Raw genomic sequence first — 57,671 nt, forward strand, 5'->3', positions numbered from 1 at the left:
CGTCCTGCTCGTGGCCCTGATGGGGCTGGCGCTGGCCGCCTATGTCACGGATCTGCGCATCCCGGCGGTCGTGCTGTGGTGTGGGTGCGCCGTCACCGCCATGGAGCGGCTGCCCCTCGCCGTCGCGGTGCCCGCCTCCGCGGCGGGCCTGGGGGCGTACGCGGTGGTCAACAACGACGCCTGGACGACGACGGCGATCACCGCCGTTGGGATCGCCCTCGCCGGATATGTGCTGCGCCTCGACGCCGAGGCACGCGGCAGCGCCCTGCGGTTGCTGACCCAGGAGCGGGCCGCACGGGCGGCCGAGGCGACCTCCGCGGCCCTCGCGGAGCGGGCCCGGATCGCGCGGGAGATCCACGACGTGCTTGCCCACAGCCTCTCGGCCCAGCTCGTGCACCTGGAGGCGGCCCGGCTGCTGATCGAGGGAGGAGCCGACCGGGACAGGATCCTCGAACGGGTCGTGGCGGCCCGGGGAATGGCCCGGGAGGGACTCGCCGAGACCCGGCAGGCGCTGTCTGCGCTGCGCGGCGAGATGTCCCCGGTCGAGGACTTCCTGAGTGAGCTCGTCACCTCGGAGGCCGGCGCGGATGTCACCGTCTCGGGTGAGCGCAGGCCGCTGCCCGCCGAGGCATCGCAGGCGGTCCGCAGGGTCGCGCAGGAGGCCCTGACGAACGTCCGCAAGCATGCGCCCGGCGCCAAGGTGCACATACGGCTGGCGTACGCGGAGCACGAAGTGAGGCTGGACGTACGGGACTCCGGCGGTTCGCCGGGAGACCTGACCGGGTCCGGCGCCGGATACGGTCTGCTGGGCATGCGCGAGCGTGCCGAGTTGCTGGGCGGCTCGCTGGAGGCGGGGCCGGGCGAGGAGGGATTCGTGGTGACGCTGAAGGTACCCCTATGACGGAGGAGGGGAAGAGGAAACCCGCCCGGGTCGTGGTGGCCGACGACCAGACGGTGGTGCGTGAGGGCATCGTGATGCTGCTCGGGCTCCTTCCGGGGATCGAGGTCATCGGGGCCGCCGGGGACGGGGAGGAGGCCGTGAAGCTGGTTGCCGAACTTGCCCCGGACGTGGTGCTGATGGACCTGCGCATGCCGCGGTGCGACGGTGTCGAGGCGACCCGGCGCATTCGCACCGAGCATCCCGGCACCCAGGTCGTCGTGCTCACGACGTACGCAGACGACGAGTCGCTGTTCCCGGCGCTGAGAGCCGGGGCGCGGGGCTACCTCACCAAGGACGCGGGCGGTGAGGAGATCGTGCGGGCGGTGCACGACGTGCTGTCCGGGGCCGCCGGGCTCTCACCGAGCATCCAGCGGCGGCTGCTGGAGCGGCTGTCGGAGCCGGTGCCGATGACGGTCGCGGAGGTGGCGGACGGACTCACCACGCGGGAGACGGAGGTGCTCGCGCTGATCGCCGAAGGGCTGACCAACCAGGAGATCGCGCGCAGGCTGCACGTGTCCACGGCCACCGTGAAGACCCACATCAACAACCTCTTCGCCAAGGCCGGGCTCAAGGACCGTGCCCAGGCGGTCCGTTACGCATACGCCAGAGGACTGGTGACGCCTCCCTCGCTGTGAGTCACCTGATGGGGTGAGAGCACAGAGAAGAAGAGCCGGAGAACTTTCCGTTCTGTCCATCCTTGGGCATGCAGTCAAGTGATGGTCATCCCCGCGGGCGCGGGGGTGGTCCCGAGGGTTCGGACGAGACCCACGAAGGCCGTGAACCGGATTCCGCGGCCCCGGGAGCGGCCGGGGACGCGGGGTACAGCGACCCCTGGTACGACGCCCTCGCCTCCGGCTGGGGCGAGGCGGACGGAACGGGCGCGCCCGCTCCCGTCGTGCCGCCCGCGCGCCGGGAACAGGAAGGGACGGCCCGGGCGGCCGAGGTCTACCTGGAGGTGCAGCGCAGTGCGGCGTTCCAGGAGGTGCGCAGCCGGTACCGCAGGTTCGTGATCCCGGCTCTTGCGGCCTTCCTCACCTGGTACGTGGCTTATCTGGTGACCGCCCAGACGGCGCCCGGGCTGATGGCACGCCCGGTGGCGGGGGCCGTGAACGTGGCGATGCTGGCGGGGCTCGGGCAGTTCCTGACCACGTTCCTGTTCACGTGGGCGTACGCCCGGCACGCCCGGTTGCGCAGGGACCGGGCGGCGCTCGATCTGCGCTGGGACACAGAGGAGTCGACGCGGGGACTCGGGGGTGGAGAACGGTGACTGGGGAGCATCGGGCACTGGCGCTGCTGCTGTTCGGCGTGTTCGTCGCGATCACGCTGGCGATCACGACGTGGGTCAGCCGCAACCGGCATGGGTCGGCGGAGGAGTTCTACGCGGGAGGGCGGCTGTTCTCTCCGATGGAGAATGGTTTTGCCATCGCGGGCGACTACCTGTCGGCGGCATCCTTCCTGGGCGTCACCGGGCTTATCGCGCTGTGCGGATACGACGGGCTGCTGTATGCGGTGGGTTTCCTCGTGGCCTGGCTCGTGGTGCTGTTCTTCGTCGCCGAACTGGTCCGCAACTGCGGCCGGTTCACGCTCGCCGACGTCGTCGCCGCGCGTATGGGGGAGCGGCCGGTGCGGATCGCGGCGGGAACGTCCTCGGTGACCGTGTCAGTGCTGTACCTGGTGGCGCAGATGGTGGGAGCCGGGAGCCTGGTCGCGCTGCTGCTAGGGGACACCGGCACGGCGGCGCGTGCCTGGGCGGTGATCGCGGTCGGCACGCTCATGGTGGTCTACGTGGCGTTCGGCGGGATGCGCGCCACCACCTGGATCCAGATCGTCAAGGCGGTCCTGCTGCTCGGCTGCACGATGGTACTGACCACGCTCGTCCTGGTGCGTTTCCATGGGGACCTCGACGCGTTGCTGCGCACGGCGGCGGAGCGCAGCGGGCACGGGTCGGCGTTCCTCGCGCCCGGCCTGAAGTACGGCGGGAGCTGGTCCGCGCGGATCGACTTCATCAGCCTGGGCCTGGCACTCGTGCTGGGCACGGCCGGGCTGCCGCACATCCTGTCCCGCTTCTACACCGTGCCGACCGCGCGGGCCGCCCGTCGCTCGGTCGTCTGGTCGGTCGGGCTCATCGGCGGCTTCTACCTGATGACCGTCGTGCTGGGCCTCGGCGCGGCCGCCGTCGTCGGACCCGAGGCCGTCCGGGGGTCGAACGCCGCCGGGAACACGGCGGTGCCGCTGCTGGCGCTGAAGCTGGGCGGTGGGGCGGAGTCCACCGGAGGAACGGTTCTGTTCGCCGTGGTCGGCGCCGTCGCGTTCGCCACGATCCTGGCGGTCGTCGCCGGTCTGACCCTCGCCTCGTCGGCCGCGGTCGCCCACGACCTGTACGCGTCACTGCGGCGCCGCCGCGCCGGCCCGGGGAGCGAGGTGGCCGTGGCGCGGGCCGCCGCCGTCGGCATCGGCGTGGTCGCCGTCGCGCTCGGGCTGCTGGCCCGCGACCTGAACGTGGCCTTCCTGGTGGGGCTTGCCTTCGCCGTCTCCGCGTCGGCGAACCTGCCGGTGCTGATGTACTCGCTCTTCTGGCGTGGCTTCACGACACGGGGCGCCGTCTGGGCGGTCTACGGCGGCCTCGTGCCCGCGCTGGGACTCGTACTGCTGTCCTCGGTCGTCTCGGGGAGCCCCGAATCGCTGTTCCCGGCCGTCGACTTCCAGTACTTCCCGCTGCAGAACCCGGGCATCGTCTCCATCCCGCTCGGCTTCCTCGCGGGCTGGCTCGGCACGGTCACCTCGGCGGAACCGGCGGACGAGGCCCGGCACGCGGAGACCGAGGTGCGCTCACTGACGGGAGCGGGGGCGGCGTGAGCGGGACCACGGGGCCTTTCCGCATCTGGCGGAGCTCTACGGAGCCACCCACGCATACCGGTGCTCGGGACGTCCCGTGTCGCCGTACTTCAAGGACAGACGCAGCCGGCCCGCCTGTTCCAGGTGGCGCAGATAGCGCTGGGCGGTGGAGCGGCTGAGACCTGTTCTGGCGGCCACATCGTGGGCCGAGAGCGGCCGGCCAGCCCGGTGCAGCACATCGCAGATGAGGTCTGTCGTCGGCTCCGAGTGACCGCTGGGCAGCCCGGGCGACGAGGCCGCGGGCGCGGTGCGCAGGGCGCCGAAGATGCGGTCGACCTGCTCCTGTCCCGCGATGCCGCGGCCACCGACGCGGTCGACGGTGCGCCGCAGGGCGGCATACGAGTCCAGGCGTGTGCGCAGGGCCGCGAAGGTGAACGGTTTGACCAGATAGTGCAGGGCGCCCAGGCGCATCGCGGTCTGCACGGTCGCCACATCACCCGCCGCCGTGATCATGATGACATCGGTGCCGTGGCCGCGTTCGCGCATCCTGTGGACCAGTTCGAGGCCCGTCTGGTCGGGCAGGTAGTGGTCGAGCAGCACCAGGTCGATCGGGGCGCGGTCCACCGTGGCAAGCGCCTGGGCGGCGCTGTGCGCGCGGGCGGCGACCCGGAACCCGGGAACCTTTCCCACGTACTTGGCGTTGATCTCCGCGACGCGGAAGTCGTCGTCCACGACCAGGACGTCAATCATCGGGCCTCTCTCCTCAAGGCCAGGCGAGCGTGAAGCCCGTGTTCGGCTCCGTTGTTGTAGCGCGAGCAAAACGAGCACAACAGCCCCCTGTAGGCAGAAATAGGGGTTGCGCCCAGAAGACTGCTGCCAGGGCCGGCACCGCATCTACGGTCCGGGGCCATGAGCACAGACACCAGCCCCGCCATCGAGCTGCGGGGCGCCGGCAAGACCTTCCGGACTCCGTCAGGGGCCCTGCACACGGCCGTCAGGGACCTGGACCTGAGGATCGGGCGTGGCGAGTTCGTCGCCGTCGTCGGACCCACCGGGTGCGGTAAGTCGACGACCCTGACCCTGGTCAGCGGTCTGGAGGAGCCCACCGAGGGCGAGGTCCTGGTGGCGGGCGAGCCGGTCGCCGGAGTGGGCGACAAGGTCGGTTTCGTCTTCCAGCAGGACGCCACGTTCCCCTGGCGCACGGTCCTGTCCAACGTCATGGCGGGCCCGCGATTCCGCGGTGTGCCGAAGGCGGAGGCCAAGCGGAAGGCGCGCGACTGGCTGGCCCGGGTCGGCCTCGCGGCGTTCGAGGACCGCTACCCCCACCAGCTCTCCGGTGGGCAGCGCAAGCGCGTCGCCCTCGCCGCCACCTTCGTCAACGACCCGGAGATCCTGCTCATGGACGAGCCCTTCTCGGCGCTCGACGTGCAGACCAGGGCCCTGATGTCGGACGAACTGCTCGAGCTGTGGGAGGGCACGGGGGCCTCCGTCGTCTTCGTCACGCACGACCTCGAGGAGTCCATCGCGCTCGCCGACAAGGTCGTCGTGATGACCGCCGGGCCGGCCACGGTGAAGCAGATCTTCGACATCGACCTGCCGCGGCCGCGCAAGGTCGAGTCGGTGCGCCTGGAGCCGCGGTTCATCGAGATCTACCGGGAGATCTGGGAGTCGCTGGGCGAAGAGGTCCGCATCACGCGCGAGAGGGGTGCCGCCCATGTCGCCTGAGGTCATCTCCGCGCCTTCCCGCGTCGACACCTCCAAAGCCGGCCGTTCGCACTCACGCGCGCGTGCGGTGCGCCGGCGCAGGGCCGTCGTCCTGCTGGTCCGCGTGCTGCTGCTGGTCGCCGTGCTCGGGCTCTGGGAGGTGCTGTCGCGGACCGGCGTCATCGATCCGTTCAACTTCTCGATGCCGTCGAAGATCTGGGACCAGATCTCCACCTGGGTCACGCACGGCACGGCGCTCGGCTCCCTCGGCGAGCAGATCTGGGTCACGCTGCAGGAGGCGCTGCTCGGCTGGGCCATCGGTGTGGTGGCCGGTGTGGTCTTCGGTATCGCGCTGGGGCGGATCGCCTTCCTCGCCGACATCCTCGGTCCCTACATCAAGGTGCTCAACTCCATACCCAGGATCGTCCTCGCCCCGATCTTCGTGATCTGGTTCGGGCTGGGACCCTCCTCCAAGGTCGCGTCGGCCGTCGTCCTGGTCTTCTTCCCGGTCTTCTTCAACGCCTTCCAGGGCGCCCGCGAGGTCGACCGCAGCCTGGTCGCCAACGCACGCATCCTGGGGGCGAGCGACCGCCGTGTGACGCTTCAGGTCGTCATCCCGTCGGCCACCTCGTGGATCTTCACCAGCCTCCATGTCAGCTTCGGCTTCGCTCTCATCGGCGCGATCGTCGGCGAGTACATCGGCGCCACCAAGGGCATCGGTCTGCTCGTGGCCCAGTCCCAGGGCACGTTCAACGCGGCCGGTGTGTACGCCGCGATGGTCATCCTCGCTGTCGTCGCGCTGGTGGCCGAGGGGCTCCTGACCTTCGCCGAGCGCCGCATCTTCCGATGGAAGCCGTCGGACTCCGGGCACTGACCGGACTCCTGGGGACGCCCGAGGCCCCGTACGGACGGCCCCGCTCCCCACTGCCCCAGGGCACCCCTTCTTCTTCCGCTCGCACCGCTCCGCACCGCCTCTCCCAAGGACGTGAACCGTCATGCGCAAGTCCGTCAGAATCGCCGCCCTCGCCGCGGCCGGCCTCCTCGCCGCCACCTCCCTCACCGCCTGCGCCAACGAGGCGGCCGGTACCGCCTCGTCCGGTTCCGGCAGCAAGGGTGACGGCAAGGGCGTGAAGGTCAAGATCATGGTCGGTGGCCTGGACAAGGTCATCTACCTGCCGGCCATGCTCACCCAGCGGCTCGGCTACTTCGACGCCGAGGGCCTCGACGTGGAACTGCTGAGCGAGCCGGCCGGCGTGCAGGCCGAGACCGCGCTCGTCTCGGGCCAGGTCCAGGGGGCCGTGGGCTTCTACGACCACACCCTCGACCTCCAGACCAAGGGCAAGCACGTCGAGTCGGTGGTGCAGTTCTCCCACGCGCCCGGCGAGGTCGAGATCGTGTCCAGCAAGCATGCGAAGGACATCACCTCGCCCAAGGACTTCAAGGGCAGGAAGCTCGGCATCACCGGCCTCGGCTCCTCGACCGACTTCCTCACCAAGTACCTCGCGGTCAAGAACGGCGTGAAGATCAGTGAGTTCAGCCCGGTCGCGGTCGGCGCCGGCCCGACGTTCATCTCCGCCCTCCAGAAGGGCTCCATCGACGCCGGCATGACCACCGACCCGACCGTCGCCACGGTCATGCAGAAGAACCTCGGCCAGGTGCTCGTCGACATGAGGACGCCCCAAGGCTCGCAGGACGCGCTCGGCGGCCCCTACCCGTCGTCGAGCCTCTACATGCAGACCGACTGGGTCAACAGCCACAAGGACACGGTGCAGAAGCTGGCCAACGCCTTCGTGAAGACCCTGCAGTGGATGTCGACGCACTCCGCGAACGAGATCGCCGACAAGATGCCGGCCGACTACTCCCAGGGCAACAAGACCCTCTACGCGAGCGCCGTCAAGAGCACGCTGCCGATGTTCACCAAGGACGGCGTGATGCCCGAGGGCGGTCCCGAGACGGTCGAGAAGGTCCTCAAGGCGTTCAACCCCAACATCAAGAACGCCACGATCGACCTCAGCAAGACCTTCACCACGGAGTTCGTGAAGAAGGCCGCCGGCTGAGGCCCGCCGGCCGGCCTCTCAGAGGCGGGTCCCCCGGACGTAGCGATGCTCCGGGCGGCCCGCTTCGCCGTACCTGAGGGTCAGCGTGGCCCGCCCCGTGCGCTCCAGGAGCTTCAGATAACGCTGGGCGGTCTGACGGCTCAGTCCGGTCCGCTCGGCGATCTCCTGGGCGGACAGCGGCCCCTCGGCGGTCATCAGGGCACGGCGCACCAGATCCGCGGTGGCGGGGGAGTGGCCCTTGGACAGCCCCGGTGCCGCACTCGCCGACAGGGCGCCGAACATCCGGTCGACATCGGCCTGTTCGGCCTCGCCTCCGCCGTCGAGGGTACGGCGCAGCTCGGCGTACGCCTCCAGCTTGGCGCGCAGGCCCGCGAAGGCGAACGGCTTGACCAGGTACTGGAGTGCGCCGTGCCGCATCGCCGCCTGCACGGTCCGCACGTCGCGGGCCGCCGTCACCATGATCACGTCCGCTTCATGACCGCGCTGCCGCATCTCCCGGACGACCGAGAGTCCCGTCCCGTCGGGCAGGTAGTGGTCCATCAACACGAGATCGGGACGAGGCGGCAGCTCCATCCGGTGCAGCGCGTCCCCCGCGGTGTGCGCCTGCCCGATCACCCGGAAGCCGGGGACTCGTTCGACGTACGCGGCGTTGACCCGGGCGACCCGGGTGTCGTCGTCCACGACCAGTACCTCGACCGGGCGGTTCATCGGTACTCCTGCCGCGGGGCCGGCACGGGTGCGCCCCGGGCCCCTGCCGGGGACGCCGCGGGCCCCTCGCGGCCGGCGACGGCGTCCTCCGGGCCGGCCGCGGTGGCCGGCTGCGGCGCCGGGACGGGCTCCTCGAACGCCTCCGGCAGGACGACGGTGAACTCCGCGCCCCCACCGAGGGCTTCGGTCACCTGAGCGCTTCCCCCTTGGCGTTCGGCGAGACGACGCACCAGGGACAGGCCGATCCCGCGCTGACCGTGAGCCGGCGGCTGCTTGGTCGACCATCCCTCGGTGAAGACCAGCTCCCGTCGCTCGGCCGGGATCCCCGGCCCGGTGTCACGCACCCTGAGGACCGCGGTACGCCCCTCGGCGCGCAATTCGACCTCCACGCGCGCGTGTGGTGTGCCCGCGACCGCGTCGAGGGCGTTGTCGACCAGGTTGCCGACGATGGTGACCAGGCCCCTCGGGTCGATCAGGCGGTCGGGAAGCAGCGTCCGGTCCGCGATCCACAGGGCCACGCCGCGTTCGGCGGCCACCGTGGCCTTGCCCACCAGGAGGGCCGCGAGCAACGGGTCGTGGATCTTCTCGGTGACCTGTTCCGACGTGGCCCGGTGGTCGCCGACCACCTCGCCCACGAACTCCACCGCGTCGTCGAACATCTCCAGTTCCAGCAGACCCAGAAGCGTGTGCATGCGGTTGGCGTGCTCGTGGTCCTGTGCGCGCAGCGCGTCGATCAGACCGCGGGTGGAGTCGAGTTCGCGGCCGAGTCGTTCCAGTTCGGTGCGGTCGCGCAGGGTGGCGACGGCGCCGCCGTCGTCGGTGGGCATGCGGTTGGCGACGAGGACGCGGTGCCCGCGCACGGTGACCAGATCGGTGCCGGTGACGCGTCCGGCCAGCACATCGGTGGTACGCCCCTCGCCGAGCGCCTCGTCGAGAGACCGGCCGACGGCCTCGTCGCCGAGGCCCAGCAGACGCCGGGCCTCGTCGTTGAGGAGGCGGATCCGGCCGCCGCGGTCCAGGGCGACGACGCCCTCCCTGATGCTGTGGAGCATCGCCTCGCGTTCGGCGAGCAGTGCCGAGATGTCGGAGAAGGCGAGGTCGCGGGTCTGCCGCTGCAGCCGGCGCGAGATCAGGTAGGCGGCCAGCGCGCCCACGGCCAGGGCGGCGCCGGCGTACGCGAACAGCCCCGGGATCGCGTGGAAGAGACGGGCCCGCACGCTGTCGTACTCGATGCCGACGGAGACCGCGCCGATGATCCTGTTGTGCGCGTCCCGCAGCGGCACCTTGCCACGGGCCGAGCGGCCCAGGGTGCCGCTGTCGATCTGCATGACCTCCTTGCCGGCCAGCGCCTGGCTGGGGTCGGTCGAGACGACCTTCCCGATCCGTCCGGGGTCCCGGTGCGACCAGCGCACCCCGCGCATGTTCATCACCACGACGTACTCGGCCCCGCTGGCCCTGCGGATGCGCTCCGCCTCCCGCTGCACGGGCCCGTCGGGCGACGGCGGCGTCGACTGCAGGTCCCTGGCGATCTGCGGCTGGGCCGCCGTGGCCTGCGCGATCGCGAGAGCCCGGCGCATCGCCTGATCGTCCAGCTGATGGCTGAGCGGTGCGAGGAACAGCCCCGTGGCGAGCACCGCGACGCCTGCGGCCATGGCCACCTGCATCAGCAGGACCTGCGAGAACATCCGCCGCGGCAGGCCGAGGCGCAAGCGTCGAACCGGGGGTGACGGGCTCATGCGTACGACGGTACGGGCCGGGGGCGCGGCGCCGCAGGGGGTGTGGCACGGATCTCCTGTGCGGCGTCGGCCCGGTGGCTTCGTGCGGCGTCGGCTCGGTGGCTTCGTGTGGCGTCGGCTCGGTGGCTCTGTGTGGCATAGCCCCCGTAGCTCCGCGCGACCGCGCGGCGGCCGGTACCGCGTCCGTGCCCCCCGCTCGCGGGCCCGGCGCCTCAGCGGGGCCCGGGACCCGCGGCGTCCGGCGCGGGCATCTCCCGTACCGATACGACATCCATCCGGGCCGGCGCGCCCAGTGCCGAGCCGCAGCTCTCCGGGCGCGGTGGCAGAGAGGCGCCCTGTGCCACGACGACGCGCCACAGCCGGCCGTCGGTGTGGGCGACGGTGACCTCCCACCGCGGTGCCGCGCCCCGGGTGCGGACGACGGTCAGCGCGTCCGCGGCGTACTCGTGGGCCGATGTGCGCACCGCGAGCTCCGCGGCCTGTGCGGGCCGCTCCCAGGCGGAGCGGCCGCGGCAGCCCTCGGTCACGACCCGGCCTTCGCGCACTCCTTGGAGGACCTCCTTGACGTGCGGGGCCTGGGCCCGCCCGTACGCGTAACCGAACGGCAGGACGAGCAGGGTGGGGGCGAAGCGGTGGCCGCCCAGGTGCGTGACCTCCCATACTCCGTCCACTCCGGACGAGGACAGCTCGGCCGCGAGCGGACGGCCCAGAAGAGCGCAGCAACGGTCTCGCTTGCCGTTGGTGCAGACGAAAGCCAGCGGGTCGCCTGTGTGGGGCTGTCCCTGGAGCGTGGTGTCGAAGGTGTTCGGGTCACCCATGCCGAGCGCCGAGAAGTGCAGGTCGAGCAACCGTTCCGGCTCGGCGATCGTGGCGGAGTGCAGCCATATGCTGCCCGGAACGGTGTGCGCCGCATACACCCGCCGCGCGGCGGGTGCACCGCAGTCGGCGTGCCGGCCGGGGCGGCGGATGAGCGCGATCCGGACGCCCGTGCCCTGCGTGGCCGCTTCCAGGGCGCGGCCCAGTTCCGGATCCAGGTGACTCGATGTGAGTGCCTTGGCACCCCAAGGGCCGGGCTGTTCCAGGAGCAGCCATGTCCTCGCGGTCGCCGCGGTCCCGATGAGGGGCTCGTCGAGGTCCCGGGACGCGCTCGTACAGATACTCACAGAGGTGAGCCTAACCTGACTCGTCGACGTCGACTTCCGTCCGTCTGGAGGGGCGCATCCGGAGCGCGTCCGGCGTGCGGTGGGGGCGCCAAGATGTGCGACAGGGAGGCCGGTGAGGGGCGGCGGCGCGCCCGGCTCATTCGGGGAGCGGCTGTGGGGGACGCGCGCCCACGTAGTGTCCGCTCGGGCGCATGCGCAGCGGGCGCTCCTCGTACTCCTCCAGGGAGTGGGCGATCCAGCCCGCCGTGCGTGCGACGGCGAAGACGGCCTCGCCCGCCGTGGCGGCCATGCCGGAGGCGACCGTGAGAACGGCGAGGGCGAGGTCGACGTTGGCGTGCAGGGGCGCGTGGCGGGCCGTCGTGGCGACGATGTCCCGGGCCGCCGCCAGGGGCGGTGCCGCGGCCGGTACGTCCTCCAGGAGCGCGAAGAGCGCACGCGCGCGGGGGTCTTCCCCGGGGTACAGCCGGTGCCCGAGCCCGGGCACGCGGCGGCCGGCGCGCAGTTCGTCGGCGACCACGGGCGCGGCGGTGCCCCGGTCCAGGACGTCGAGGAGCATCCGGTGCGCGAGCCCGCTGGCCGCGCCGTGCAGGGGGCCCTCCAGGACGCCGAGTCCCGCCGAGACGGCGGCGTACGCGTGCGCGCGGGCGGAGGCGGCGACGCGCACCGCGAGGGTCGAGGCTGCCAGGTCGTGGTCGACGAGCAGTCCGAGCGCCGCGTCCAGGACGCGAAGTGACGCCTCGTCCGGGATCCGGCCGGTGAGCCGGCCCCACAGGCGCCGGGCCAGCGGGCCCGTGTCGCGGTGGTCGCGCCGCAGCGGTGGGAGAGCGGCGACGAGGGTAGGGACGAGGGTGCGGGCGGTGCCGAGGACCGCGTCCGGCGACAGGTCGAAGCGGAGCGGGTCCGCGGTGGCCGCCGCGATGGCCGCCACGCGCAGCCGGTCGGTGGGGCCGCTGTGCTCGGGCAGTGCGTCCACGGCGCGGCGGGCGACGGCGACGGACGCTTCCGGGGCGGTGAAGGTGATCCCGGGCCGCAGGCGCCCGGTCCACAGCCACTCGGCGATCTCCTCGTAGGAGTGGCGCGCCGCCAGTTGCGTCGCGTCGACGCCGCGGAAGTAGTACCGGTCCTTCTCGATCAGGGTGATGCCCGTACGGACCGAGAGCTCGCCGCCGGTGGATGAAGTGCCGCTCGGCCCGCGCCTGTTGCGCCGGGCGAGCGCGGCCACCTCGTCGGCGTCGAACGTGCTGCCGCGCCCGCCCGGCTCGCGACGGCTGCCGAGCTGGCCGCGGCTCACGTACGCGTAGACGGTCTCCGGCTTCACGCCGAGCAGTTCGGCCGCCTCCCTCGTGGTGAGCCGGGCCTCGCCGTGACGGGTGGGAGCCGCTTCTTGATCCCTCATGTCGGTCACCGTACCCATGGACGCTGTATTGATTCAATCAATATTGACATGAGTTGAGTCAAGCATGGACAGTCGAATCAATTCAAGGGAGGAAACATGCCGAACAGCAGGGCCGAGTCGACCTCCGTCGACGTCCCGCGAGGGCTCGCGGGCGTCGTCGTCACCGACACCGCACTGGGTGACGTCAGGGGGCTGGAGGGCTTCTACCACTACCGCCAGTACTCGGCCGTCGAACTCGCCAGGACCCGCGGCTTCGAGGACGTCTGGCACCTGATGGTCCACGGCGCGCTGCCGGACGCCGCGCAGCGGTCCGCCTTCGCCGCGCGGACCGCGGAACTGCGCCGCCTGCCCGACGCCGTACGGGCGGCGCTTCCCGCGGTGGCGGCGGCGAGCGCCCGCTCCGGCCCGCTGTCGGGCCTGCGCACGGCGCTCTCCCTGCTCGGCGCATCCCTGGGATTCCGGCCGGTGTACGACGTCGACGCCGACCGGCGCCGCGAGGACACGATCGCGGCGGCCGCGGCCGTCCCGACCCTGCTGACGGCCCTGTACCGCCTGGGCCGGGGTCTTGAACCGGTCGAGCCCCGGGAGGACCTGCCGCACGCCGCGAACTATCTGTACATGCTCACAGGCTCGGAGCCGGACACCGCGCGTGCGCGGGCGATCGAGCAGTACTTGATCTCAACCATTGACCATGGATTCAATGCATCAACCTTCACGGCCCGGGTGATCGCATCCACCGGGGCGGACGTCGTGGCGGCCCTCGTGGGCGCCGTCGGCGCCCTCTCCGGGCCGCTCCACGGCGGAGCGCCGAGCCGCGCCCTGGACACCCTCGACGCCATCGGCACCCGCGACCGCATCGACTCCTGGATCCGTGAACGCGTCCTCGCGGGTGACCGCATCATGGGTTTCGGCCACCCCGTCTACCGCACGCAGGACCCGCGCTCGCGCATGCTGCGCGACATCGCGAAGCAATTCGGCGGCCCGCTGGTGGACTTCGCGGTCGAGGTCGAGCACCGCGTGGAGGCCATCCTGGCCGAGCTGAAGCCCGGCCGCGAACTCCACACGAACGTGGAGTTCTACGCGGGTGTGGTCATGGAGCTCTGCGGTCTGCCCCGCGAGATGTTCACCCCGACCTTCGCGACGGCCCGGGTGGTCGGCTGGAGCGCCAACATCCTGGAACAGGCGGAGGACCCGAAGATCATCCGACCGGTGGCGCGGTACGTGGGGCCGGTTCCGCCTGTGGCGGTACCGGCGGTGGCCTGAAGGAGCGCGCGCACCACGAGGGCGGTGCACGCCCACGGCCCGGCCTCGGGGAGGGCCGGCGAGGAGTGTCTGCCATGGCCTTCACCGGACTCGGTGGAGGCCACGGTCCGGTGTTTCGTGCGCAGGGCCGGAGCCGATCTGGCGCCGGGCCCGACGACATGTGCCGCCGAGCAGGGACCGGGTGTTGTACTGCTCGGTCGGGTAGGGCCCCTGGGCGCGCAGATGGCGTGCAACGGGGCGGGGTGACGCGTGGAGCGGACGGGGTGGAGGCTCAGGCGTCCGGGATCTCGGCCTTGGCGCGGACCAAGGTCTCCCGGCTGATGATCACAATGCGTTCGTGGTCGGCCCGTGCGGCGTCGGCGGGCAGTTCGCTGTCGAGCGTCGCGGTGGCTTCGGTCCCGATGACGGCGAAATTGCCGTCGCTGAGTTCGAAGATGTCGGGGCAGGTCTCGCCTGTCACGCTGCCGCGTTCACGGGGAGATGCACCGATCCGGCGCACAATCTTCAAAGGTGATCCCGGTCCTCAGAGCAGTGGGTGGTGATTGCGGGGTCAGGTTAGTCTTTTGATGCCGGTGGTGCGATCAGACCCCGCTAGCCCAAGTGACTCATTCGGCCCGTGGCCGGCTCCCGGACGGGCTGCTGCTCCTGGGCCGCTCCTCCCGGGCTGCTCCTCCCGGGCTATTCTTCCAGCGGCTGGCCGACCACCCACCACTCGTCCGTGTCGGCGTCGTCCAGATCACGCACGATGCGGTCCATCATTCGGCCCACGTGTGCCTCCGTGGAAGCCCGCGCGAGGCTGTCGCGGTGGTGGCGCGTGGCCTCCCAGTACTCGCGGACGGCGCGGCTCTGGCAGAGTACGCGAAGATGCCCGTGCAGTTCCTGCCAGTTGATGTATCCCGCGAGGTAACTCTGCAGGGCGTGGGTGTACAGCGCGTTGGCGAAGAGGTACTGCCGCCGCAGCCGGGGCCGCTCCGCCTCGGGCCGGCTGCTGAGGTCGACGGTGCTCATCACGGCCGCCAGCTCGGGGTCGTCGATGGCCTTGCCCAGCAGATGGAAGTGCATCCGCTGCTGCTCGATCCGCAGCCGCAGTTCGATGCACCTGCGCTGCTGCCGGGTGAGGACCGCGAGGGCCCCCGCCGCGAGCACGAGTCCCGTCGCGGCGGAGCCCAGCCCCCGCAGCCCCAATTTCTGTGTGACCATGTCAACCCCCGAATCAGGCGACCGTCCGCCGGTCGTCGGGCGCGGGTCGGCTGGAGGGGACCGGCGAGCGATGGGCGGCGCGCTTGCCGTCTCCCAGGGTGCCGAGCGGCTCTGATCGGCGGGGAGGCGGAGAGGAGGCGCACAGAGGGAAGTGCGGGTCGCGTTCCCCGGCGCCATGCCAAACGTGTGCCCCGCGAGCGCCGCTAACAATCGTTCACTTCACGGGGTTTCCACCCGCTCGTATCCTGGATCGGCATTCAATCCTCAAACGAGAGCCGCTCCGTTCCGGCGAGATCCGGTCCGTGCGCCGTTCTCGTACGGCCGTCGGTATGCGATCCGGCGCACGCATCGGTGTGAGAAGGGGCGCACGTTGAGCCAGTCGTCGGGTCCGCAGCAGATCCCGGTCGTCGTACTCGCGGGATTCCTGGGCTCGGGCAAGACCACCCTGCTCAACCACATCCTGCACCACAGCGGAGGCAGCCGCGTCGGCGCCATCGTCAACGACTTCGGGGCCATCGAGATCGACGCGATGGCCGTCGCCGGGGCACTCGGGGACTCCACCGTCTCGCTCGGCAACGGATGTCTGTGCTGCGCCGTGGACGCCGGTGAACTCGACCGCTACCTCGACCGCCTCGCCGACCCCGCAGCCGGCATCGACGTCATCGTCATCGAGGCCAGCGGGCTCGCCGAACCGCAGGAACTCGTCCGCATGGTGCTCGCCAGCGAGCAGCCGCGTGTGCACTACGGCGGACTCGTGGAGGTCGTCGACGCCGTCGAGTTCGACGCGACCCGGGCGAGACATCCCGAACTCGACCGGCATCTCGCCCTCGCCGACCTCGTCGTCGTCAACAAGACCGACCGGGCAGGCGACGGCGAGCGGATCGTGCGGCTCGTCCGGTCGCTCGCCGACGGCGCCGCCGTCGTCCCGGCCGCCTACGGGCGGATCGATCCCGGGTTCCTCTTCGACTGCAGACCGGCCGCGGAACGGTTCGGGCAGCTGTCCTTCGACGATCTGCGGTACGAGGAGCCCGACTTCGGCGAACCCGGGCCTCATGGCCACGCGTCCGGCGAGCACGCGTCGTGCGACCACGCGTCCGGCGAGCACACGTCGTGCGACCACACGTCCTGCGCGCCCGGGCACGACAGCGCCCCTCGCATCCATCTGCACGCCGGATACGACAGTCTCCCCTTCCGCTCCACCCTGCCCATGAACCCCCGGCGGCTGATGAGCTTTCTCGACAGCAGGCCGCAGGGCCTCTACCGGATCAAGGGCTACGTCGACTTCGGCGCCGCCGACCCGCGCAACCGCTACGCCGTACACGCCGTGGGACGGTTCCTGCGCTTCCAGCCGGAGCCGTGGACTGCCGGTGACGAGCGGCTGACCCAGCTCGTCCTCATCGGGGTCGGCATCGACGCCGACGCCCTCCGCAAGGAACTGGAGGCGTGCGCGGACGACGCCCCGCACGCCGACGAGCACGGTATGTGGGGCGTCCTTCGCTATGTGCGGGACGGGGAGGCCGAGGCCGCCGTCGGCCCCGGCGACCTCCAGGACTGACCGGCCTACACCGGTCCCGCCACCGCCGCCACCGTCTTCGGCAGCGACACGCCCGATCCGTCGCGGCGTGGATCGATCTCCGGCAGCTCGGCCGGCATGCCGTTCTTCTGCGCGGCCCGTGCGGGCGTCGCGCCCGCCCATGCCAGCGACAGGCAGTCCTCGCCCTTCAGGAACCGCTGGCAGCGCACGCCGCCCGTGGCGCGGCCCTTGCGCGGGAACTGGTCGAACGGCGTCAGCTTGGCCGTCGTCTGGACCGAGTCGTCCAGCGTGCCGCGCGAACCGGCGACCGTGAAGACCACCGCGTCGACCGCCGGATCCACCGCCGTGAACGAGATCACCTTGGCACCTTCCGAGAGCTTGATCCCCGCCATGCCGCCCGCGGGACGGCCCTGCGGGCGCACCTGGGAGGCGGGATAGCGCAGCAGCTGGGCGTCGTCCGTGATGAAGACCAGGTCCTCCTCACCCGTGCGCAGCTCGACCGCGCCGACGATCCGGTCGCCCTCCTTGAGGGTGATGACCTCCAACTCCTCCTTGTTGGCCGGGTAGTCCGGGACCACACGCTTGACGATGCCCTGCTCCGTGCCGAGCGCGAGGCCCGGGGAGGACTCGTCCAGGGTGGTCAGGCAGACCACCGTCTCGCCCGCCTCCAGGGAGACGAACTCCGAGACCGGCGCGCCCCCCGAGAGGCTGGGCCGCGCGGCCGTGTCCGGCAGCTGCGGAAGGTCGATCACGTTCAGGCGCAGCAGCCGTCCGGAGGACGTCACCACGCCGAGTTCGCCGCGTGCGGTGGCCGGGACGGCGGAGACGATCAGGTCGTGCTTGGTGCGCCTGCCGTCGGTGTCCTCCGCGAACGGGTCGCCGTTCGTCGTGCGCGCCAGCAGCCCGGTCGACGACATCAGCACCCGGCACGGGGCGTCCTCGACCTGGAGCGGGACCACCTGGGCCGGGGCGCCGGAGGACTCCAGCAGCACCGTGCGCCGGTCCGTGCCGAACTTCTTGGCCACCGCGGCCAGTTCGCCGGAGACCAGCTTGCGCAGCTCCGCGTCCGACTCCAGGATCCGGGTCAGCTCCTCGATCTCGGCGTTGAGCCGGTCCTTCTCCGCCTCCAGCTCGATGCGGTCGTACTTGGTGAGGCGGCGCAGCGGCGTGTCGAGGATGTACTGCGTCTGGATCTCGCTCAGCGAGAAGCGCCGCATCAGGCGCTCCTTGGCCTGCGCCGAGTTCTCGCTGGAGCGGATCAGGCGGATGACCTCGTCGATGTCCACCAGCGCCGTCAGCAGGCCCTCGACGAGGTGGAGGCGGTCGCGCCTCTTGCCGCGGCGGAATTCCGAGCGGCGCCGCACGACATTGAAGCGGTGGTCGAGGTAGACCTCCAGCAGCTCCTTCAGACCCAGGGTGAGCGGCTGGCCGTCGACGAGCGCCACGTTGTTGATGCCGAAGGACTCCTCCATCGGCGTCAGCTTGTAGAGCTGCTCCAGGACCGCCTCGGGCACGAAGCCGTTCTTGACCTCGATGACCAGGCGCAGGCCGTGCTCACGGTCGGTGAGGTCCTTGACATCGGCGATGCCCTGCAGCTTCTTCGACCCGACCAGGTCCTTGATCTTGGAGATCACCTTCTCCGGGCCGACCGTGAAGGGCAGCTCCGTGACGACCAGGCCCTTGCGGCGCGCCGTCACGTCCTCCACGGCGACGGTGGCACGGATCCGGAACGTGCCGCGGCCCGTCTCGTACGCGTCGCGGACGCCGGACAGGCCGACGACGCGGCCGCCCGTGGGCAGGTCGGGTCCCGGGACGTACTTCATCAGGGCGTCCAGGTCCGCGTTCGGATGCCTGATCAGGTGGCGGGCGGCCGCGATCACCTCGCGCAGGTTGTGCGGCGGCATGTTCGTGGCCATGCCGACCGCGATGCCCGACGCGCCGTTCACCAGGAGGTTCGGGAAGGCGGCCGGGAGGGCCTCCGGCTCCTGCTCCTGACCGTCGTAGTTGGGCGAGAAGTCGACGGTGTCCTCGTCGATCGACTCGGTCATCAGGCTCGTGGCCTCGGCCATACGGCACTCGGTGTACCGCATGGCGGCCGGCGGGTCGTCGTTGCCCAGCGAGCCGAAGTTGCCGTGGCCGTCGACCAGCGGAACGCGCATGGAGAAGGGCTGTGCCATGCGCACCAGGGCGTCGTAGATGGACGCGTCGCCGTGCGGGTGCAGCTTGCCCATGACCTCGCCGACGACGCGGGCGCACTTCACATAACCGCGGTCGGGGCGCAGACCCATCTCGTTCATCTGGTACACGATCCGCCGGTGCACCGGCTTGAGGCCGTCGCGGGCGTCCGGCAGGGCCCTGGAGTAGATGACCGAGTACGCGTACTCGAGGTAGGAGCCCTTCATCTCGTCGACGACGTCGATGTCGAGGATCTTCTCCTCGTACGAGTCGCCGGGCGGCGGGGTCCTCGTGCTGCGGCGGGCCATTGCTGCCGGCTCCTTCACAGTTCTGCGCGGGGCATGAACGGAATCTGACGCGGACCATTGTGGACCGCCGCACCGACAACGCGTGACCGGCTCCCCCGGGACCCCCGGGCCGGGAGGCCCCCGTACGGAGCCCACGGCCGCCGGGGAGCCGGTGCCGACGGCGGCGCACCCACCCGTCCCGGCGCGCCGCGGAAGCAGCCGCGGGACGGTCGCGCCCGTGGTCCTCTGCCGCCCGTGGTCCTCTGCTGCCCGGCGGTCCGCCGTCCGGGGTCCGCCGTCCGGGGTCCGGCGTCCGGGGTCCGCCGTCCGGACGACGGCACCCGGTGGCCGCCCCGCGTCAACCGTGTGCTCGTCCTCCACCCCCCGTAATCCCGGTCTCGCTCTCGGCGTACGGCGCACGGGAACTTGGCCACCCGCGCGCACGCTTGCATACAGTGACAGGACCGGCAGGAAACCGCGGTTTCCCCGACAGTTTCCGCGATCGAAGGGACGTACATGCCCATGGGTCACACGGCCACAGCCGAGGCAGGCTCCGGCGGCCTGACAGCGACCGAGCACCGCCTGTCCAACGGCCTGCGCGTGGTGCTCTCCGAGGACCACCTGACCCCGGTCGCGGCGGTGTGCCTCTGGTACGACGTCGGCTCGCGCCACGAGGTCCAGGGCCGCACCGGCCTCGCCCACCTCTTCGAGCACCTGATGTTCCAGGGATCGGCCCAGGTCAGGGGCAACGGCCACTTCGAGCTGGTGCAGGGCGCCGGCGGCTCGCTCAACGGCACGACGAGCTTCGAGCGCACCAACTACTTCGAGACCATGCCGACCCACCAGCTGGAGCTCGCCCTGTGGCTGGAGGCCGACCGCATGGGCTCGCTGCTCGCCGCCCTCGACGACGAGTCCATGGAGAACCAGCGGGACGTCGTGAAGAACGAGCGCCGCCAGCGCTACGACAACGTCCCCTACGGCACCGCCTTCGAGAAACTGACCGCGCTCGCCTACCCGGAGGGCCACCCCTACCACCACACGCCGATCGGGTCGATGGCGGACCTGGACGCGGCCACCCTGGAGGACGCGCGGGAGTTCTTCCGCACCTACTACGCGCCCAACAACGCCGTCCTGTCCGTCGTCGGCGACATCGACCCGCGGCAGACCCTCGCCTGGGTGGAGAAGTACTTCGGTTCCATCCCCGCGCACGACGGCAAGCCCGCGCCCCGCGACGGCTCCCTGCCGGACACCATCGGCTCGCAGCTGCGCGAGGTCGTCGAGGAGGAGGTCCCGGCACGTGCCCTGATGGCCGCCTACCGGCTGCCGAACGACGGCACGCGCGCGTGCGACGCGGCCGACCTCGCGCTCACCGTCCTCGGCGGCGGTGAGTCCTCCCGCCTCTACAACCGGCTGGTACGGCGGGACCGCACCGCCGTCGCCGCCGGGTTCGGCCTGCTGCGGCTGGCCGGAGCGCCGTCCCTGGGCTGGCTCGATGTGAAGACCTCCGGCGACGTGGAGGTGCCGGTCATCGAGGCGGCCATCGACGAGGAGCTCGCCCGGTTCGCCGAGCAGGGCCCCACGGCCGAGGAAATGGAGCGCGCCCAGGCCCAGTTGGAGCGTGAGTGGCTGGACCGGCTCGGCACGGTCGCGGGCCGCGCCGACGAACTGTGCCGCTACGCCGTGCTCTTCGGCGACCCCCAGCTCGCCCTGACCGCCGTCCAGCGCGTGCTCGACGTCACCGCGGAGGAGGTGCAGGCGGTCGCCCAGACCCGGCTGCGCCCCGACAACCGCGCGGTGCTCGTGTACGAGCCGGTCGCGGCCGAGGCCGAGGAAGCCGCTGAAAGCACCGCCCTCGAAGGCAACCGCAACGACGAGGAGTCGCAGAAGTGACCGAGCTCGCGACCATGGACTTCCACCCGCAGCCCCAGCCCGGCGAGGCCCGGCCGTGGGCGTTCCCGGCACCCGGGCGCGGCACGCTCGACAACGGCATGACGGTGCTGCGCTGCCACCGCCCCGGCCAGCAGGTCGTCGCCGTCGAGGTGCTCCTCGACGCGCCCCTGGACGCCGAGCCGGCCGGTCTCGACGGCGTCGCCACGATCATGGCGCGCGCCTTCTCCGAGGGCACCGACAAGCACTCCGCCGAGGAGTTCGCCGCCGAGCTGGAGCGCTGCGGCGCCACCCTCGACGCGCACGCCGACCACCCCGGCGTCCGCCTCTCCCTCGAAGTGCCCGTCTCCCGCCTCCCGAAGGCGCTCGGGCTGCTCGCCGACGCCCTGAGGTCGCCGGCGTTCGCGGACAGCGAGGTCGAGCGCCTGGTGCGCAACCGCCTCGACGAGATCCCGCACGAGACCGCCAACCCGGCCCGTCGCGCCGCCAAGGAACTGTCCAGGCAGCTGTTCCCCGCCGCCTCGCGCATGTCGCGCCCGCGCCAGGGCACCGAGGAGACGGTCGAGCGCATCGACTCCGCGGCCGTCCGCGCCTTCTACGAGCGGCACGTACGGCCCGTGACGGCCACCGCCGTCGTGGTCGGCGACCTCACCGGGGTCGACCTGGACGCACTGCTCGGCGAGACGCTCGGCGCCTGGACGGGGGCGCCCGCCAAACCGCGTCCGGTGCCGCCGGTGGCCGCCGACGACACCGGCCGGGTGATCATCGTGGACCGCCCCGGCGCGGTCCAGACGCAACTGCTCATCGGCCGCGTCGGCGCCGACCGCCACGACCGCGTGTGGCCCGCGCAGGTGCTCGGCACGTACTGCCTCGGCGGCACCCTCACCTCCCGCCTGGACCGCGTCCTGCGCGAGGAGAAGGGCTACACCTACGGTGTGCGGGCGTTCGGCCAGGTGCTGCGCTCCGCGCCCGACGGCACCGGTGCCGCGATGCTCGCCATCAGCGGCTCCGTCGACACGCCCAACACCGGCCCGGCGCTCGACGACCTGTGGAAGGTGCTGCGCACCCTCGCCGCCGAGGGGCTGACGGACGCCGAGCGCGATGTCGCCGTGCAGAACCTGGTGGGGGTGGCGCCGCTCAAGTTCGAGACCGCGGCCGCCGTCGCGAGCACGCTCGCCGACCAGGTCGAGCAGCACCTTCCCGACGACTACCAGGCGGCGCTGTATCAGGCGCTCGCCGCCACGGGCACGGTGGAGGCCACGGCCGCGGTCGTGAGCGCCTTCCCGGTGGACCGTCTGGTGACCGTCCTGGTGGGCGACGCGGCGAAGATCGCGGAGCCGGTCAGGGCGCTCGGCATCGGTGAAGTGAGCGTCGTGGCGGCCGAGTAGCACGGCGGGCACGCGCGCGTGCAGCCATGAGGGGACACCCGCGCACGGCAGCGGCGTCCGAGGGGACACGCGCGCACGGCAGCGGCGTCCGAGGGGTCCCGGTGACCACACGGTCACCGGGGCCCTGCCGTCGGGGATTTGTCCGCATTGCCATGGAGGCTGCCCTTCTGCCCTGTGGGATGCGCTACAAATCCCCTGCTCGGTTTGTCGCGGGAATCGGGGCCCGCTTAGCGTCTGTCCGGCTGTCCGTCAGGCAGTAGGCCGCGTCCGCGGCACCGGACAGTCATCGCCGAGTCCCCGTACGGCGCGAGCCAGGGGAGCCGGGGACCCACCGCAGTCCCTGGGGTGAATCGGGCCCTGCCCGTAGGAGACCTTCCTGCTCCGAACCCGTCAGCTAACCCGGTAGGCGAGAGGGAAGGAAAGGACCAGTCACTTCATGGCGTTCACCTGCGCCACCGGGAAGCACCGCCGTCCGAGCCGCGTGAAGCGCACGACCACGAACGCCATGGGCGTCGCGGCGCTCACCACCACCGGTGTCATCGGCACCCTGTCCGCCCCCGCCCTCGCGGCCGGCAACCCGGTCGAGCAGACCGGACTGATGCAGGCCGTCACGCTCGGCGACTCGGTCGCCGAGAAGATCGGCGCCCAGGCCGCCGCCCAGAAGCAGGCCGCCGAGCACAAGAAGGCCGAGGAGGCCGCGCGCAGGAGGGCCGCGGAGACGGCCGCCAAGGAGCGCGCGGCCAAGGAGCGCGCCGCCCGTGAGGCCGAGCGCAGGCGCCTGACCGCGTACGTGGCGCCGGTCTACGGCTCGTACGTCTCCACCGGTTACCGCACCGGCGGCTCCCTGTGGTCCTCCGGCACCCACACCGGCATCGACTTCCACGCCGCCACGGGCACGCCCGTGCACGCGGTCGGCGCCGGTACCGTCGTCGAGGCGGGCTGGGGCGGTGCGTACGGCAATCAGATCGTCATCAGGATGAACGACGGCACCTACACGCAGTACGGCCATCTGTCGTCCATCGGCGTCTCCGTGGGCCAGCGGGTCACCCCCGGCCGGCAGATAGCCCTCTCCGGGGCCACCGGCAACGTGACCGGGCCGCATCTGCACTTCGAGGCCCGTACGAGCCCGGAGTACGGCTCGGACATCAACCCCGTCGCCTACCTCCGGGCGCACGGTGTGAACGTCTGACCGCGCGCCCCGAAACGGGGCGCGGGTGCCCGATGACCCCGGCCGGCGAGCCGGGGTCATCGTCGTTTCCAAGGGCGGCTGTCCAAAAAATATCCATGGATTCCGGCCCGCCGTCGGAAATTCCGGCCCGCTGCAATAGAGTCGGTTGAACAGGCGTCAATCGGCGACGTTTCACGGGGATTAAGGCGGAGGTCGGACATGCGTATTCCGGCACACTCGGTATGCACGGCGATCCGTGATGACATCGTCGCGGGTGTCTACGAGCGGGGCAGCCGGCTCACCGAGGAACTCCTCGCACGTCGCTACGGTGTCTCGCGCGTCCCCGTGCGCGAGGCCCTGCGCACGCTGGAGGCCGAGGGCTTCGTCGTCACCCGCAGGCACGCCGGCGCGTGCGTGGCGGAACCCAGCGAGCGGGAGGCCGCCGACCTCCTGGAGATGCGGATGCTGCTGGAGCCGCTCGGGGCCGCGCGGGCCGCCCAGCGGCGCACCGAGGCCCATCTGAAGGTGTTGCGGGGCCTGGTCAGGCTGGGGCAGGAGCGGGCCAGGAAGGGCAGTAGCGACGATCTGCGCTCGCTGGGCGGCTGGTTCCACGAGACGCTCGCACAGGCATGCGGGAGCCCGGCGCTGACGTCGACGCTCGCCCAGCTGCGGCACAAGATCGCCTGGATGTACACGGTGGAGGCGCCGGCCAGCCCCGTGGAGTCCTGGGCGGAACACGGCGGCATCGTGGACGCCGTCGCGCGTGGGGACGGCGAGCGGGCGCGGGCCCTCACGGCGCTGCACGCCGAGCGCGCGACCGCCGCGCACCGCCTCCGCTTCCCGGGCACGGGAGACCGGACGGACCGTGTGAGGACTTCGCAACAAGCCGTAAACATCTCAGGGCTGCGGAATTAACACGGGCGCCGTATACAAAGAGGGGGATATTCGGCGGGGGCTATTTCGGCTGCCCGTTTTTCGCGTGCCATGGAAAAAGCCGAGTGTGCGATTCGCGCGTGGCTTGCGGATTTTTTGCGCATTCTGCGGAATGCGCCGTGCGCGGTGGTACCGGCGGTGAGGTTCGCGGCCGGCGGGAGCGGACGCGGCGGAGCCGCGTCCGCCGTGAAGGCCGACGCGGCTCCGCCGCACCGCGAGGAGTGAAGGGTCAGACGGTCTCGGGAAGCTCCTCCAGTCCCTCCGCGACCAGCCTGGCCAGACGGTCCAGCGCGGCGTCCGCGCCCTCCGCCTCGGAGGCGAGCACGATCTCCTCGCCGCCCTGGGCGCCCAGACCGAGAACCGCCAGCATGGACGCGGCGTTGACGGGGTTGCCGCCGGCCTTGGCGATCGTCACGGGGACGCCGGAGGCCGTGGCCGCCCGGACGAAGATGGAGGCGGGGCGGGCGTGGAGGCCCTCGGCCCAGCCGACGTTGACGCGGCGCTCAGCCATGTGTTGCTGCCCTTCAGGTGTCAATGTTGTCTAGACCAGTTTCCCATACCGTGAGGTGCGCCGGAAGGGGCGCCGGTCGTGTCCGGGGCGGCCCCGGACCGGTTCCCCCCAGACTGCCTCGCGCCGTTGTCACACGCGAGCCTTACTCTGGGGCCCATGCAGATCGCGTCGGACCGGCACGAGTACCCCGCCCACTGGGAGGCCGACGTGGTGCTGCGCGACGGCGGCACCGCGCGCATCAGGCCCATCACCGCCGACGACGCCGAGCGCCTCGTCAGCTTCTACGAGCAGGTCTCGGACGAGTCGAAGTACTACCGCTTCTTCGCGCCCTACCCCCGCCTGTCCGCCAAGGACGTCCACCGCTTCACCCACCACGACTTCGTGGACCGGGTGGGACTCGCGGCGACGGTGGCCGGCGAGTTCATCGCAACCGTACGGTACGACCGCATCGGCGCCGACGGCCGGCCCGCCTCGGGGCAGGCCGACGAGGCCGAGGTCGCCTTCCTGGTCCAGGACGCGCACCAGGGGCGCGGCGTCGCCTCGGCCCTCCTCGAACACATCGCGGCGGTGGCCCGGGAGCGCGGCATCCGCCGGTTCACCGCCGAGGTGCTGCCCGCCAACACCAAGATGATCAAGGTGTTCACGGACGCCGGGTACCAGCAGAAGCGCAGCTTCGAGGACGGCGTCGTCCGGCTGGAGTTCGACCTGGAGCCCACCGACCGGTCGCTCGCCGTGCAGCGCGCGCGGGAGCAGCGGGCCGAGGCGCGGTCGGTGAAGCGGCTACTCGCGCCCGGCTCGGTCGCCGTCATCGGCACGGGCCGCACGCCCGGGGGAGTGGGCCGCAGCATCCTCGACCACCTCCGGGACGCCGGCTTCACCGGCCGCCTGTACGCGGTGAACACGGCGTTCGCCGAAGGGCAGAAGGAACTCGACGGAGTCCCCGCCCACCGCTCCGTCCGCGACATCGCCGAGCCGGTCGACCTCGCCGTCGTCGCCGTACCCGCGCAGTGCGTTCCCGAGGTCGTCGCCGAGTGCGGCGAGCACGGGGTGCAGGGGCTCGTGGTCGTCTCCGCCGGGTACGCCGAGAGCGGTCAGGAGGGACGCCGGCGGCAGCGGGAACTGGTGCGCCAGGCCCGGTCGTACGGAATGAGGATCATCGGGCCGAACGCCTTCGGGATCATCAACACCTCGCCGTCGGTCCGGCTCAACGCGTCCCTCGCGCCCGAGATGCCGCGCCCGGGACGCATCGGCCTCTTCGCCCAGTCCGGCGCCATCGGGATCGCGCTGCTGTCGCGGCTGCAGCGGCGCGGGGGAGGCGTCACCGGGGTCACGGGCGTGTCGACCTTCGTCTCCTCCGGGAACCGGGCGGACGTGTCGGGCAACGACGTCCTGCAGTACTGGTACGACGACCCGGACACCGACGTCGCCCTGATGTACCTGGAGTCCATCGGCAACCCGCGCAAGTTCACCCGCCTCGCGCGCCGCACGGCCCTGGCCAAGCCCCTGGTCGTCGTGCAGGGAGCGCGGCACGGGGGCGCGCCGCAGGGCCACGCCGTACGGGCCACACGGCTGCCGCACGCCACGGTGTCCGCCCTGCTCCGGCAGGCCGGCGTGCTCCGGGTGGACACGATCACCGAACTGGTGGACACGGGACTGCTGCTGGCCCGTCAGCCGCTGCCCGCGGGAGGACGGGTGGCCATCCTCGGGAACTCCGAGTCGCTGGGCCTGCTGACGTACGACGCGTGCCTGACCGAGGGGCTGCGGCCGTCGCGGCCGCTGGACCTGACGACGGCGGCCACGGCAGAGGACTTCCACCGGGCGCTGTCGGCGGCGCTGGCCGACGACTCGTGCGACGCCGTCATCGTGACGGCGATACCGGCGGTCGGCGAGAACTCCGACCAGGACGCGGCCCTGGCGGAGGCGCTCCGCTCGGCCGCGGCGGCGGCCCCCGCCAAGCCGGTCCTCGTGGTGCACGTCGAGATGGGCGGGATCGCGGGGGCGCTGTCCGCGGCGGTCGGCACGTCACCGCAGGCCCAGCGGAGCGACCTCGCGCGCCCCGCGGAGCCGCCGATCACCCCGGTGGCACCGCCCGGCGCCCGCCTCATCCCCGCCTACCCCGCCGCCGAGCGCGCCGTCAGGGCCCTCGCGGAAGCCGTCGAGTACGCCCAGTGGCGGCGCGAGGCCGCCGAGCCGGGCAAGGTGCCCGAGTACGACGACATCGACGAGAAGGGAGCCGCCGAGCTGATCGGCTGGCTGCTCGCACGCGACGAGGGGCCGACCCTGGGCACGGACGAGACCTGCGACCTGCTCGCGCGCTACGGCATCCAGGTACGCAAGGCGCTGCCGGCACCCACGCCCGAGGCCGCCGTCGGCGCCGCCCGCGCGATCGGCTACCCGGTGGCCCTGAAGGCGACCGCTCCCCATCTGCGGCACCGCGCCGACCTGGGCGGGGTTCGCCTGGAGCTGGCCGACGAGGAACAGCTGCGGCGCGCCTACGCCGAGTTGACCGAGTTGTTCGGGGCGCCCGAGGAGATCCGGCCGGTCGTCCAGGCCATGGCGCCGCGCGGCGTCGACATCCTCATCCAGGCCGTCATCGACCCCGCCGCCGGTGCCGTGCTGTCGTTCGGGCTGGCCGGGGCCGCCTCCCAGCTCCTCGGCGACACGGCGCACCGGCTGATCCCGGTCACGGACCGCGAAGCCGCCTCCCTGGTGCGATCGATCCGGACGGCCCCGCTCCTGTTCGGCTGGCGCGGCTCCGACCCCGTCGACACATCCGCCCTCGAAGAGCTGATGCTGCGCGTGTCCCGGCTGGTCGACGATCACCCGGAGGTCGTCGCGGTCACCCTGGAGCCCGTGGTCGTCGCCCCCCACGGCCTGAGCGTCCTCGGCGCCACCGTGCGGCTCGGGCCCCCGCCCGCCCGCGACGACCTCGGCCCGAGGACGCTCCCCGTGTACTGACGGACCGGTCTCCGGCGCCCGCCCGCGGCGCCGTGCACGGCCCCGCCGTTCGAACAGCCCGGATGCCCATGACCGTCCCGGAGTGGTCGGGCCCACGGACTAGGATGGACGTCATGGCCAAGACCAGTACGACGACCCAGGGGCTGCGCGCGGCGATCGAGCGCAGCGGCTACTACCCGGCTCTCGTGGCCGAGGCGGTGGAGGCCGCCGTGGGCGGCGAGCCCATCCGGTCGTATCTGGTCCACCAGGAGACGACCTTCGACGCGAACGAGGTGCGCCGGCATGTGACCGTGCTGGTCCTCACCGGCAACCGCTTCATCGTCAGCCACACCGACGAGCAGGCCGCGGACGACACCTCCCCGACCCCGTACGCGACGACATCGACCGAATCGGTGAAGCTCGGCCGGATCTCGTCGGTTGTCGTCAGCCGCGTCGTCGCCCACCCGGAGTCGTACACGCCGGGCACGCTGCCCCGCGAGGTCGTCCTGACCATCGGCTGGGGCGCCGTCTCCCGCATCGACCTGGAGCCCGCCGCCTGCGGCGACCCCAACTGCGAGGCGGACCACGGTTACACGGGCAGCTCGACGGCGGACGACCTCAGCCTCCGCGTCAGCGAGGCCGGCGACGGTCCGGAGACGGTGCGCCAGGCGCTCGCCTTCGCGCAGTCCCTCTCCGAAGCGACCGCGGACCTCACCCGCTGATGGCACTGCCCACCTGGGACCACCACCCGGAGCCGCTCGCCGTCGGCTCCGCGCCCGTCCCCGAGTACGGCACCGGCTCGCTGGCCGACCTGCTGCCCACCCTCGCCGCAGGGATGGGGGTACCGGGCCGGACCGCCGGCATACCGGAACTGGCCGCCGCCGACCGGGCCTGTGTCTTCCTGGTCGACGGGCTCGGCTGGCTGCAGCTGAAGGCGCACCCCGGCGACGCCCCCTTCATGTCCTCGCTCCTGCCGTCCTCCCGCGGCGGCACCGGACGCCCGATCACCGCGGGCTATCCGGCGACCACCGCGACCTCCCTCGCCTGCGTCGGCACCGGTCTTCCGCCCGGGGCGCACGGCCTGCCCGGCTACACCGTGCGCAACCCGGAGACCGGCGAGCTGATGAACCAGCTCCGCTGGCAGCCGTGGACCTCGCCGCGCGCCTGGCAGCCGCACCCCACGATCTTCCAGCTCGCCGACGCGGCCGGTGTCCACACGGCGCAGGTGTCCTCCCCCGCCTTCGAGAACACCCCGCTGACCAAGGTCGCGCTGAGCGGCGGAACGTTCCACGGGCGGCTGACCGGCGAGGACCGCATGGACCTGGCGGCCGAGCAACTGGCCGCGGGCGACCGCTCGCTCGTCTACACCTACTACTCCGAGCTCGACGGTGCCGGCCACCGCTTCGGGGTCGACTCGGACGCCTGGCGCGGACAGCTCATGTACGTCGACCGGCTTGTGCAGCGCCTGGCCGAGCAGCTGCCGCCGCGCACCGCCCTGTACGTCACCGCCGACCACGGGATGATCGACGTTGCGTTCGACGAGCGGCACCGCATCGACTTCGACCAGGACTGGGAGCTGCGCGCCGGGGTGGCCCTGCTGGGCGGCGAGGGGCGTGCCCGGCACGTCTACGCCCTGCCGGGCGCCGAGAACGACGTCCTGACCTGCTGGCGGGAGGTGCTCGGCGAGCAGTTCTGGGTGGCCTCGCGGGACGAGGCGATCGCGGCGGGCTGGTTCGGTCCGCACGTCGACGAACGGGTGTACGCGCGCATCGGGGACGTGGTCGCGGCGGCCCATGACGACGTGCTGATCATCGCGTCCGAGCGGGAGCCGAAGGAGTCGGCGATGGTCGGCAACCACGGGTCGCTGACGCCCGTGGAACAGCTGGTGCCGCTGCTGGAAGTCCGCACCTGATCGCGACCGCCTCCCGCGGCCGTACGCTCACGATGCCCCCACACGCGCTGGCTCCCGCTCCGAAAGGTCCTCGACTCCTCATGCCCGAGCTGGTGTTCTTCTCCGGAACGATGGACTGCGGGAAGTCAACTTTGGCGCTACAAATTTCACATAATCGTTCCGCGCGTGGACTTCAGGGCCTCATTTTCACGCGGGACGACCGCGCGGGTGAGGGGAAGCTGTCGTCGCGGCTGGGTCTGGTGACGGACGCAGTGGAGGCGCTCCCGGGGCTCGATCTGTACGGATACGTGGTCGAAGAGTTGTCGCAGGGCGGCAAGGTCGACTACGTGATTGTGGACGAGGCGCAGTTCCTGGCCCCGGAACAGATCGACCAGTTGGCGCGGGTGGTTGACGACCTCGGCCTGGACGTCTTCGCGTTCGGCATCACCACCGACTTCCGCACTCGTCTCTTCCCGGGTTCGCAGCGGCTGATCGAACTGGCGGACCGTATCGAGACGTTGCAGGTCGAGGCCATGTGCTGGTGCGGGGCGCGGGCCACGCACAACGCCCGGACGGTGGGCGGGGAGATGGTGCTGGAGGGGAAGCAGGTCGTGGTGGGCGACGTGGACCGGGCCGAGGGCGAGGTCGGCTACGAGGTCTTGTGCCGCCGCCATCACCGCAGGCGTATGACGAGTGCCTCGGCAAGGGCGGCGGCACTGTCGCCGGACGTGCTGCCGGTCATCGCCACGTGACCTCTGGTCGGCGAGAAGCGCGTCGGCTTGCTTGCCGGCCGCGCCGGCCATGGGGACGGGAGGCTCTGAGCCGCAGGCTCGGGAGGGTGACCCTGGCCGCACGTTCGAGTCCTGGGGGAGGTCCACGGTGATCCTGCGGAGAGTGTTCGCACTCGAATCCCGCTGGGCTGGGGGGCATGCGCTGTGGGGTGGGGCTGCGGACCGGAATCTTCTCGGTGTTGACGCTTCCTTGTAGAGATGACACACGGCTGACTTGTCGTCCTGTGTGGGCTGAGGACTTCGTGGGGCAGGCTCGATGGCCGAGACCCTCGTCAACGGATGGGCGGGCGGGCAGTACGACGTGGTGGAGTTCCGCTTCGACATTTAGTCGGCGCTATAGCATCGACGTGGCCGATGTGGCAAATGTGCAGGTCAGGCGGGGTCGGCCCCATTTGGGGGCGCCCTGTCGCTGGAAACGCTGCTGGATCCGCGCTGGATATCTTGACGTCCCGTCACCTGTCGTCATCCCTGATCATCCGTACCGCTGCCGGATCGGTGCTGGATGGGGTCGGCGGCCCGTCAGTTGAGCGGGCGTGCTGGGCGGGGCGGATCTCATTGCCGCTGGGGTGCGCGGGCCGTTGTCGGTGGCGTCGGGGCCGGGTGGGAGTGCGGCGGTGTCGTTGCGCGTGGGCGGCGGACAGGGGCCGCGATGGGGCCGTGCGATCGATGGCTGGCAACTGGAGAGGCACAGGAAGTCGTTGGCCTCAGGTTCGAGTCCCCGGCAGGAACTGCAGAAAATGGGAAGCCGGGTTGGCGGGGCCGGGCGGGGGTTGCTACTGGTCACCGCCGCCCAACTCGCCTCCGCCGTCACCCTGCCCGGCATTCGCCGCCGACTCCTCAGGTATGGGCCGAGCTCCCCCGAGGCCGGGTGTCAAGTTCCTGATACCCGGCCTCTAGCCTGCCCGGCGTAGCCCTTGAGCGGTGAGAGGGGTCCAGTCCGGCGGCGTTGGCCTGCACCGGCCACGCGCCGCGGGTCAGCTGATGAGTTTCATGGATCCCCAGCTGTTGTCGGGCCACATGGCGGGGCCGTTGGTGAGGTTGCCCTTGCCGTCGCCGAGGTAGAGGTGGATGCTGCCGTCGCCCCAGACTGCGGCCAGGTCCGTCTTGCCGTCACCGCTGAAGTCGCCGGGAACGAGGTGGGTGACGGTGGACCAGGTGCTGCCGTCGATCATCTGGGTGCTGGAGCTGAACGTTCCCGTTCCGTTGTAGAGGTGGAGGGTGCCATCCGCCCACTCGGCGAGGATGTCCGCGATGCCGTCGCCGGTGTAGTCGCCGGCGGCCAGGATCTTCATGTTCCCCCAGCTGACCGAGGTGAGCTGGGTGGAGGGGTTGAGATCACCCTGGCCGTTGTTGGTGTACAGGTGGAGGGTGCCGTCGCCCCAGATGGTCACCAGGTCGGTCTGGCCGTCGCCGTTGAAGTCTCCGGCGACCATCTGCTTCATGGTGCCCCAGGTGGTTCCGCCGTACAGCTGGGTGACGTGGGTGGAGTCCAGGCCGCCGGTCCCGGTTCCGGGGTAGAGGTGCAACGTGCCGTCGGACCACAGGCCCACGACGTCGGCTTTGCCGTCGCCGTTGAAGTCTCCGGACACCATCAGGTGCATGCCGCCCCAGGAGGAGTCCCAGGCCTGCCACCCGCCGGTGAGGCTGCCTCCCGGCTGACTGGTGTACATGTGCAGTGTGCCGTCGCTCCACTCGGCGGCCATGCCGGCATTGCCATTGCCGGTGAAGTCGTCGCTGGGACTGAGCGTTTGCACACGAGCGCCCGAGCCCAGGCTGCCGACGGGATAGTAGAAGACGTTGTGGACGGCCTGGCTGTCGGTGGCCCACAGGTCAGGGCTGGCGTTTCCGCTGTTGGCGGCTCCCGCCGAGTACAGGTCGGGGTGGGCGGCCGAGGTCCAGCCGGAGACCGCGGCGACGGTCTTGGTGCTGGTGGGCGAGCCGGCGGTGATGTTGGCCGATCCGGTGTACAGGTCGACTTCGCCGGTGGAGGTGTCGCGGGCCCACAGTGCGGGGTAGCCACCGACGATGCCGGCGTAGGCGAGGGTTTTGTTCTGCCAGCCGGTGGCCAGTTGGACCGGGGTGGAGAAGTCTCCGGTGGCGCTGGTGGAGGGGATCCACCACAGTGTGCCGTCGTTGGTGACGGCCCACAGGTTCGACTGGTTGGCGGCGGCGTACTGGGAGTCGTCGGCGGTCAGGGAGGTGACCTGTGACCACGTGAAGGTGGTATCGGGGGAGAGAAGAGCGGACTGAGGAGCGACGTCCGGCTGCGGTTCGGCGTCACCGTTACCGAAGTAGATGTAGGCCTGTCCGCTGGGGGTGAGGGTGAGTACGTCCTGCTCGCCCCACATACGGAACCCGCCGACGGCGAGCCTGGAACCCCTCAGGGAGGCTCCGGTGGTGAGGTTCAGGGGCGTGTCGACGGCACCGGTTCCGTCGCCGGTGTACAGCCGCAGGTTGCCGTCGACGCCCGGCACGATCAGGTCCGGCTTGCCATCGCCGCTGAAGTCTCCGGTGACGTCGGCGGTGGTGGGCTGCTGCGTGTTGAACCAGTAGGACTGGGCGTCGGACTGGTTGCCGGCACTGTCGATGTCGTAGACGTAGAGCACGTCGTGGATGTAGCCGAGGGGAGTGAGGGTGACGGCGGCCTTGCCGCTGGAGTCGGCGCTCGCGGTCAGGGGCGGGTTGACCGTGGGCGGGGGCGTGCCCCAGTTGTACGCGTATTTGACGATCTTCACGCCGGCGGGGAGGTTGGTGGGCGGGGTGAAGTCGAACTCGCCGACGGTGCGGAACGGTCCGGTGCCTCCTTGCGGGAACGTTGCGGAGCTGATGCCCGGTACGCCTGGTTTGGTGGAGTCGACGGTGAAATGGCAGGTGGTCTGGGCGGAAAGGTACTTGCCGTCGTCGGCCTGCGCGGTCCACGTGTAGGAGCCGGTGGGCAGATAGCCGACGTACCAGATGACGGAGCCGTGACCGGTGACGGTGGTGGCCGGTTCGACCGGCTGGCTCGGGGAGCCCGAGGTGGGATAGACCGTGGAGCCGGAGCTGTCTTTGCCGGTAAGGGTGAATTTCGCCTGGAGCGGTGCACCCTGGTCGGCGTCGTTCAAAAGGGCGTTCAGGGTCACGGACGTGTTTCCGACTGTGCCGCCCGAGCAGGCTGTGGAGGGACTGGTAGCCGCGGAGGTCACCGAGGGCACGGAGTCGTAGGTCACCGTCACGGTCGGGTTATTGGCGAAGCGGCGGAAGTCCAGGGCGCTGGACTCGTCCGATGCGAACAGGCCGAGGGCGACGGCAGTCCAGCGCCCGGAGGCAGCCTGCGTGAAGGCGTTGGTGACGTCGAAACCCTGCGAGGGGTTGGAGGAGCAGGCGGAGCCGAAGGACTGGGTGTCCTGCCAGGTGCCCTTGCCTGGCTGGTTGTTCCAGGTCGTGGAGGAGCCGATGGTGCCGGTCAGGTAGGCCTGGACGTCGGAGGTGACCGAGCATGAGGCCGAGTAGACCTCCATCGCCTTGAAGGTCGCGCCGACGACCTTCACCGAGCTGTTCCACAGCCGCGTGTCCATTTTGAACTGGAAGAACGCACGCTCGACGCCGATGCACCCGGAGTAGTTGTTCAAGCCCACGCCGGGCGTGTTGTAGGGGATGGTCGAGGAGTTGAGGGCGTTGTTGTCGGGGCAGCCCTGCTGCACCTCGTCGTAAGCCTGCTTCGGTGTGGAGGCGTAGTCAGGGTTCCAGCTGGGATCGATGTATACCGGGTAGTGCGTCTTCAGCCCGCGCAGGATCCCGCTGTTGGGCCTCAGACGCAGGTCGTGCCCGACTTGGCCGACCGGAATCCGGGAGATCTGAGCGCTCGGGCCGGGCCCGTCCGCAGAGGAGGGAGCAAGCCGCCGTGCGGCGGACGGCGCGGCGGCAGTGGAAGGGTTTGCTGATGGCGTCGGCGTGCTCGTTGTGTGCGCTGAAGCCACTGGTGTGGTGCTGGAATCCCACATGACGGGGGTGGGGGAGGTGAAGAAGACGGCCCGGGTCGGGTCGGTGGCCTTCAAGTTGCCAGCCTCGTCCTGGGAGATGTGCAGGCCCTTGGCGGCGGTGGTGAGCGTGAGAGCGCTCAGCCGGGGGTCGGCGGCCGCTTTGGCGTTCTTGACGACCAAGACCTCGGAGAAACCGCCGATCGGGCTGACCGAGGCCCGCAGGTCCACGCCAGGCAGCACCTCGCGGTAGGTGGCGGTGTTGCCGTCGATGACCGGTCTGGGCAGCGAGGCGGGCCAGGAGATGGACAGTTGCTTGCCGTACGAGGTCATGGTGGCCAGGGGCCCGGACCCGCCGCCCGACAGGACGACACCCGACGGTACCGCGGCCGGCTCGACAGCGCCGTCGCTGCGCACGTGCAGGGTCGTGTTCACCGGCGTCCATGCTCCGTGGCGCCTCACGCGCGTCGGGTAGACGGACTGGGTGAGCGCCAACGCCCCTGAAGGGGTTGCGGCCACCGTCTCAGTCTCTGTGGTCAGCGCTGGTATGCCGACCGGCTTGCCGGTCCGTTTCGCCTGCGCGACAGCGGCCGCCGCCGCAACGCCGGGATTAGAACTCGCAGTCGACATCGCGGCGGGCTTCGCGGAGTGTCGGGGCGTGGCCTGCGCGGCAACCGGAGACGCCAACTGCGCTAGTCCGCCGATGGCTATCAACACAGCGGCGAGCGCGCTTGCCGTGCCATGGGTCGGACTGCCGGTGTGAGGCCGCCGTTTCGGTGGCCTGCGGTGATGCTTCAAGGGATCCCCCCACTTCTCTCATCTGATATTCGATTACGGCTCCATGAACACCATGGCGTACGTGTGCCGTGTTGCCGCGTACCGGACCGCCTGTCCCAATTCGTAAAGCGGCGTCAACCGCGAGCAGCAGCAGCGATTCTGACTGGTCGTTTGAGAAAGGTTGGGCGTGCAGATGGTCAAATACTCGCCAGCATCCTTCCGGGGCGGTCAACGCCACACCTAGGCTCCCGGCGTTCTAATTCGAACAGGGGAGGGGCGGGCCCATGAGGCTGTGGGGGAGTGCGCGCATCGGCCGACTTTCGGCGTTGCGGAGACGGAATGGCGCACCAGGCATCAGGCCGGTGGTGTTCCTGGCCTTGCTCAGCGCCGCACTGGCCTTCCCTGCACAGGCCCAGGCGCAACACGACGCCTCACACGTGCCCGCACCGCCGAAGATTCCGACGGTCACCGTGCGCCGAGTAACCGCCAGGCACGTCACCCTGCCGGATCAAACCACCGCAAACCGCTGGAGACCCACCGCTGCGGACTGGCCGCAAGCCGGAAGTGCACGCGTGACGCTGCCCCCCACTCCGAACAGCACGCGGGCCTCCGCACCAGTGGCCGTCCGCGCCGGACATCTGCCCGTGTGGGTCGCCACCCGTGCACATCGTGCCCACTCTGCCGCGTCCGCCAAGCCCGAACCGGTTGCCATCCGGATGTACAACCACGCCGACGCACTCAAGGCAGGCGTGAACGGCGTGCTGTTCACCGCCCAGTCCGGAGGCGGCAGTGGTCCGGTCTCGCTGACGGTTGACTATTCGGCCTTCAAGGACGCCTATGGCGGGGACTGGTCGAACCGTCTGCACCTGGTGGCTCTGCCAGCCTGCGCCCTGGTCACACCGGCCAAGCAGACCTGCCGGAAACAGACCCCGCTGCCCACCAAGCACAACCCGCGCCATTCCAGGATCACCGCTCAGATCAACTGGCGCACCGGGCAGCTGCGCAAGGAGCCGGCGACCGCGTCTTCCGGACCGGCCCGCACCGCCACAGCACCGATGTCTGCCAGTCCGACGACCCTCGTCCTTGCCGCCACCTCCAGCAACAGCAGCGGGGCCGGCGACTACTCCGCCACCCCCCTATCCCCCTCCGGCTCCTGGACGGCCGGGAAGAACAGCGGAGACTTCACCTACTCGTACCCCATCGCGGTGCCTCCCACCCCGGGTGGCCTGGCGCCCAAACTGTCGCTCAGCTACAGCGCCCAGTCCGTGGACGGCCGCCTGGCCTCGACCAACAACCAGGCCGGCTGGATCGGCGACGGCTGGAGCATGGAGCCCGGCTTTGTCTCCCGGTCCTACATGGCCTGTTCCGACGACCCGGCCGGCACCGCGCCCAAGACGTCGGACTACTGCTGGGACAGCCAGATCCTGCACGTGTCCTTCACCGGACACTCCGGTGACATCGTCCAGGACTCCCACACCACCACCGGCTGGAAGCTCTCCGACGACGACGGCTCGAAGGTCGAGTTGCTGACCGCATCGGGGCAGAACGACACCTACGACGGCGACTACTGGAAGATCACCACCACCGACGGCACCCAGTACTTCTTCGGCCGCAACAAGCTCCCCGGCTACAGCGGCACCACCAACTCCGCCTGGACCGCCCCCGTCTACGGCGCACATTCCGGTGACCCCTGCTACAACGCCACCTTCGCCAATGCCTCCTGCCAGCAGGCATGGCAGTGGAACCTGGACGAGATCGTCGACATCAACGGCAACGCCATGGCCTACTACTACAACAAGGAGACCAACTACTACGGCGCCGACAACGGCACCACCGGCGTCTCCTACACCCGTGGTGGCTACCTGGACCACATCGACTACGGCCTCGGCAACGGCTCCACCACGGCCGCCCAGCGCGTCGCTTTCACCGTCGGTGACCGCTGCACCGCCACCACCTGCGACCCGATCTCGTCCAACGCCGCCAACTGGCCGGATGTCCCTTACGACCTGAACTGTGATTCCGGTGCCACCTGCTCCAACCACGCCCCGTCCTTCTGGAGCGAAAAGCGCCTGACGGCCATCACCACGCAGATCTACAACTCCAGCACCAGCAAGTATCAGGCGGTTGACACCTACGCCCTGGTGCAGAGCTTTCTTGATCCTGGCGACAACACCAAGCCTGCCCTGTGGCTGAACTCGATCACCCACACCGGCAACAACGGCACCGCCGTCTCCCTCCCCGCGGTCAACTTCACCGGCATCAAGCTCGCCAACCGCTACAACACGTCCAACGGCTACCCCGACCTGGTCCGCTACCGCATCGGCGGCATCACCACCGAGACCGGCGACGCCATCAGCGTCAGCTACTCCTCCGCCTCCTGCTCCACCCCCTCGGACCCCTCCACCAACACCAGCCGCTGCTTCCCCGTGTACTGGACCCCGACCGGACAGCCCTCACCCATCCTGGACTGGTTCAACAAGTACGTCGTCAACTCGGTCTCGGACAACGACACCACAGGCGGCTCGCCCGGCACCGTCACCTCGTACACCTACCTGGGCAACCCAGGCTGGCACTACGACGACAACGAGATCGTCAAAGCCAAGTACCGCACGTATGGCCAGTGGCGCGGCTACCCGGAGGTCCAGACCCGCACCGGCACCGCCACCGACGGCCAGCCCCTCACCGACACCCTCTACTACCAGGGCATGGACGGCGACACGCTGCCCGGCGGCAAGACCCGCACCGCCACCGTCGCCCTCTCCTCAGCCGTGACCGTGCCCGGCGCACAGACAAGCGTGCCCGACACCAACCAACTCGCCGGCAGCGTTCGCGAGACCGTCACCTACAAGGGCTCCGGCGGCTCGGTGGCCAGCGCCTCCGTCGACGACTACTGGATCAGCGCCCCCACTGCCACCCGCACCCGCACCGGGCTGCCCGACCTGACCGCCAACATCGTCCGGACCGCCGCCACCTACACCACCACCGCGATCACCTCCTCCTCCTTCACCGCATGGCGCACCACCCAGACCCAGAAGGCCTACGACAAGACCACCGGCCTGCTCCTCTACACCGACGACCACGGCGACATCTCAGTCCCCGCCCAGGAGCGCTGCACCACCACCACCTACGCGCCGACCAACACCAGCGCCAACCTCATCGGCCTGCCCGCCGAGATCGAAACCGACTACGGCCCCTGCAGCACCGGCAACACCGCCACCTCCGACGGACTCGGCGCGCCCACCGGCGTCAACCGGCCCACCGACGTCATCTCCGACACCCGCACCTTCTACGACACACCCGCGCTCACTACGTGGCCGCCTAGCGTCCCCTCCTGGCCGCAGCCCGCCCCCACCAACGGCAACCCGACCCTGACCCAGAAGGCCACCGACCACGCCAGCGGAGCCTTCACCTACCAACTCACCGGCGCAGCCGCCTACGACAGCTTCGGCCGCACCACCGACAACTGGGACGCACTCGGCAACAAGACCCACACCGCCTACACCACCACGGCAGGCCAGACCACCGCTGAGACCGTCACCAACGCCAAGAGCCAGACCACCAAGACCACCCTGGACCCTGCCCGCGGGCAGGCCACCGCTGTCATCGACCCCAACAACGCCGAGACCGACACCACCTACGACGCCCTCGGCCGCAAGACCGCCATCTGGTTGCCCGGACGCGCCAAAGCCACCCAGAGCGCCGACTACACGTTCGCCTACGTCATCTCCGCCACCGCCCCCTCCGCGGTGACCACCAACAAGCTCGACGAACAAGGCAACTACACCACCAGCATCACGCTCTACGACGCCCTGCTGCGCACCCGCCAGACCCAGACCCAGATCCCCAACCCTGCCAGCGGCCGCCTCCTCACCGACACCTTCTACGACAGCCGCGGCTGGGCGTTCAAGATCAACCACGGATACGTCGACGGCTCCAGCACGCCCAACACCGCCCTCGTCACCGCCACCACCGACACCCAGGTCACCAACCAGGACCTGATCACCTTTGACGGCCTCGGACACCCGACCCTGGACGTCTCCAAGGACAAGGGCCAGGTCAAGTCCCAGACGAAGACCGTCTACGGCGGTGACCGCACCACGGTCATCCCCTCGACCGGCGGCACCCCCACCACCACGGTCACCGACGCGCTCGGCCGCACCGTGGAAACCGACAAGTACACCGCGATGCCGACGATCACCGGCGACCAGGTCACCGGCGGGAACCCGGAGCCCACCACCTTCACCTACGACACCGCGGGCAGCCACGGCCAGCTGGCCGCCGTCAAGGATCCGGGCGGCAACCAGCGCACCTACACTTACAACCTGCTCGGTCAGAAAACCCTCCAGAACGACCCCGACACCGGCACCACCAGGCTGACCCACGACGCGGACGGGCACCTCACGTCGCTCCAGGACGCCAAGGCGACCATCTCCTACGACTACGATGCGCTTGGGCGCCAGACGGGGGAGTACGACGGCGCCAGCGACACCGCCCCACAACTAACCGGCTGGACCTACGACGACCCCAAGATCGCCAACGGCATCGGCCGCCTCACCGCAGCCACTCGCTACGTCGGAGGCACCGGCGGCAGCGCCTACGTCCAGGCCACCACGGGTTACACCGCCACGGGTAAACCCACTGGCACCACCATCACCATCCCCAGCACAGAGACCGGGCTGGCGGGCACCTACACCTACACCAACGCCTACGCCGCCAACACCGGCCTGCTCTACAGCACGGCCTTTCCCGCCGCAGGCAGCCTGCCCGCCGAGACCGTCACCTACGGCTACGACAGCCTCAACGAGATGACCTCGGTGGGAGGCCTGAACACCTACACCTCAGCCACCACCTACGACGCCTACAGCCGTGTCTCCCAGATGACCGTCGGCAAGCTCGCCAACCGCACCACGTTCACCGACACCTACGACGAGCACACCGGCGCACTCAACGACGTCAACACCACTCGCACCAGCACACCGCAGACCGTCGACGACACCACCTACGTCCGGGACGCGGCCGGCAACATCACCCGCATCACCGACATCCAGAACGGCACCACCACCGACACCCAGTGCTACAGCTACGACCTGCTGGACCGGATGACAGACGCCTGGACCGCCACCGACCAGTGCGCCGGAGCCCCCAGCACCAGCGGATCGGCCCCGACCGTGGGCGGCCCCAACCCCTACTGGACCACCTGGACCTTCGACGCCGACGGCAACCGCAAAACCCAGGTACAGCACGCCGTCGCAGGTGCCACGGGCAATACGACCAACACCTACACCTACGGACAGCCCACCGACCCCACCCAGCAGCCCGACACCCTCACCAGCGTTCAGACCACCAATCCCGACAGCACCACCACCAACGCCGACTACGGATACGACAACGTCGGGAACACGACCACCACTCCCACCGCCGCCCTCCAGTGGGACGACGAAGGCCACCTCTCCCGCCTGACCGCCAACGGCAAATCCGCCTCCACCAGTTACCTGTACGGCGCCGACGGCCAACTCCTCATCCGCACCGACCCCACCGGTGACAAAACGCTCTTCCTGCCCGACCAGGAAGTCGTCTACCACGCCGCTACCAGCACCCTCACCGGCACCCGATCGATCGCCCTTCCCGGCGGCGTGACCGCCGAACGCTACGGCACCGGCAACAACTACAGCTTCGTCGTCGACAACCACCAGGGCACCGGTGTCCTCAGCCTCGACTACACCGCCCAGAACGCTGCTTTCCGCGCCCTCACCCCCTACGGAAGCCCCCGCGGCACCCAGCCCACCTGGCCCGACGACAAGGGCCTGATCGGCGGAACACAAGACCCCACCACCGGCCTGACCAACCTTGGCGCGCGCGAATACGACTCCGCGCTCGGCCGCTTCCTCTCCGCCGACCCCCTCCTCGAAGCCACCGACCCCAACCAGATCGGCGGTTACACGTACGCCGGCGACAACCCTGTCACTCAAAGTGATCCCAGCGGTCTCGAAATCGGATCCAACCCCCACTCCTGCCAGTACGACCTCAAGTACTGCTCGTCCCAGGTGCAGGAGGCGGTTGGCTACGACCCGTCCACCGGCACCGCCAACTCAGCCAACGGCGACAACTGCGAAGGCGACTGCCACCCCTGGTACGACTATGGGTTCCGCCCCTCGGAATACGCACAGGAAGGGAACCCCGGCACCGGGCACTGGCCACACAACGCCGAAGCCGACCGCTTGGCCGCAGCTGCCGAAGCCGCCCAGGCCCGCGAAGAGGCAGCCCTCGCACGGGAAGAGCAACTGGCAGCGGAACTGGCAAACGAACAACGCCAAGCCGAAGCCAAGCAGAACAGTTGCGGCATATTCAGCAAGTGCGGCCTTTCCAATCTCATGCACCGATACCTTCCCCACGGCGAAGGACTCTGCGGGAGTTTTGGGGTCTCAGCGGGTTTGTCTTTCAATGTCAGCCTCTGTCTCGTCTCGCTTAAGGGACCTGACGGTGTAAGTCACACGACACTGACCGGATCCGGCGGCGTGGGTCTCGGATTCTTTGGGATTTCCGCCTCTGGCGACACTGTCTACACAAATGCCGACGATGTCAGTCAACTGACGGGCTGGGGAGGGCAAATCGAAGGTACCGTCGGCGAGGGCCTTGTCGGCCATGGGGCAATCGGTACTGGCGGCTCTCGAAACAGCCATGGAGGGTTGGTCTATATGGGTCAGGTCGGTCTCGGTGGAGGTGTAGACTTCATCCCCCCCGGCCTGCCGGCCAATATTACTGGCGGAGTATCTGACACCGTCATACTTCATCGCTTCAATTAGAAGAGGACGGGTGTAGCGGGCTGCGAGATCACCCGACAGGAAGCTCTCGCAGCCCGCTACGCCGCTCCCAGAGTGGAGAAAAAACCTCGACATCGATGGGGGTGTGACGGTGAGCGCCATGATGGAGAACTTGAAGCTCGGCGACCGAAGTGGTCAATGCTGTATTCGAGTGCGTGGCGGTTTCTCGTCCCTGGTGGCGTATGTATGGGGTTCCCGTGACCTCATTGACGTTGTGTGTGTCGTGCGATAAGATCTCGCGGAATCGGCATCGCTATCTGAAAGTAGGACGATGAAATCTCTCGTCGATATGGCAGTCGAAAGTCAGAAGGTTTCAACGTCCTCGGTCATCTTCTTTGGATTCATTGGCCTGGTCTTCTTTATTGTTGGCGTATGCTTCCTGGTCGCGCAGAAGCGGATAGCCACGGCTCTGCAGGCCAAGACACCTCGAGTTTCCTATGGCCCCGGGGCCAGAGAGGGATTTCCTGGTCCGGGATTTATTCGTGCCTTTGGTGCGATTTTCTCAACTGTCGGGGCGGCAGTCCTTGGGTTTGCTGCATATCATTTGGTTGGGTGAGATGACAACGCCGCCCCCGGGGCACGGTGGGGCTCCGAATTAACTCGCCCAGAGAGCCCGCGCGGCGACCCGACAGGCCCTGTCGGGAATCGATGAGGAACTGCAACGGCACGCCGAGGATCACGGACGAGTAAGCAGCACCCCGCAATTGACCTCCATCCGCGAGCCAGTTGGAGCAGGTTGCCCTACAGCTCTCCTCCCCCCGCTCCCGCCCGAGCCGCAGCGGTTGCGTGGCATCGGCTGCGTCATCACCGACTCCTGGCCCTACGTCAATCCACTGGGAAGTCTCATCCTCGAAACCGAGGAAACGCGCGGCGGAGTACTGGCCCGGCACCTGCTGCCTCCCGGCGAACGGTTCCCGATCTACGGCTGCTGTTGCCCGCACCGGGCGGGCCGGCGGGCATCTGTCCTGGTCGGCGGCGTAGGAGGCGGCGGCGCGATCGGTGATCCAGCCGCCGATTGCCGCGTCGGACGCGTTTCCGTCGATGCGCTGCACGGTGACGGCGGGGATGTGCCCCGACGAGGCACCGCCCGCTCAGCGCGGCAACGGAGCCGCTGCAGCCTGATGCACCTCTGCATCGACGTCTCCTGACTGCTCGACGTTCAGGAGACCGCGCTCCGTCGAGTCCGGTCACCTCACCCGGCGGCGCCTGGACAGTTTCCGCCGGGTGCTGCGCGAGAACGCCTATGCCGCATCCCGCACCGACGCGCGGCTGCGCGCCGAGCAGGAACGACCCAGGAGGAACATCGCGCGCATGCGGCGCGCCATCAACCGGTCCAGTGACCGCCGAGCCTGACGGAAAGGAAGCCACCATGGACCTTCCCCGCATCTTCACCATCCGCGAGAGCAGCCACCGCATCCACAACCCACTGACCCCCGGCAAGCTCGCCGCCCTGGGCCAGGCACTCCACCTGGCCCCCGGGACACGGGTGCTCGACCTGGCCAGCGGTTCGGGCGAGATGCTGTGCACCTGGGCACGTGACCTGGGCTTCAGGGGCACGGGCGTGGACATCAGCACGGTCTTCACCGAGCAGGCCCGGGCCCGCGCCATCGAGCTCGGCGTCGCCGACCGGGTGGAGTTCGTCCACGGCGACGCCTCCGGTCATGTCACGGACGAGCCGGTCGATCTCGCCGCCTGCGTCGGCGCCACCTGGATCGGGAACGGCGTCGCCGGAACGGCCGAGCTGCTCAGTCGCAGCCTCCGCCCCGGAGGTCTGATGCTGATCGGCGAGCCCTACTGGCGTCGGAATCCGCCGGACCAGGAGACCGCGGAGGCCTGCCACGCCACCAGCCTGGCCGACTTCCTGCCGCTGCACGAGCTGATCGAGCAGTTCGGCGACCTCGGGTACGACGTCGTGGAAATGATGCTGGCCGACCAGGACAGCTGGGACCGGTACTGCGCGGCACAGTGGCTCAACCTCCGCCGCTGGCTCGACCGGAACCCGGACGACGAACTGGCGCCCGAGGTACGGGCCGAGCTCACCACCGAGCCCGCACGCTACGCGCGCTACATGCGTGAGTATCTCGGCTGGGGAGTCTTCGCCCTGATGAAGCGCTGATCGTCAGATCCGCGCGGGGCCGGGCGGCACGCCGTCTGTCCCCGCGCGGGGCAACCGCTACCGCAGTGTGAGCGGGGTCTCGGCTCTCCTCCACCCGGACCGCGACGACACCGTCGATCCCGCCGTTCACGCGGACGGCGACAGCCGGGTCGCCGTTGACCACGGCGGGCTCGCCGCTGAGCGCGGTTCCCTGCCGCCCGGCCTTGCCGGAGGCCGCCGAGGGTGTGGTGCGCCACCCGGGCGGCTCCGGTGGACTCCCTTCGCCCCGCTGTGGTGGGGCGTGGGCTGCGGGTGGTCCCGCTCGTTGTCTGTGGCATGTGTTCACTCTCTGGCCATGGACGAACAGGAACTGCTCGCGGCCGTTGCCTCCTTGGCCCGGCCGGGCGGGCAGGAGTTGGTGTGCAGTCAGTCCGGGCACCCGGCGGGGCATGTGTGTCTGTCGGCTTCCCGTGCAAGCAGCCGGTGCTGTGCGCCGACGAGACCCACGTGGGGGATCTGCTGAGGATGTGGCGAGGACTGCTGGAGGGCGACGACAGTTCGGACGGCCCGTTCGCGCCCTGTCGGATCCATGAGCCCGGCACGACCGGGGGCCTGATCCCATGGGGAACCTCGCGCGCGGCCGACATGTTCTTCTGGCAGGTCACGGACGGCGCGGTGGACGCATGGCCGGTCCTCGCCAGGATGGAGGACGCCGAGGAGTGGAACCGCTACGAGATGACCGTCGCAGAGTTCCTGTACCGGATCCTCACCGATCCCGGGTTCCGGCCCTACACCGTGGCCGATGCGGTGCCCGAGGCGTTCTTCGGGCCTGCCTGGATGACGAGCGCCGCGGCGCGGGCGGCGGCGCTCTCGCCGGACGTGCTGCCGATGCCGTCCGGCTGACGCCCCGTGGATTCACCCGAGGGCTCAGCCGGGCCGGCTGACCACCGAGAACGTCGCGCCCTCCGGGTCGGCCACGGTGACCACGGGGCCCAGGGCCGTGTGGCACGCGGGACGCACGACATGCCCGCCCAGCTCGGTGACCCGGGCGGTCGCCACCTCGATGTCCGCGACCTGGAAGTACGTCATCCAGTGCGGGCCCCGGTCCCGGGGCAGGGCATGACCGACGCCGTGGATGCCCGCGACGGGACGGCCCCGGATGTGCAGGGTGACGTAGTCGACGTCGGCGGAGACGGCGGGCTCCACCTCGTAGCCGAAGACGGTCCGGTAGAACTTGGCGACGCTCTCCGTGTCGTAGGTGAGCAACTCGTTCCAGACCGGAGTGCCGGGGCGGCCCGCCAGGCCCGTGCCGAGACGGCCGGCCGCCTGCCAGACGCCGAACACCGCGCCCATCGGGTCGCAGACGATCGCCAGCCGCCCCGCCTCCCCCGCGTCCAGGGGGCCGACGCCCACCGTTCCGCCGCAGCTGCGTACCGCCTCGGCGGTGGCGTCCACGTCGTCCGACGCGAGGTACGGCGTCCAGGCGATCGGCAGATGGCGGTCGGGCGGCAGCTGACCGATGCCCGCCACCTCGTGGTTCTTCAGCACGGCCCGGACGTAGGGGCCCAGATGGCGCGGTCCCGGCCGGAACTCCCAGCCGAACAGCGCCCGGTAGAACTCCTGGGTCGCGGCCATCCCGTGCACCATCAGGCTCACCCAGCACGGTGTGCCGGGCGCGTGCCGAGCGTGCGGTGTGCCGTCTTGGCCGGCCGGCCCCCGTGCCTCGGTCATGGTCACTCTCTCCTCGGCCCTCGTGGCGGCCGTTCAGCCCCACGGCCTGAGGATGACCGATCCGCCGTCTCTCGTCCGCTTCGGTGCGGTTGCCGCGGGATGTCCGTCAGCCGTACGGCATGTGCCCGATCCCGTACACCGGGTGATCGCACCTGTCCGGCGGAGCAGAGTAGCCGGACCTGGGCGAGGCGGCCACCCCCGTGCGCAAGGATGGCCCCATGAAGGCCATCATCTCCGCATCCGAACTCGCGAGCGACCTTGCGGGAGCGCGACCGCCCACGCTCCTGGATGTCCGCTGGCAGCTGACCGCCGCGAAGACGGTCGGCGCCGCGCCCTTCGACGGTCGTGCCGAGTACGCGGCCGGGCACATTCCCGGTGCCGTCTTCGTGGACCTGGACGCCGACCTCGCGGATCCCCCGGGGCGTGCCGGACGGCATCCGCTGCCCGGCACGGGGCGTTTCGGCGCCGCCATGCGGGCCGCCGGGGTCTGCGCGGACCGGCCGGTCGTCGTGTACGACGGCGGGCAGTGCTGGGCCGCCGCGCGCGCGTGGTGGATGCTGCGCTGGACGGGTCACCCGGACGTGCGGGTGCTCGACGGCGGGCTGGCCGCCTGGGACGGACCGGTGTCGTCGGGGACGGAGGAGGCCGTCCCGGGGGACTTCCGGCCCGTGCCGGGTGCGTTGCGGCTCCTGGACGCCGACGGTGCCGCGGCGCTGGCCCGTACGGGGGTGCTCCTGGACGCGCGGGCCGGTGAGCGCTACCGGGGCGAGGTGGAGCCGATCGATCCCGTGGGCGGACACGTCCCCGGCGCGGTGTCGGCACCGACGGGGGAGAACGTGGCCGCGTCCGGGCACTTCCTGCCCGCCGCCGAACTGGCGGAGCGCTTCAAGGCGCTCGGCGTCACGGAGGGCACGGAGGTCGGTGTGTACTGCGGATCGGGTGTCTCCGCGGCCCACGAGGTACTGGCGCTCGCGATCGCGGGGATCCCGGCCGCGCTCTATGTGGGGTCGTGGTCGGAGTGGTCTGCGGACGGCAGCCGTCCGGTGGCGGTGGGCCCGGACCCGCAGTAGCCGGGTGGCCGACGGGTTCGCCGCACGGGGCCGACCGGTCCGTCGTACCGGCGGCCGACTGGTCCGTCGTACCGGCGGCCGACCGGTCCGCGTATGTGTGGCCCGTTCCGTGAATGCCGCGTCGGTACGGGGCCCCGCCGTCGTCGGGTGGACCCCCGTACCTGTGGGACCTGCCCGGCTACTCCTGCTTCTTGCGCCGGGTCCCGAACACGATCTCGTCCCAGCTGGGGACCGCCGCCCGGCGACCGGGCCGGACCCCGTCCGCCTCGGCCTGACGGTCCGTCGCACCGACCAGACGGTCTCGGTGGCTGCCGACCGTGCGCGGCATGAGGACGTCCGCGTACGCGGAGCCTGCCGAGGCCGCGGGCGCGGGCGGCTCCTCCGCCGCGGGTTCCTGGGCGGGCTCCTCCTGCGGTTCCGCGGGCCGCTCGGGCACCACCATGTCGCCGCGGAAGCTCGGCACCGCCTCCAGGAGACTGGTGAGCGAGTCACGCTCGGCGGTGCTCTCCTCCGCGGGCTCGGACGACTGCGACGGCAGAACCGGGCGCTCCGCCTGGCGGTCCAGGGCACGGTCCAGCCGGCCCTCGCGCGGCAGGCGGGCGATCCGCGGCACGAAGGGGTAGCTCGGCTCGGGCGCCGCGAGGTCGTCGGCCTCGCCGATCAGCGAGCGCGCCTCGTCGTCGACGGCCTGGACGAGCCGCCGGGGCGGGTCGTACGTCCAGCTCGCCGAGTGCGGTTCGCCCGCGACCCGGTAGACCAGCAGGACCTCCCAGGTGCCGTCGTCGCGGCGCCAGGAGTCCCATTGCACGGTGTCCTTCTCGGCGCCGCGCAGCAGCAATCGCTCCTGGACGGCCTCGCCGAGCTGTGGACCGGTGTTCTCGCCGGGCCGGCGCACGGGCGTCTTGCGGGCCCGCTCGGCCATGAAGGCGCGCTCGGCCAGCACCGGCCCCTCGAAGCGGCGCACACGGTCGACGGGGATCCCCGCGAGCTGTGCGACCTCCTCCGCGGACGCGCCGGCCCGTATCCGCGCCTGGATGTCCCGCGGGCGGAGATGACTCTCCACCTCGATCTCGATCTGGCCGAGGCGAGGACGGTCGCCGCGCACGGCGGCGCGGAGCCGTTCGTCGATCGGAAGCGTGTACTCCGTGCTGTCCGCAGCCTTCAGCACCAGCCGTGTGCCGTCATTGGAGACGGCCACGACACGCAGTTCGGGCATGGGGACCTCCCGGGTGGTGCCTGCCGACGTCACGTGCGTCGCTGCTTCCGCTAGTCGAGTGTGGCCTGCCCGGGTGCAGCCTGCCACAACCTTGCCGAGTTGCCCGGCGTGTCGGGCACGGGCCCTGGATCGCCGTTATGGCACGGTTACCTATTCGCAACGCTAAGTGACCAACTGCGTCACCCTGTGCACCTAGCCCCCTCCCGGCGGTCCAGCAAGGTCCCGGACATCCTGGTGGGAGGCCGGGCCCAGGGCTCGCAACAGTACTCCATTCGGACCATGTCCGTGGGTCGGCGCGCCGCCCAACTTCTGGCAATGGGGGCGAGTTGACCGTCCGATGCGCCTCTTTCGTGCCCCTCAAACGTGGCGTTCCTCACCCGACCACCAGAAACGGAACCAATCGCTTCGCTCGGGTCCCCCTCTTCTTCTCGTGCGCTCCGGCGCCGGGTGCGCGGGCTACGAACCCAGCACCCGGCGCAGGTAGGCGTTGCCGAAGCGGCGATCCGGGTCGAGGCGGTCCCGCAGGGCGGTGAACTCCCCGAAGCGCGGGTACACCTCGGCGAAGTACTCCGCGTCGCGCGTGTGCACCTTGCCCCAGTGGGGGCGCCCCGCGTGCGCTGTGAAGATCCGCTCGGCCGCCGTGAAGTACGCCTGATAGGGCGTACCGCGGAACATGTGCACGGCTACGTAGGCGCTGTCCCGGCCGGACGCGGTGGAGAGCGTGATGTCGTCGGCGGGCGCGGTGCGTACCTCGACGGGGAAGCTGACCCGCAGGCCCGACCGGTCGACCATGGCCTTGAGTTCGCGCAAGGTGTCCACCAGGGCCTCGCGCGGGACGGCGTACTCCATTTCCACGAAGCGCACCCGGCGCGGAGAAGTGAAGACCTTGTAGGGGATGTCGGTGTAGGTGCGCGCCGACAGGGCGCGGCTGGAGATCTGGGCGATCGCCGGGATCGTGGCGGGCACGGCGCGGCCGACCCAGTTGGCCACCTGGAAGACGCCGTTGGAGAGGAACTCGTCCTCGAACCAGCCGCTCAGCTGCCCGACCGGACGCTCGGGGCCGGCGCTGCGGTTGTTGCGCTTGGTGTTCGTGTTGCCGGTGTGCGGGAACCAGTAGAACTCGAAGTGCTCGTTCTCAGAGCAGAGTTCGTCGAACTCGGCCAGCACCTTCTCGAAGGGCATCGGCTCCTCGCGGGCCGTGAGCAGGAAGATCGGCTCCACCGCGAAGGTGATGGCGGTGATGATGCCCAGGGCGCCTATGCCGATACGGGCGGACGCGAAGACGTCCGGGTTCTCCTGCTCGGAGCAGGTGAGCACCGAGCCGTCCGCCGTCACCAGCTCAAGCCCCTTGATCTGGGCGGCGATCGAGCCCGAGTCGCGGCCGGTGCCGTGCGTGCCGGTGCTGGTGGCGCCGGAGACGGTCTGCTCCATGATGTCGCCCATGTTCGTGAGCGACAGGCCCTCGCGCGCGAGGGCGGCGTTGAGCCTCTTGAGCGGCGTGCCCGCCTCGACGGTGACGGTGCCCGCCTCCCGGTCGATCCGGCGGATGCCGGTGAGCAGTTGAGGGCGTATCGACACCCCGTCGGTCGCGGCGGCGGCCGTGAAGGAGTGCCCCGTGCCGACGGCCTTCACCGTGAGGCCGTCCTCGGCCGCCTTCCGCACGGCCGCGGCGAGTTCGTCGACCGAAGCGGGGGTGACCTCCCGTGCGGGCCGGGCGGTGACGTTCCCCGCCCAGTTACGCCACGTGCCGCTCTTCTCGCTCACTGTGGTGCTCATGGGACCCTCCCCGCTGCGGAGCCGGCCTGCTCAGCCGGCGGTACCCGAGAAAACCCACCGTGACCGCGACGGCCCCGGCCGCGGCCGGAACCCCGTACCCGGCCCCCGGCCCGACCGCGTCGATCACCCGGCCGGCCGCGGAGGAGCCGATCGCGACCCCGACCGCGAGCCCGGTGGACACCCAGGTCATTCCCTCGGTCAGATGCGCGCGTGGTACGTGCCGTTCGACGAGGGCCATCGTCGTGATCATCGTGGGTGCGATGGACAGGCCCGCAACGAACAGCGCCACGGCCAGAAACAGCAGGTTTCCGACCAGTAGGAGGGGGATCATACTCACGGCCATGGCACATACGCCCAGTAGCCACCTGCGGTGCGGTTCCCCGGCGAAGCGCAGCAGCCCGAAGACGACGCCTGCGACGCAGGAACCCGCCGCGTACAGCGCCAGGACGACGCTGGCTGCCGCCTTGTGGCCCTGCTCGTCGGCGAAGGCGACGGTCACCACGTCGACCGCGCCGAAGACGGTTCCGGTCGCCGTGAACGTGGCCACCAGGACCCGGAGCCCGGGGGAACGCAGCGCGCTGCCCCGGGTGTGCCGCTCGCGCGGATGCGGCTCGGGCTCGGTGGCGCGCTGGGCGGTCAGCCACAGGACGCCGGCCGCGAGGAATCCGGCGGCGAGGAGGGGGCCCGCCTCCGGGAACCAGCTTGTGGACAGCCCGATGGAGATGATGGGCCCGAGGATGAAGCAGATCTCGTCCACCACCGACTCCAGGGAGTAGGCGGTGTGCAGGTGCGGGGTGCCCCGGTACAGCGCGGCCCAGCGGGCCCTGACCATGGCGCCGAGGCTGGGCACCGTGCCGATGCACGCGGCGCAGACGAACAGCAGCCAGTCCGGCCCGGCGAGGTGCGAGGCCAGCAGCAGCCCCGCGGCCGCGGTCAGCGCGCAGAGCGCCGCCGGGCGCAGCACCCGCCGCTGCCCGTAGCGGTCCACCAGGCGTGAGACCTGCGGGCCGGCCACGGCGGCGGAGAGGGCGAGGGTGGCCGAGAGGGCCCCGGCGAGCCCATAGCGCCCGGTGCGCTGGGAGATCATCGTGACCACGCCTATGCCCATCATCGACAGCGGCATCCGGCCGAGGAGACCGGCGGCGGAGAAGCCCTTGGAGCCGGGGGCGGCGAACAGGGCACGGTAGGGGCTGGGCACGGGATCTCCGGGAGATGCGGTAAGGCGCGAAGCATGGCATGTGCCTTACGGGAGGGGCGAGCCCAACGTATGCCGGGCGTCGGGTTCGCGCCAGTGTTCGAACCGGCCGGGATCCGGGGGTTCCTCCTCCCCCCGCTGCCGCCGGCCGCTCCCCGTGAACTCGCGACGGCGCGGGTGGGCGGCGGGAGTGCCGTCGGCGGCGGGTGGCAGGATCGGAGACATGCCCGACGCACTCGACGCCAGCCCGTACGACGCCCTGCTGCTCCTCTCGTTCGGAGGCCCGGAGGGCCCGGACGACGTGGTCCCGTTCCTGGAGAACGTGACGCGGGGCCGGGGCATCCCCAAGGAGCGCCTGAAGGAGGTGGGGCGGCACTACTTCCTCTTCGGCGGGGTCAGCCCCATCAACGGCCTGAACCGCGCCCTCCTCGACGCCCTCCGCAAGGACTTCGCCGACCACGGCCTCGACCTGCCGGTCTACTGGGGCAACCGCAACTGGGCGCCCTATGTGACCGACACCCTGCGCGAGATCGTCGCCGACGGCCACCGCCGCGTCCTGGTCCTCGCCACCAGCGCGTACGCCTCGTACTCCGGCTGCCGCCAGTACCGCGAGGACCTCGCGGCCGCCCTGGCCGCCCTGGCGGACGAGGGCCGCCCGCTGCCGCGTATCGACAAGCTGCGGCACTACTTCAACCACCCCGGCTTCGTGGAGCCCATGATCGAGGGCGTCCTGGACTCCCTCGCCGACCTCCCCGAGGATGTCCGGGCCGGCGCGCACATCGCCTTCACCACCCACTCCATCCCGCACTCCGCCGCGGACACCTCCGGCCCGGCCGAGGGGCACGGGGACGGCGGGGCGTACCTGCGGCAGCACCTGGACGTGGCGCGGCTGATCGCCGACGCGGTGCGCGAGCGGACGGGAGCCGACCACCCCTGGCGGCTCGTGTACCAGTCGCGCTCGGGCGCACCGCACATCCCATGGCTGGAACCGGACATCTGCGACCACCTGGAGGAGCTGCACGGCGCCGGGGTCCCGGCGGTGGTGATGGCGCCCATCGGGTTCGTCTCGGACCACATGGAGGTGCTGTACGACCTGGACACGGAGGCGACGGCGAAGGCCGAGGAACTGGGGCTGCCGGTGCGCCGCTCCGCCACCGTGGGCGCCGACCCCCGGTTCGCCGCCGCCATCCGCGACCTGATCGTGGAGCGCGCCGCGATCGAGCGCGGGCAGCGGGTGACCCCGTGCGCCCTGGGCACGCTGGGCCCGAGCCACCACGTCTGCCCGGTGGGCTGCTGTCCCGCCCGCGCCGCCAAGCCCGCCGCCGCGGGCGCCGACAGCCCTTACGCGTGAGGAGCACCGTGACCGAGCAGCCAGAGCCGACCGAGCACCCCGAGCCGACCGACCGGCTGGAGGCCGAACTCCTGGAGATCGCGCTGGACGCCGCCACCCGCGCGGGGGCCTTCCTGCGCGACGGGCGCCCCGACGACCTCGGGGTGGCCGCCACCAAGTCCAGCGCCATCGACGTCGTCACCGAGATGGACATCGCCGCCGAGAAGCTGATCACCGGGCTGCTTGCAGACCGCAGGCCCCAGGACGGCCTGCTCGGGGAGGAAGGCGCCAGCGTCGAGGGCAGCAGCGGCGTGCAGTGGGTGATCGACCCGATCGACGGCACCGTGAACTACCTGTACGGCCTGCCCAGCTGGGCGATCTCCATCGCGGCCCGCAAGGACGGGGAGACGCTCGTCGGAGTGGTCCACGCGCCCCTGCGCGGGGAGGTCTTCCGGGCCGTCCGCGGGCAGGGCGCGTTCCTGAACGACCGCCCGGTGCACGTGCGCCCGGCGCCTGAGCTGGGCCTCGCCCTGGTGAGCACCGGCTTCGGCTACCTCGCCGAGCGCAAGGCCCACCAGGCCGAGGTGGTCCGGTGGCTGATCCCCGAGGTGCGGGACATCCGCCGGGGCGGCTCCGCCGCGATCGACCTGTGCGATGTGGCGGCGGGCCGTCTGGACGGGTACTACGAGCGGGGACTGAACCCCTGGGACTACGCGGCCGGCGACCTCATCGCCCGCGAGGCGGGCGCCCTGACCGGCGGCCGCCCCGGAGAGCCCCTCTCGCCGGCCCTGACGGTCGCGGCCGCGCCGGGCCTCTTCGAACAGCTCCAGCGCCGGCTGGACGAGCTGGGGGCGTGGCACGACTGAGCCGAGCGGGCCGGCGCTGTACCGGCCCGCAAGCCCGGCGACCTCGCCGTGCGGGGCGGCCGTCCGTCAGGCCGCCGTCCGCGCCCGACGCCGACCCCGGCCGACGCCGCTCCGGGCCGACGCCGTGCAGCGGCCGATCCGGACCGGGCCCTCCCGGACGGACATGAAGCGGGGCCCCGGCCTGGATCTGCCGGGGCCCCGCTCCGAGCGAGCCGATCAGACGCGGATCGCGCCGACCTCCACACCGTGCTCGGCGGCGAGACGGTGCAGGTCGTCGAGTTCCGACTGCTCGACATCCGCGAGGAAGTCGTCGCCTGTCTCGCGAGCCCGCGTCAGGTCGGACTCGGTCGCCCTTATGCGCTGCAGAAGTCCTGTGGTGAATGCGTCCATGCTGCGCCCCCTCGTCCTGGGTCGTGGGTCGATGGCACGGGGGTGTGCCCTGGGAAGGGGCGATCACGTCTCCACTGGGTGCCCAGCGCTGCCCTGGCCGGGCGGCGACGGTGCCGGACACCCACGCCCGCCCGTGGTGGAAGCGATGGACGGCCGACCACATGGTGGTGTGCCGGATGCAGAGCGTGATCGCGGGGTGTAAAGCCGTCCTCCCCCCGCTTCCTTCCGCGGAAACCTCAACCGCGCGAGAAAATTTCGCATTCCCGGGTCCCCGGACCGCGGGGCCCCGGTTCGCAGACCTGTCTTACAGCCGGTTTATGGCCGAAAAGGGCAGGATGGAGGTCTCATCCACGACAGACCTGCCCGCGGGCTGCCCGTATCGGGCGCGCGGGTGGACACAGGAAGGACAGCGACGTGCGCGTACTCGTCGTCGAGGACGAGCAACTGCTCGCCGATGCGGTGGCCACCGGACTGCGCCGGGAGGCCATGGCCGTCGACGTCGTGTACGACGGTGCGGCCGCCCTGGAGCGCATCGGCGTCAACGACTACGACGTGGTCGTCCTCGACCGCGACCTCCCGCTCGTGCACGGGGACGACGTGTGCCGCAAGATCGTCGAGCTGGGCCTGCCCACCCGCGTGCTGATGCTCACCGCGTCCGGCGACGTCAGCGACCGTGTGGAGGGGCTGGAGATCGGCGCCGACGACTACCTCCCCAAGCCGTTCGCGTTCAGCGAGCTCATCGCGCGCGTGCGAGCCCTCGGCCGGCGCACCAGTGTGCCGCTGCCGCCCGTCCTGGAGCGTGCCGGGATCAAGCTCGACCCCAACCGCCGCGAGGTCTTCCGCGACGGCAGGGAGATCCAGCTCGCCCCCAAGGAGTTCGCGGTCCTGGAGGTCCTCATGCGCAGCGAGGGCGCCGTGGTCTCGGCCGAGCAGCTCCTGGAGAAGGCATGGGACGAGAACACGGACCCGTTCACCAACGTCGTACGCGTGACCGTCATGACCCTGCGCCGCAAGCTCGGCGAGCCCCCGGTCATCGTCACCGTGCCCGGCTCCGGATACCGGATCTGATACCTGTGGCCACGACCCCAGCACCGCCCACGGCGCCGCCCAAGCCCACCTGGGACCCCAGGAGGCCGGAGCCGCCCTTCCCCTGGCTGCGCCCGACCATCCGGATAAGGCTCACGCTGCTGTACGGCGGCATGTTCCTGATCGCCGGCATCCTGCTGCTGTCGATCATCTACCTCTTCGCGGCGCACGCGCTCAACGTGGGCAGCGACCTGCCGTTCAAGATCGTCTCGGGCCAGGTCGCCAGCAACACCTGCAACTTCCCGTCCCAGCCGACGCCCGACGAGCTCAACAACGCCCTGAACGCCTGCGTGAACGAGCAGCGCCAGCACGCCCTGGACAACCTGCTCAGCCGTTCGCTGCTGGCCCTGCTCGGCCTCGCCGTGATCGCCTTCGCGTTCGGGTACGCGATGGCGGGCCGCGTGCTGTCGCCGCTGGGCCGGATCACCCGCACCGCGCGCGCGGTGGCCGGCTCGGACCTCTCCCGCCGCATCGAGCTGGACGGCCCGGACGACGAGCTGAAGGAGCTGGCCGACACCTTCGACGACATGCTGGAGCGGCTGCAGCGGGCCTTCACGGCCCAGCAGCGGTTCGTCGGCAACGCCTCGCACGAGCTGCGCACGCCACTCGCGATCAACCGCACGCTCCTTGAGGTGCACCTGTCCGACCCCTCGGCGTCCCCCGAGCTGCAGCAGCTCGGCAAGACGCTGCTGGCCACCAACGAGCGCAGCGAACAGCTGGTGGAGGGGCTGCTGCTGCTCGCCCGCAGCGACAACCAGATCGTCGAGCGGGGGCCCGTCGACCTGGCGGAGGTCGCCACCCAGGCCATCGACCAGGTGCACGCCGAGGCGCAGGCCAAGGGCGTCGAGATCCGCGGCGAGCGCGCCCCGGCGGTCGTCCAGGGCAACGGTGTGCTGCTGGAGCGGATCGCCCTGAACCTCGTCCAGAACGCGGTGCGCTACAACATCCCCGAGGGCGGCTGGGTGGAGGTGACCACCGCGGTCCAGCACGGCCAGGCGGTCCTGGTGGTCTCCAACACCGGCCCGGTGGTCCCCGCGTACGAGATCGACAACCTCTTCGAGCCCTTCACGCGGCTGCGTACCGAGCGCACGGGCAGCGACAAGGGGGTGGGCCTCGGCCTGTCCATCGCGAGGTCCGTGGCGCGCGCCCACGGCGGTCACATCACCGCGCAGCCCCGAGAAGGAGGCGGGCTGATCATGAGGGTCACCCTCCCCGTCTGAGATCCCGCCGCCGAACCGGGCTGGTGTTCGCTTTGCGCGGAATTTCCAGGCGGCCCCTCCGGCGGGACCCTGTGTGATCGATCACACGCGTGTCATTCCGGCCATCTACTCTCCGTGACGCTTTCTGCCCCCGTAAGACCGCAAAAATCCAGGTTTTCCAGGGGCTTGATCACGGGAAGTACACGGTGAGATGCCTTTGAAGTGTGGCACGGAGACCGTGTACGGTCCGGTTCGCCATCCAACCCGATCACTCTTGAGGAGTCCGGTTGGGTGTCGATTGAGTAACAGACCTTGATGTGAGGCAAAATCTCCGCCTCGAGGCGGGCACAAGTCCGGCCTCTCACGCGTTACGTGCGCTGGAGACACCCGCAGACACCCAGAGGGGGAGAGCGAAATGGCAACGGATTACGACACCCCACGCAAGACCGACGACGACGTCGACTCCGACAGCCTTGAAGAGCTGAAGGCCCGGCGGAACGACAAGTCCGCCTCCGCTGTGGACGTCGACGAGTTCGAGGCCGCGGAGGGCCTTGAGCTCCCGGGCGCCGACCTCTCGAACGAGGAGCTGGCCGTCCGGGTGCTGCCGAAGCAGCAGGACGAGTTCACCTGCATGAGCTGCTTCCTGGTGCACCACCGCAGTCAGCTGGCCCGCGAGAAGAACGGTCAGCCGATCTGCCGCGACTGCGACTGAGGCGGGGTCGGCCGTGACCGGCTCGACCCCTCCTCGGAAGCGCCGCTTCCCGCGCTGGGGAGCGGACTCGGAGCCGGATTCCGGCTTCCACGGCGTGCGTGACGACGAGCGAGGCTCTTCCGGCAGGGGAACAGCCTCGCTCGAACCGGCAGACGCCCCTGCGGCACTGGTGGGGCCTGTGGTGCCGGCCGATCCCCCGGCACCCCTGGCGCGACGCCGTGCTGCCGCCGTCCGGGACGGAATCCGGGAGGGCGTCCGCAAGGGCGGCAGCCGGGCCAGGGAGGGCCTGGCGTACGTCACCGACCGGATCATCGAGACGGCCCCCCGGATACCCGTACGGGACCTCAGGACGCTCCGTGGGCAGTTTCCCGGCCTGGGGCCCGAGGAGCTCGCGGACAAGCTCGTCGCCGGCGCTGCGGGGGCGACCGCAGCGGTCGGGGCCGGGATCGGGGCGGCGGCGATGCTGCCCGTGCCGCCGGCCATGCCGACCGAACTGGCCGCGGAGATCACCGGCGTCGCGGCGATCGAACTGAAGCTGATAGCCGAACTGCACGAGGTCTACGGGCTGCGGCCGCCCGGTGGCCTGGCCCAGCGCAGTGTGGCGTATCTGAGGTCCTGGTCCGGGGAGCGCGGGATCGACGTGACCAAGCCGTCGACGATCGACGCGGCCCTGGGCGGGCAGATGCGGCGCGAGCTGCGGCAGCAGATCACCAAGCGCATGGTGCGGGATCTGCCGAGTCTGATGCCGTTCATGGTGGGGGCCGCCGTCGGGGCGGTCATGAACCGGCGGGACACCAAACGGGTCGCCGAGCGGATCCGCAGGGATCTGCGCAGGATGCAGGTCCCGTGGGAGGCGTTGCCCGAGCTGCCGCCGCTGGAGCAGCCGGCCCGCTCCCCGGAACTCGAGAGACTCGAGGCACGCGAAGACGTCGAAGCACGCGAAG

44 protein-coding genes and 1 riboswitch (2 of these 45 running past the window's edge) are annotated in these 57,671 nt (G+C 70.6%); of the genes, 29 read left to right on the forward strand and 15 right to left on the reverse strand.

Going from position 1 to position 57,671, the window contains the following annotated elements:
* From ACZ79I_RS29840 to ACZ79I_RS29855, 4 genes are all read left to right on the forward strand, one after another.
* Positions 1-901, forward strand: partial view of a sensor histidine kinase gene (locus ACZ79I_RS29840; RefSeq protein WP_471501205.1) — the 3' portion only. The gene continues 251 nt to the left of window position 1, outside the view; the window shows 901 of its 1,152 coding nt (coding positions 252-1,152); its start codon lies off the left edge, out of view; the stop codon is at positions 899-901.
* Positions 898-1,575, forward strand: coding sequence for a response regulator transcription factor (locus tag ACZ79I_RS29845; RefSeq protein WP_471501207.1), 678 nt, complete (start codon positions 898-900; stop codon positions 1,573-1,575). Before ACZ79I_RS29840 ends, ACZ79I_RS29845 begins: the two co-directional genes overlap by 4 nt.
* Before the next feature lie 68 nt (positions 1,576-1,643).
* Entirely contained in the window at positions 1,644-2,207 is a 564-nt protein-coding gene (locus ACZ79I_RS29850; RefSeq protein WP_471501209.1) for a DUF485 domain-containing protein, read from the forward strand.
* Positions 2,204-3,796, forward strand: coding sequence for a solute symporter family protein (locus ACZ79I_RS29855; RefSeq protein ID WP_471501211.1), 1,593 nt, complete (start codon positions 2,204-2,206; stop codon positions 3,794-3,796). The genes ACZ79I_RS29850 and ACZ79I_RS29855 overlap by 4 nt, the downstream gene beginning before the upstream one ends.
* Before the next feature lie 36 nt (positions 3,797-3,832).
* Here the strand turns inward: ACZ79I_RS29855 and ACZ79I_RS29860 are convergent, their stop codons facing one another.
* Positions 3,833-4,525 carry a response regulator gene (locus ACZ79I_RS29860; RefSeq protein ID WP_471501213.1) on the reverse strand — a complete coding sequence of 231 codons (693 nt, stop codon included), beginning with the start codon at positions 4,523-4,525 and terminating at the stop codon, positions 3,833-3,835.
* Positions 4,526-4,684: 159 nt separating this feature from the next.
* Between ACZ79I_RS29860 and ACZ79I_RS29865 the strand changes: the two genes are divergently transcribed.
* From ACZ79I_RS29865 to ACZ79I_RS29875, 3 genes are all read left to right on the forward strand, one after another.
* A complete protein-coding gene (locus tag ACZ79I_RS29865; protein WP_471501215.1) occupies positions 4,685-5,500 on the forward strand; it encodes an ABC transporter ATP-binding protein in 816 nt (271 codons plus the stop codon).
* Entirely contained in the window at positions 5,490-6,353 is an 864-nt protein-coding gene (locus tag ACZ79I_RS29870; protein ID WP_471501217.1) for an ABC transporter permease, read from the forward strand. The genes ACZ79I_RS29865 and ACZ79I_RS29870 overlap by 11 nt, the downstream gene beginning before the upstream one ends.
* Before the next feature lie 121 nt (positions 6,354-6,474).
* A complete protein-coding gene (locus tag ACZ79I_RS29875) occupies positions 6,475-7,536 on the forward strand; it encodes an ABC transporter substrate-binding protein (protein WP_471501219.1) in 1,062 nt (353 codons plus the stop codon).
* A gap of 18 nt (positions 7,537-7,554) precedes the next feature.
* Here ACZ79I_RS29875 and ACZ79I_RS29880 read toward each other — a convergent pair whose 3' ends face one another.
* From ACZ79I_RS29880 to ACZ79I_RS29895, 4 genes are all read right to left on the reverse strand, one after another.
* The gene (locus tag ACZ79I_RS29880; protein ID WP_471501221.1) at positions 7,555-8,244 is read right to left on the reverse strand and encodes a response regulator; all 690 of its coding nucleotides are present in this window, start codon (positions 8,242-8,244) and stop codon (positions 7,555-7,557) included.
* Positions 8,241-9,980: a sensor histidine kinase gene (locus ACZ79I_RS29885; protein ID WP_471501223.1), complete on the reverse strand. Its 1,740-nt coding sequence runs from the start codon at positions 9,978-9,980 to the stop codon at positions 8,241-8,243. The genes ACZ79I_RS29880 and ACZ79I_RS29885 overlap by 4 nt, the downstream gene beginning before the upstream one ends.
* Before the next feature lie 212 nt (positions 9,981-10,192).
* Positions 10,193-11,143 carry a sucrase ferredoxin gene (locus ACZ79I_RS29890; RefSeq protein WP_471501225.1) on the reverse strand — a complete coding sequence of 317 codons (951 nt, stop codon included), beginning with the start codon at positions 11,141-11,143 and terminating at the stop codon, positions 10,193-10,195.
* A 136-nt stretch (positions 11,144-11,279) separates the two neighbouring features.
* Entirely contained in the window at positions 11,280-12,539 is a 1,260-nt protein-coding gene (locus ACZ79I_RS29895; RefSeq protein WP_471501227.1) for a citrate synthase, read from the reverse strand.
* Between the two features lie 96 nt (positions 12,540-12,635).
* Between ACZ79I_RS29895 and ACZ79I_RS29900 the strand changes: the two genes are divergently transcribed.
* Positions 12,636-13,802: a citrate synthase/methylcitrate synthase gene (locus ACZ79I_RS29900; protein ID WP_471501229.1), complete on the forward strand. Its 1,167-nt coding sequence runs from the start codon at positions 12,636-12,638 to the stop codon at positions 13,800-13,802.
* Positions 13,803-14,073: 271 nt separating this feature from the next.
* Here the strand turns inward: ACZ79I_RS29900 and ACZ79I_RS29905 are convergent, their stop codons facing one another.
* Positions 14,074-14,310: a hypothetical protein gene (locus ACZ79I_RS29905; protein WP_388376132.1), complete on the reverse strand. Its 237-nt coding sequence runs from the start codon at positions 14,308-14,310 to the stop codon at positions 14,074-14,076.
* Between the two features lie 170 nt (positions 14,311-14,480).
* The gene (locus ACZ79I_RS29910; RefSeq protein ID WP_471501232.1) at positions 14,481-15,002 is read right to left on the reverse strand and encodes a DUF6082 family protein; all 522 of its coding nucleotides are present in this window, start codon (positions 15,000-15,002) and stop codon (positions 14,481-14,483) included.
* Positions 15,003-15,372: 370 nt separating this feature from the next.
* On the opposite strand from ACZ79I_RS29910, the gene ACZ79I_RS29915 reads away from it, so the two are divergent.
* Complete coding sequence (locus tag ACZ79I_RS29915; RefSeq protein ID WP_471501234.1) at positions 15,373-16,557, forward strand: CobW family GTP-binding protein; 1,185 nt, start codon at positions 15,373-15,375, stop codon at positions 16,555-16,557.
* Positions 16,558-16,562: 5 nt separating this feature from the next.
* On the opposite strand, the gene ACZ79I_RS29920 is transcribed toward ACZ79I_RS29915, so the two are convergent.
* On the reverse strand, positions 16,563-19,019 hold the full coding sequence (locus ACZ79I_RS29920; protein ID WP_471501236.1) for a DNA gyrase/topoisomerase IV subunit A: 2,457 nt from the start codon (positions 19,017-19,019) through the stop codon (positions 16,563-16,565).
* A gap of 495 nt (positions 19,020-19,514) precedes the next feature.
* Between ACZ79I_RS29920 and ACZ79I_RS29925 the strand changes: the two genes are divergently transcribed.
* The 4 genes from ACZ79I_RS29925 (at position 19,515) to ACZ79I_RS29940 (ending at position 24,356) form a co-directional block, all read left to right on the forward strand.
* A complete protein-coding gene (locus ACZ79I_RS29925) occupies positions 19,515-20,888 on the forward strand; it encodes a M16 family metallopeptidase (protein WP_471501238.1) in 1,374 nt (457 codons plus the stop codon).
* A complete protein-coding gene (locus tag ACZ79I_RS29930; protein ID WP_471501240.1) occupies positions 20,885-22,273 on the forward strand; it encodes a M16 family metallopeptidase in 1,389 nt (462 codons plus the stop codon). Before ACZ79I_RS29925 ends, ACZ79I_RS29930 begins: the two co-directional genes overlap by 4 nt.
* 277 nt (positions 22,274-22,550) lie before the next feature.
* Positions 22,551-22,697, forward strand: a riboswitch (cyclic di-AMP (ydaO/yuaA leader).
* A 12-nt stretch (positions 22,698-22,709) separates the two neighbouring features.
* Entirely contained in the window at positions 22,710-23,462 is a 753-nt protein-coding gene (locus ACZ79I_RS29935; RefSeq protein WP_471501242.1) for a M23 family metallopeptidase, read from the forward strand.
* Between the two features lie 198 nt (positions 23,463-23,660).
* A complete protein-coding gene (locus ACZ79I_RS29940; RefSeq protein WP_471501244.1) occupies positions 23,661-24,356 on the forward strand; it encodes a GntR family transcriptional regulator in 696 nt (231 codons plus the stop codon).
* Between the two features lie 247 nt (positions 24,357-24,603).
* On the opposite strand, the gene ACZ79I_RS29945 is transcribed toward ACZ79I_RS29940, so the two are convergent.
* On the reverse strand, positions 24,604-24,885 hold the full coding sequence (locus ACZ79I_RS29945; RefSeq protein WP_471501246.1) for an HPr family phosphocarrier protein: 282 nt from the start codon (positions 24,883-24,885) through the stop codon (positions 24,604-24,606).
* Between the two features lie 156 nt (positions 24,886-25,041).
* On the opposite strand from ACZ79I_RS29945, the gene ACZ79I_RS29950 reads away from it, so the two are divergent.
* The 4 genes from ACZ79I_RS29950 (at position 25,042) to ACZ79I_RS29965 (ending at position 30,465) form a co-directional block, all read left to right on the forward strand.
* Positions 25,042-27,843: a bifunctional acetate--CoA ligase family protein/GNAT family N-acetyltransferase gene (locus ACZ79I_RS29950; RefSeq protein WP_471501248.1), complete on the forward strand. Its 2,802-nt coding sequence runs from the start codon at positions 25,042-25,044 to the stop codon at positions 27,841-27,843.
* 113 nt (positions 27,844-27,956) lie between these two features.
* Positions 27,957-28,544 (forward strand): DUF5998 family protein, encoded by a 588-nt coding sequence (locus ACZ79I_RS29955; protein ID WP_381080990.1) that lies wholly within the window; start codon positions 27,957-27,959, stop codon positions 28,542-28,544.
* Entirely contained in the window at positions 28,544-29,734 is a 1,191-nt protein-coding gene (locus ACZ79I_RS29960) for an alkaline phosphatase family protein (RefSeq protein WP_471501250.1), read from the forward strand. Before ACZ79I_RS29955 ends, ACZ79I_RS29960 begins: the two co-directional genes overlap by 1 nt.
* Positions 29,735-29,814: 80 nt before the next feature.
* The gene (locus tag ACZ79I_RS29965; RefSeq protein WP_471501252.1) at positions 29,815-30,465 is read left to right on the forward strand and encodes a thymidine kinase; all 651 of its coding nucleotides are present in this window, start codon (positions 29,815-29,817) and stop codon (positions 30,463-30,465) included.
* Between the two features lie 1,013 nt (positions 30,466-31,478).
* Here the strand turns inward: ACZ79I_RS29965 and ACZ79I_RS29970 are convergent.
* Positions 31,479-34,898 (reverse strand): FG-GAP-like repeat-containing protein, encoded by a 3,420-nt coding sequence (locus ACZ79I_RS29970; RefSeq protein ID WP_471501254.1) that lies wholly within the window; start codon positions 34,896-34,898, stop codon positions 31,479-31,481.
* Between the two features lie 1,058 nt (positions 34,899-35,956).
* Here ACZ79I_RS29970 and ACZ79I_RS29975 point away from each other — a divergent pair.
* The 5 genes from ACZ79I_RS29975 (at position 35,957) to ACZ79I_RS29995 (ending at position 45,059) form a co-directional block, all read left to right on the forward strand.
* On the forward strand, positions 35,957-42,043 hold the full coding sequence (locus ACZ79I_RS29975) for an RHS repeat-associated core domain-containing protein (protein ID WP_471501256.1): 6,087 nt from the start codon (positions 35,957-35,959) through the stop codon (positions 42,041-42,043).
* A gap of 289 nt (positions 42,044-42,332) precedes the next feature.
* Entirely contained in the window at positions 42,333-42,617 is a 285-nt protein-coding gene (locus ACZ79I_RS29980; protein WP_471501258.1) for a hypothetical protein, read from the forward strand.
* A gap of 668 nt (positions 42,618-43,285) precedes the next feature.
* The gene (locus ACZ79I_RS29985) at positions 43,286-43,414 is read left to right on the forward strand and encodes a hypothetical protein (RefSeq protein ID WP_471501260.1); all 129 of its coding nucleotides are present in this window, start codon (positions 43,286-43,288) and stop codon (positions 43,412-43,414) included.
* Positions 43,415-43,430: 16 nt separating this feature from the next.
* Positions 43,431-44,177: a methyltransferase domain-containing protein gene (locus ACZ79I_RS29990; RefSeq protein WP_471501262.1), complete on the forward strand. Its 747-nt coding sequence runs from the start codon at positions 43,431-43,433 to the stop codon at positions 44,175-44,177.
* A gap of 432 nt (positions 44,178-44,609) precedes the next feature.
* The gene (locus ACZ79I_RS29995; RefSeq protein ID WP_471501263.1) at positions 44,610-45,059 is read left to right on the forward strand and encodes a hypothetical protein; all 450 of its coding nucleotides are present in this window, start codon (positions 44,610-44,612) and stop codon (positions 45,057-45,059) included.
* 24 nt (positions 45,060-45,083) lie between these two features.
* Here ACZ79I_RS29995 and ACZ79I_RS30000 read toward each other — a convergent pair whose 3' ends face one another.
* Positions 45,084-45,887, reverse strand: coding sequence for a VOC family protein (locus tag ACZ79I_RS30000; protein WP_471501264.1), 804 nt, complete (start codon positions 45,885-45,887; stop codon positions 45,084-45,086).
* 218 nt (positions 45,888-46,105) lie between these two features.
* On the opposite strand from ACZ79I_RS30000, the gene ACZ79I_RS30005 reads away from it, so the two are divergent.
* Positions 46,106-46,957: a sulfurtransferase gene (locus ACZ79I_RS30005; protein WP_471501265.1), complete on the forward strand. Its 852-nt coding sequence runs from the start codon at positions 46,106-46,108 to the stop codon at positions 46,955-46,957.
* A 178-nt stretch (positions 46,958-47,135) separates the two neighbouring features.
* On the opposite strand, the gene sepH is transcribed toward ACZ79I_RS30005, so the two are convergent.
* The 3 genes from sepH to ACZ79I_RS30020 form a co-directional block, all read right to left on the reverse strand.
* The gene (sepH, locus tag ACZ79I_RS30010; RefSeq protein ID WP_471501266.1) at positions 47,136-48,173 is read right to left on the reverse strand and encodes a septation protein SepH; all 1,038 of its coding nucleotides are present in this window, start codon (positions 48,171-48,173) and stop codon (positions 47,136-47,138) included.
* Between the two features lie 456 nt (positions 48,174-48,629).
* Positions 48,630-49,949 carry a D-arabinono-1,4-lactone oxidase gene (locus tag ACZ79I_RS30015; protein WP_471501267.1) on the reverse strand — a complete coding sequence of 440 codons (1,320 nt, stop codon included), beginning with the start codon at positions 49,947-49,949 and terminating at the stop codon, positions 48,630-48,632.
* Positions 49,909-51,147, reverse strand: coding sequence for an MFS transporter (locus ACZ79I_RS30020; RefSeq protein WP_471501268.1), 1,239 nt, complete (start codon positions 51,145-51,147; stop codon positions 49,909-49,911). Before ACZ79I_RS30020 ends, ACZ79I_RS30015 begins: the two co-directional genes overlap by 41 nt.
* A gap of 220 nt (positions 51,148-51,367) precedes the next feature.
* Here ACZ79I_RS30020 and ACZ79I_RS30025 point away from each other — a divergent pair, with 220 nt between their 5' ends.
* Both ACZ79I_RS30025 and ACZ79I_RS30030 read left to right on the forward strand, forming a co-directional pair.
* The gene (locus ACZ79I_RS30025) at positions 51,368-52,495 is read left to right on the forward strand and encodes a ferrochelatase (protein ID WP_471501269.1); all 1,128 of its coding nucleotides are present in this window, start codon (positions 51,368-51,370) and stop codon (positions 52,493-52,495) included.
* Between the two features lie 8 nt (positions 52,496-52,503).
* A complete protein-coding gene (locus ACZ79I_RS30030) occupies positions 52,504-53,340 on the forward strand; it encodes an inositol monophosphatase family protein (RefSeq protein ID WP_471501270.1) in 837 nt (278 codons plus the stop codon).
* 216 nt (positions 53,341-53,556) lie between these two features.
* On the opposite strand, the gene ACZ79I_RS30035 is transcribed toward ACZ79I_RS30030, so the two are convergent.
* Complete coding sequence (locus tag ACZ79I_RS30035) at positions 53,557-53,730, reverse strand: hypothetical protein (RefSeq protein WP_381081012.1); 174 nt, start codon at positions 53,728-53,730, stop codon at positions 53,557-53,559.
* Between the two features lie 414 nt (positions 53,731-54,144).
* Here ACZ79I_RS30035 and ACZ79I_RS30040 point away from each other — a divergent pair, with 414 nt between their 5' ends.
* The 4 genes from ACZ79I_RS30040 to ACZ79I_RS30055 all read left to right on the forward strand — a co-directional run.
* Positions 54,145-54,798 carry a response regulator transcription factor gene (locus ACZ79I_RS30040; protein ID WP_381081014.1) on the forward strand — a complete coding sequence of 218 codons (654 nt, stop codon included), beginning with the start codon at positions 54,145-54,147 and terminating at the stop codon, positions 54,796-54,798.
* A gap of 5 nt (positions 54,799-54,803) precedes the next feature.
* Positions 54,804-56,036 (forward strand): sensor histidine kinase, encoded by a 1,233-nt coding sequence (locus tag ACZ79I_RS30045; protein WP_471501271.1) that lies wholly within the window; start codon positions 54,804-54,806, stop codon positions 56,034-56,036.
* A 394-nt stretch (positions 56,037-56,430) separates the two neighbouring features.
* Entirely contained in the window at positions 56,431-56,727 is a 297-nt protein-coding gene (locus tag ACZ79I_RS30050; RefSeq protein WP_003993510.1) for a DUF4193 domain-containing protein, read from the forward strand.
* A gap of 13 nt (positions 56,728-56,740) precedes the next feature.
* Positions 56,741-57,671, forward strand: the 5' portion of a protein-coding gene (locus tag ACZ79I_RS30055; protein ID WP_471501272.1) for a hypothetical protein. The gene runs 62 nt beyond the window's last position; 931 of the gene's 993 nt are visible here — the first part of the coding sequence; the start codon lies at positions 56,741-56,743; its stop codon lies off the right edge, out of view.

It is taken from the genome of Streptomyces sp. PSU-S4-23 (genome assembly GCF_055632315.1).

Coding starts and splice junctions, on each gene's coding strand:
- ACZ79I_RS29845 (WP_471501207.1), top strand. CDS start 898: ATGACGGAGGAGGGGAAGAGGAAACCCGCCCGGGTCGTGGTGGCCGAC.
- ACZ79I_RS29850 (WP_471501209.1), top strand. CDS start 1,644: ATGCAGTCAAGTGATGGTCATCCCCGCGGGCGCGGGGGTGGTCCCGAG.
- ACZ79I_RS29860 (WP_471501213.1), bottom strand. CDS start 4,525: ATGATTGACGTCCTGGTCGTGGACGACGACTTCCGCGTCGCGGAGATC.
- ACZ79I_RS29865 (WP_471501215.1), top strand. CDS start 4,685: ATGAGCACAGACACCAGCCCCGCCATCGAGCTGCGGGGCGCCGGCAAG.
- ACZ79I_RS29870 (WP_471501217.1), top strand. CDS start 5,490: ATGTCGCCTGAGGTCATCTCCGCGCCTTCCCGCGTCGACACCTCCAAA.
- ACZ79I_RS29875 (WP_471501219.1), top strand. CDS start 6,475: ATGCGCAAGTCCGTCAGAATCGCCGCCCTCGCCGCGGCCGGCCTCCTC.
- ACZ79I_RS29880 (WP_471501221.1), bottom strand. CDS start 8,244: ATGAACCGCCCGGTCGAGGTACTGGTCGTGGACGACGACACCCGGGTC.
- ACZ79I_RS29885 (WP_471501223.1), bottom strand. CDS start 9,980: ATGAGCCCGTCACCCCCGGTTCGACGCTTGCGCCTCGGCCTGCCGCGG.
- ACZ79I_RS29895 (WP_471501227.1), bottom strand. CDS start 12,539: ATGAGGGATCAAGAAGCGGCTCCCACCCGTCACGGCGAGGCCCGGCTC.
- ACZ79I_RS29900 (WP_471501229.1), top strand. CDS start 12,636: ATGCCGAACAGCAGGGCCGAGTCGACCTCCGTCGACGTCCCGCGAGGG.
- ACZ79I_RS29910 (WP_471501232.1), bottom strand. CDS start 15,002: ATGGTCACACAGAAATTGGGGCTGCGGGGGCTGGGCTCCGCCGCGACG.
- ACZ79I_RS29920 (WP_471501236.1), bottom strand. CDS start 19,019: ATGGCCCGCCGCAGCACGAGGACCCCGCCGCCCGGCGACTCGTACGAG.
- ACZ79I_RS29925 (WP_471501238.1), top strand. CDS start 19,515: ATGCCCATGGGTCACACGGCCACAGCCGAGGCAGGCTCCGGCGGCCTG.
- ACZ79I_RS29935 (WP_471501242.1), top strand. CDS start 22,710: ATGGCGTTCACCTGCGCCACCGGGAAGCACCGCCGTCCGAGCCGCGTG.
- ACZ79I_RS29940 (WP_471501244.1), top strand. CDS start 23,661: ATGCGTATTCCGGCACACTCGGTATGCACGGCGATCCGTGATGACATC.
- ACZ79I_RS29945 (WP_471501246.1), bottom strand. CDS start 24,885: ATGGCTGAGCGCCGCGTCAACGTCGGCTGGGCCGAGGGCCTCCACGCC.
- ACZ79I_RS29950 (WP_471501248.1), top strand. CDS start 25,042: ATGCAGATCGCGTCGGACCGGCACGAGTACCCCGCCCACTGGGAGGCC.
- ACZ79I_RS29955 (WP_381080990.1), top strand. CDS start 27,957: ATGGCCAAGACCAGTACGACGACCCAGGGGCTGCGCGCGGCGATCGAG.
- ACZ79I_RS29960 (WP_471501250.1), top strand. CDS start 28,544: ATGGCACTGCCCACCTGGGACCACCACCCGGAGCCGCTCGCCGTCGGC.
- ACZ79I_RS29965 (WP_471501252.1), top strand. CDS start 29,815: ATGCCCGAGCTGGTGTTCTTCTCCGGAACGATGGACTGCGGGAAGTCA.
- ACZ79I_RS29975 (WP_471501256.1), top strand. CDS start 35,957: ATGTACAACCACGCCGACGCACTCAAGGCAGGCGTGAACGGCGTGCTG.
- ACZ79I_RS29980 (WP_471501258.1), top strand. CDS start 42,333: ATGAAATCTCTCGTCGATATGGCAGTCGAAAGTCAGAAGGTTTCAACG.
- ACZ79I_RS29990 (WP_471501262.1), top strand. CDS start 43,431: ATGGACCTTCCCCGCATCTTCACCATCCGCGAGAGCAGCCACCGCATC.
- ACZ79I_RS30000 (WP_471501264.1), bottom strand. CDS start 45,887: ATGACCGAGGCACGGGGGCCGGCCGGCCAAGACGGCACACCGCACGCT.
- ACZ79I_RS30005 (WP_471501265.1), top strand. CDS start 46,106: ATGAAGGCCATCATCTCCGCATCCGAACTCGCGAGCGACCTTGCGGGA.
- sepH (WP_471501266.1), bottom strand. CDS start 48,173: ATGCCCGAACTGCGTGTCGTGGCCGTCTCCAATGACGGCACACGGCTG.
- ACZ79I_RS30015 (WP_471501267.1), bottom strand. CDS start 49,949: ATGAGCACCACAGTGAGCGAGAAGAGCGGCACGTGGCGTAACTGGGCG.
- ACZ79I_RS30025 (WP_471501269.1), top strand. CDS start 51,368: ATGCCCGACGCACTCGACGCCAGCCCGTACGACGCCCTGCTGCTCCTC.
- ACZ79I_RS30035 (WP_381081012.1), bottom strand. CDS start 53,730: ATGGACGCATTCACCACAGGACTTCTGCAGCGCATAAGGGCGACCGAG.
- ACZ79I_RS30050 (WP_003993510.1), top strand. CDS start 56,431: ATGGCAACGGATTACGACACCCCACGCAAGACCGACGACGACGTCGAC.